Genomic DNA, 57,671 nt, shown 5'->3' with positions numbered 1-57,671 from the left:
TAATTTAAATTTTTTACTTATCAGCCGGCGGGAACAGACTGTCCGAGACGGGGCTTCCTGTTCTGAAAGGCTCATATTGAATAAGCGGATGTCGTTGTCGATATTCCTGATTTTCTGCACCTCTTCGGTCAGCGCGAAATCAAAAATGTCCCGAATGCGCCGCTGATTGCTGGATTTCGTCTTTATTGATGTTTCCGGCAGCATCGTTTACACACCGAAGCGCGTTCAGACTGCGCGGGTAGCCAATGTACGGCAGACACTGGGACACGATTTTGATCAGAAATGCCTTGTTGTTGCCAAGCCGCAGATTTGCCGCCGCGTGGCTTGTAAGCTGAGGCTCACAACCACCCTGTGCCGCCAGAAAGCAAAAGGTGATCATTTCACGCTGTTTTAAATCCAGCCCTTTGCGGGTGTAATAGTCTCCAAAGCAGTTCTCCGCCAGCCAGCGATTGATGTGGCGGCTTTCCTCCGGGCCGGACTTGTAGAATTCACGCATTCTGTCACCGAAAATGTCCACCTGCGCCTGAATGCCTGCTTCCAGCCGGTTTTCAGTGGTGGTGGTAGCCTGCGGAGGGAGCGGCAATGGAACGCCGTTCGCTTTCAGTACCTCGTTGACTGCTTTCAGAAACGGAAATACTCTGCCGATGCCGCAGTAGTCCACCGCCTGATAAACGATTTCTTTCATCTCCACCGGCGTCATACCGAAATGCAGCGCGGCTGGAATCATGGCGCGGAATTCCTCGATGCCCTGACAGCCGATGAGCGCCGCCAGAATTGCCAGAAAGCGGGTACGGCCGTCCAGATCGTCGTGATTGACTACCTCGTCAAAGGCAAAATTGTCGAACCGTTCGATAAATTCCGGGTCTGTTTTCAAAAATTCCGAGGCATATCCCGGAAACATTTCTTCGTGATACTGCTTTGCTTTGTCTGTAATCGCCATATTGCTTTTCTCCTTCAAAAGCCGCCGCATACTTACAGCCCGGCTTCTCAAATCCATCTTTCCAATGGAGGGTCCGCGTGACCGGCATCACTCCCCCGAATGGCAAGGCTGCGTTTTACCTCTGTCCATAAGCCTATCACCTGGAGTCAACTCCAAGTCAAGTGAATTTTATAATATTTTTTTAATTTATACCTATGAAGGTGTAATAGCGCTAAACCACAATGCCTTCCATTATCACATTTTCACTCCAGCATCTTCTGTTATATTAACAAAAAATGCAGTATGAGCAGGTCGTGAGCTCGATCCTCTTCATCTCCGCCAAAATTTTTATCAAAACAAGCCGATTTCTGCAAAAGAATTGACTTCTTTTTTTATATGATAAAATGAGATTAGATTCGGCCCCGACGTGATTGAGCGGATCAAGGGGCTGACCGGTACTGGCTTTCGAGCCGCAAGGGGAGGAACTTATTCATGCGTAAAATTTTCACTTTTGTTCTGGCTTTGGGTATATTATTCAGCTTGTGCGGGTGCAGCAAACAGAATCCAAGCACAAATGATTCCGGCTCGTCCCGGACGATATCGCAGCCCGTGTCAAGTTCTGCGGATTATTCTGATTATCAATCTTATACGGTGGACGATCATGGCAATATCTTAGACCCCAAAACCGGAAAGGTCATGACCAATGACATATTAGCCGTCGACAGCAGCGGAAACATTGTGCTGAAAGAAAACCAACAGGTCGTTGTATCATCAGAGCAAGTCCAGGAAAATAAAAAGCTGTACAGTTCCTCACAAAACACTTCCTCGCAAAGCAGTTCCCAAAGCGCATCAAAGACCGAAGAAGCGAGCCGTTCCTCTGCAAGTAAAAAATCCACTTCCTCAGCAGTAAAGCCTGCCGCTTCGTCAAAGCCCGCGCCGCACAGCGAGCCGGTTCCCATGGACAAAGCAAAAAACTGGGATTCGCTATACGGCCAAAAGGAATGGACATTCTTTAACACGGAGGCGAGCAGGCAAAAGTATGACGGCTCCTCTGCTTTTGTATGCAGGTTTTCCGCGGGGCAGGATTCTCACGCAACGATTTCTGTGGAATCTTATTGTCTGTTAGACGAATGGAAATATCCTTTGAACAATGACAATGTAGTACGAACAATAAACGGTCAAAAATATGTTCAGACCTTTTGGAGCGGGTATAAGGGAGACCTTTATACTTTTGTCGGCAGCGAAGATACCGTCAAACTTGAACTGAAGTGCTACGATGCTACCGGTCATAACTGGCTGTCCGATGAATTGAAGTTTAAACGTACCAACAATAACTCTTTACAGCTGATAAGCGGCGATTACAATGAGTTCGGACTGAAAAACGGTGATGTTTTTGTACGATAATCTGCGTATTGGCAGCAATATAGGTTTATTTCGCTTCCTGCAAACGAGTTTTGTGCTGGACTGCGGGCTAGCGCCGCATTTTCCGAGGTTTCAAGAGTCCGAGAAAAAATAAAAAAGAACAGGGATCTGAACCAGAAAGGTTCAAAGCCCTGTAGGTTGTGTTAAAAGATCAAGGCAGCGGTTAAAAAACAAAAAAGGCGGGATTAACATGGACAAAGAAAACATCGGGCAAAAAATAAAGATCACAAAAGACGGTCCGTATATCGTTTCAGGAAAGGTACCGATTCATGAAAAAATCATCGTCCAAAAAGGCAGAGAATATGAATTGAACGAGGGGCGGGAGCTCCCGCAGTCTGAAAGCTACGCGCTTTGCCGCTGCGGAAAATCGAAAACCGCGCCGTTCTGCGACGGGACACATCTGAAAACCGGTTTTTGCGGGGAGGAAACAGCCTCCAAGAGCGAATACCACAAGAGAGCCGAGCTGACGGAAGGCTCCGGCATTGACCTTCTTGACGACGGCCGATGTGCCTTTGCGCGCTTCTGCCACAGAAAAAACGGGAACGCCTGGGACCTGGCCGAAAACTCCGACACAGAGGATAACCGAGCGGAAGCTATTCAGGCGGCTTGCGACTGCCCTGCGGGGCGGCTGACGGCTGTTGATAAAGATGGGACAGAGCATGAACCCGTCAGCGAACCGTCGATCGATATCGTGCAGGACCCTGGAAAAGGCGTCAGCGCGGGCATATTTGTCAAAGGCAGTATCCCGATTGAATCAGCCGATGGAACCATGTACGAAACCAGAAACCGGGTTGCGCTTTGCCGCTGCGGGAAATCGGAAAATAAACCGTTTTGTGACGCCAGCCACGTAGTTCAACGATATCTGGATAAATAAGGAAACCGCTTTATCCTTCTTCATAACTAATGATGGGGGTCCCTACTTCTATGTTTTCAAAAATCGTTTTCGCCAGATAGAACGGGGCATTGATGCACCCGTGTGTCCCGTTCCTTTTATAGATCTCTCCTCCAAAGGAATATCTCCAGCTGGCGTCGTGTAATCCTGTATTTCCGAAAAAAGGCATCCAGTAAGTGACGTTGGCTTCATATCCCTGGCCGCTTAAAACGGCGCCTTCCTGTTTGTAATTGAGCATGTAAACCCCGGTTACAGTGGACCATCCCCGATTGGGGTTGCCGGTTACCACGGAACCGTTGGCCAGAAGCTTTCCGTCCAAATAAAACCATACATGCTGTTTTGTGATGTTGATTTCCAAATAGGTATTGCCGATTTCATCTTCCCCTCTGAATAAAGCCTTCTGGATATAGACGGGTTCTTTTTCCACTACCTCACCGCGTGTTATATTTTCCAACAGCGCTTCCGCTTCGGCATCCCGGTCGATTTTCCATCCGTAAAGACCGCCTTTCACCGTAACGGTTTTCCCCACAGATGTTTTGAAGTTTCTTGCCACTCCTACCGTATCGTATTTTCTGCCCAATTCGTTTATATATTTTTGAACTGCGGTTTTATTGATTACAACTTCTAAATCTTCACTGACAGTAAGCCATTTATGGATGGCATCCCCATTTACTGTTTCCTTTTTATCGTCGAACTGATAAGTAATATTTGCGGATACATACCTGTTCAGCAGGTTCTCGACTATGTGGGTTTTATAAGAGCTCAAGGTATACTTTGGTTCTTTGTAGCAATGCTCTTCCTCTAAATTTAAACTTGTTTCTCCCTTTTCAATACTCGCTTTTACGGCTTTGTTCAATTGATCCCGAATGATTGTATTTCCGTATACTTCTTTAACCGCTTCGTATAACCCGCTGGAATACTTGAAATTGACATTTTGCGGTTCCGCGGCAGTCCTGTTTAAACAATTTAATTGGTCAATTTTATTTTTTAAAAGGTCCTGATTGTAAACATATAGATCGCTGATCGTATATTTTTTACCTTCGAATAACGAGCCCATCCATTGAAACGGTCTTTGCAGAGAATAAATTCCGGAAATCCCGGCTTTTTCATTATACTGCAAACCGATATCGTGTCCTGCTATCTCCTCTGCTTCCCCATTTCTTTCCGTTAACTGCAGTTCGTAGCCCTTCATATACTCTTTTATCGCCTGAGCCGCAGTACTGTGCGCTTTTAACGAGACATTCGCCCCATTTATCTCCGTATTAAAAAAGAAATGACTGCAGAAGTACAGTGAAATCAATGAATAGATCAATGCAATGGAAGCCGCCAAAATGGCAATATTTATCGCAAGCCCGCTTTTCAGAAGCTTTTTTATATCAATATGTCTCATATGGCTATCCCTACCATCACATTTATAATCAATCCTATCATATGTGCGCATTTTTGCTTTTAAAACTCAAACTCCGTGCTTTAAGTTCTTTTGCGTTTACAGATTTTAGCTGATATAATACTGATAGCAATTCCATTTCAGTTTGCAAGACAAAACACGTTCCTCCCCCGCCTTCGGCGGGGGAGGAACGCAACCTTGTTGCAGAATTAACTGGAAATGCTGTAAGCTGTAATAAATATATTATTCATAAAATGCAAAGGATGGATTCCACTATGATTTTATCGGACAGAACCATTATTAAAATGTTAAACGACAAAACATTGTTGATAGAACCGATCGGAGAAGAGCAAATACAGCCCGCAAGCGTAGATATCCGTCTTGGAAACACATTCAGTATTGTGGAGGACTCACCCGACGGAATCATTACCTTACAAAATGAGATCAGATATAAAACCATTCAAACGGATAAGTATCTTCTCCTCCCCGGGCAGTTTGTCCTTGCCACTACATTGGAGTATTTTGTAATGCCCGATAATCTGACCGCGTTTGTTGAGGGAAGAAGCTCCCTTGGAAGATTGGGCTTGTTTATTCAGAACGCCGGATGGGTGGACCCTGGATTTGAAGGAGAAATCACCCTTGAATTATTTAATGCGAACCGCTGTGCGATAGAACTGCAATCCGGCTGGAGAGTGGGACAGCTTGTATTTGCCCAAATGGACGATATCGCCCTCAAGCCCTATCAGGGGAAATACCAGGGGCAAAAAGGTGCTACGGGTTCAAGAGTGTTTATGGATAAAGAAAGAAAGTGACATTTCCGTTCTTTAAGACAGAGAAGCAAATTGAAAGCCTGATTTATAAGTGATCTTAAGTGATCTATTGAATCAAGAGGACAATCCATGTCAAACAAATCAAATTGGATTTACAATAAGCTGCTGGAACACTATGGAGATCTCGGTTGGTGGCCGGGGAATTCCTATGAAATTATGGTTGGAGCCGTTTTGGTCCAGAATACGGCGTGGGGAAATGTTGAACGGTCGCTGGCAAACTTTGGTGACAGGCTTACCCCTGAATATATCGAAGCCCTGCCGCTGGATGAATTAATCAGGCACATCTATCCCAGCGGGTTTTACACTGCAAAGGCGGTCTGTTTGAAAAATATAACCGCGTGGTATAAACAATATGGATATTCCGTGGAAACGGTTCAACAACAGCCGCAGGACAAAATCAGAAAGGAACTGCTTGCCATAAAGGGAATCGGGCAGGAAACCGCAGATGCCGTCCTGCTCTATGTCTTTTACTTCCCCACATTTGTAATCGACGCTTACATAAAAAGGCTGGCAGAGCGGCTGTCCGTCCCTGTGAAACTGGAATACAAACCGCTGCAGACATATTTCACCGAGGGGCTTGAGAAAGACGCCGTATTATTCGGCAAATACCATATATTGATTTTGGAGCATGGGAAAAGGCACTGCAAAAAGAAGCCTAAATGCGGTGGCTGTCCATTCGTAAACGAATGCAGCTTTCCGAATCAGCAAAAAAGCACGCCCTTGCAGTAATGAATCCTGTAACCAAAGCACGATGATAAGCTGCATTTAATGAGCATAATGAGTCGTCTTCCCTCCCGTTCGAGCTTTTCATTTATGTTTATGATAAACAGCTTGTTCTGTTATTATAGATACTGTGTATGTTATCAGGTCATGAAAGGGGTAATTTAATGAATCGATGTGATTGGTGTAAATCAGATGACCAATATATCAAATATCATGATGAAGAATGGGGAGTTCCGGTCTACGATGATAGAAAGCAATTTGAATTTTTAGTACTAGAATCTGCGCAGTCTGGGCTAAGTTGGCTGACCATACTTAGAAAAAGAGAAAATTATCGAATCGCTTACGATAATTTCGAACCGGAAAAAGTTGCAGCATATGATGACAAAAAAATAGATGAGCTTCTCTCAAATCAAGGAATCATTAGGAATAGAAGAAAAATTGAAGCCTCAATCAACAATGCACGTAAATTTTTAGAAATTCAAAAAGAGTTTGGCAGCTTCAACAGCTATATCTGGAAATTTGTAAATCAACAGCCAATTATGAATAGCTACCAAAATATATCACAAATACCGGCAACTTCAGCTTTGTCAGATGTAATCAGCAAAGATTTAAAGCAAAGAGGGTTCCGCTTTCTGGGCTCAATTACAATTTACTCTCATATGCAGGCAACAGGTATTGTGAATGACCATGTTGACTCTTGTTTCAGAAACACAGTTGCACAAAATAATCTCTATTAACTCAGATTCAGCAAAATCTGATTGCTACAGGTAACCAGAATAAGAGCACAAATTCTGATTATTTTATCTAAGCGAAGGAGAACTTGGATTATGATCACTATTTATGATTGGTTTGGCTATGAAATGTCAATACAGGAGCGTTACCGCTCAATAAAACAAGCCGGGTTTGATGGTGTATTAATGTGGTGGAGTGAAGGCTTTGGTCGGAATGATTACCGTAGCGGTCCAAGAATTGCGCGAGAAGCGGGGCTTTTTATAGAAAATATCCACACGCCATTTCAAGTCAAAGAGAACCTTTGGCTTGACAATCTGAACGGGGAATCCGCAGCCGATTGCTATTTACAATGTGTTGCAGATTGCGCCGAATTTGAGATCCCGACAATGGTGGTACACCTGCCGGACGAAGACAATACAAATAGCACATTGGTGCTGGATATAATTAACAGAATCGCTGAAAAAGCGGAACAACTTGGCGTCAATGTTGCGCTGGAGAATTTATGGAACTTTACCACTTTGGCATATATACTAGAGCAGGTAGATTCTCTGCGTATCGGATTCTGTTATGACTGCGCACATCACTACCGGTACTGTCCGGGCGATGACTTATTGTCCATGTATGGTTCCCGGTTGATGGCACTACATTTACATGATAATTGCGGAGATGCCACACACCGGTTACCCTTTGACGGTACAATTGATTGGTCTGTGGCCATGAAAAAGATCACCGAAACTGGTTATTCTGGTCCGACCGCAATTGAGGCCATGAATTGGGGTTATGAGGATCTATCGGAGGATAAATTTTTATTTGAAGCGTTTGAACGAGCAAAAAGGCTGGAAACACTCAGACTCACTAAATAATAAAAAATGAGTAATCTTCATCGTTTCTCGAAATAAGCAAATTGGTTAGCTCAGAAAGTTTGAGCTTCGTATAATTGTTTTGACACTCATTAAAAATACGGTCTAATTATTTTTATGAGAGGAGTTTATAAATGGAGATTATATTTACAAATGGCGATGATGAACGATTTGTTGATTTGTGCCATAAATTAGATGAACATCTAAATGATGTCGTTGGTGGGGAAAAGCAAAGAAAACAGTATATTCAATATAATACACTGGAAAACATACATGACGTTGTTCTGATTATTGAAGATGGCAAAGCAGTTGCATGTGGTGGATTTAAAGAATATGAACCTGGCACTGCAGAAATCAAAAGAGTATTTACAGAAAAGGGCTGCAGGAATCGTGGTTATGGTAAGTCTATATTGAATACACTTGAAGAGAGAGCACTCAATAAGGGATATACAAAGTTGATATTAGAAACAGGATTTTTACTAAAAGAGGCAATAAGAATGTATACCTCGATCGGATTTCATGTTATCAAAAATTATGGTCAGTATATCAATATGCCAGAATCCGTATGTATGGAAAAGAAACTGTTCTTCCAATTATGAGCATAATGAATCCTTCCCATGATTAGGAGACGTATTTATGATAATCGAAGTGAATGACAGTAACCTTGCGTCAGCGGCAAAGATCCATTCAGAATCATGGAAAGAATCCCATAAAAGCTTTTGCAGTATGAGCTTTATTGAACAGCATACCGTTGAACATCAGGAAAAATATCTGCGTTCCGAAATAGAAGCCGGAAAAAAAGTGTATCTGTTAGCGGAACCCGAACCTGTTGGAATTGTATCTGTTCATGAAAACAGGATTGAGAATTTGTATGTTCTGCCTGATGAACAACACAAGGGATACGGTACAAAGCTTCTGCTGTATGCCGTGCGGCAGTGCCCGAGGGCGCCGACTCTTTGGATATTGGAAAATAATCAAAAGGCGTATTCCCTTTATTTCAAATATGGTTTTCGAAAAACAGGAAAGAAGAACAGGCTATCTGAAAGCCTTTCCGAAATCGAAATGAAGTTCACAAATGAGCTCGATAGGGAATTCGCACTGTTTATATAACATGCAAATAGACAGGATTCCTGCATCGACAGGAGCCGTCACAGAAAGAAGGTCATGCTGCAATGGTAATATACTACAGCTCAACTGGTAATTCAAAGCATGTTGCTGTAAAACTGCACGAAACATTTCAAGGAGATCTGGTGGATGTTTGTGACTTTGAAGAGCCTGCCGTATTTCACTTAAAAGATGGGGAGCCTCTATTTCTGACGACATTTAATTGTTTTTGGGGAATTTCAGACCGGATGGAAACATTCATCCGAAAAAATGAATTTATAAACGTCAGTAAAATAGTCGTTATTGTCACATGCGGCGGGTATTTGGGCGGAGGAGACGCTGTGATAGAAAAGCTTTTTCTGGAAAAAGGACTTCCTAGACCAACCGTCTACTCCCTCGTCATGGTCACAAACTATTCGATATTGCATGACATACCATCCTTGGAGACGCAGAAAAAGAAATTGATTCATGCAGAAGAAGTTCTTCATAAGATTATTCAAGGGACCCAAAAGCCTTATCGGAGCAACTGGCTCATACGCCGATTAACGCCCGGCATTCACACTCATTATGAGAAAGCCCGAAGCACTTCCCCCTTTACTGTGAACCATTCTTGCATTCGTTGTGGGCTGTGTGTGAAGAATTGTCCGGTTCATGCGATAGAAATGAAAGAAAACAAGCCGTTTTGGGTGCTTCCGAAATGCGATAATTGCCTGCGCTGTCTTCATCATTGTCCGGCTGCAGCAATCAACTATGGAGATTCCACCCGGAATCGTCTGAGATATACTTACGAATCTTGTCTGAAGGGTCTTTTATAATTTACAAAATATAATCAGTCCGATTATGGGCATTACAGCCAATTCGGATTATCGTACTATTAAGGAGTTTAACATGTGGGAATATACAACAGTGACTTTCAACAGCCTCTTTGACACGGTGAAAAGCTTAAAGAAGAAAAGCGATGCGGTGCTGGAACGGTACGGCAAAGACGGCTGGGAGCTTGTGAACTTTCAATGTGCCGGCGGTCTGGGTTCTATGATGATCTTTGTGTTTAAAAGAGAAAAGAAATAAAAGGGCACAAGAGAAAGCCGACCTCAATTAAGAACAAAGGAGAGCAGAACCATGGAGAGCAAAATTACAAACGCAGTCAGCCTTCGTTACTCGCCCATAGCCGTTCTTTTTTCCGACAGCAAACCGGAAGGCGCTTTGCAATTCGCACAGGGCCGTCACGGCTGCGTGGCGGCAATGCTGATGTCCGCGGCGAAAGGGAGAACCGCCGCTTTTGACCGTCAGACATTCGGCTGTCTGGGCGGGGGAACCGGCCTTGGCTTCGGCAATCAATACACCAAATTTCCCGGTGGTATCGAGTATTACCTTTCGACGGGCAATCAGGAGTTTGCCCGCAGCGAAGCCGCTAAAAATTTTCATACCTCCACCCCGCTGGACGTAGGGGAAAGATATTATAAGACCCCGGAGCTTGCAAAAAAGTTCATCGACTCCCTGCCTATGACGGACGTCCCGACCGAATACGTCCTGTTTAAGCCGCTGGAACAGATGGACGGGAACGAAACGCCCGAAGATGTTGTATTCCTGGCAAATCCGGACCAGCTTTCCGCGCTGATCGTCCTGGCCAACTACGACCGGGAAGCCGGAGAAACGGAAACCGTGATCGCCCCCTTCGGCGCCGGATGCCACAGCGTGTGTATCCTGCCGTTTGCCCAGGCAAAAAAGGAACATCCCAGCGCGATTATTGGTATGACGGATATCTCTGCGAGAAAATACATCGATAAGGATCTTCTCTCCTTTGCCGTCCCCTATCCGATGTTCCTGCAGATGGAAAATAACGTGGAGGGCAGCTTCTTACAGGGCGCGACCTGGGCCAGGGTATTGGAGAGGAACCAATAATTTCAGTACAGATAATTCTATATACAGATAAGCGGTGGACAGGATAAAATCCTGTCCGCCGCTTTCCTTTTATGCTTATTCGCTTTTTGTACCGGTGTAGACGAGAACCGCGTCACGCAGAAACGCAGCCAGCCCCGGCTGGTGCTTATCATAATAGGCAGTGAAGCGCGGATCGTCCACATACATCTGCGCAACACCGGCGTGTGCTTCCCTGCTGTAGCTGTCCCAATAGAAGGTCAGCCACTGACGGTGCAGGTCCGCCGCCCGCTGCGCAAGCTCCCCGGCGGGGTCCCCCGTCCGGTAGGCGCTGAGAAGCGTCTGCATGATTTCCTCACCCAGAGCGGTAACCCGGTCGTACTCTTCCTGCGTCATATTCTTCAGCTTCCGGTTGCTTCTGTCTACCGCTTCTTCTCCGTACTTCTCACGGATTTCCGCTCCGTATTTCCGTTCGTTTTCGTCAACGAGCTTCTGCTTAAAGCCTTCAAATTTTTCCTGATCGGCCATATCTGTCTCTCCTTTCGCATAAGCCAGTGTTTTTTCCACATTGACAATGAGCGCGTCGAGCCGCGCCCTTTTGGCAAGGAGCTTCTCACGGTGGGAACTCAGCGCGTCCTTCACGGTAAAATCCGGTGCGCTGAGGATCTTCCCTATTTCCTCCAGGCTGACGTCCAGCTCGCGGTAAAACAGGATCTGCTGCAGGCGGTCGACCTGATCCTGCCCGTAGATACGGTATCCGGATGAGTTGATCCTCGCCGGCTTGAGAATATTGATCTCATCATAGTACCGCAGCGTACGTGTGCTGACACCCGACAGCCGCGCCAGCTTCTGAATCGTGTATTCCATGAAATCCTCTCCCTGCAAAAAGATCATACACCTTTCCGTAACGTCAATGTCAATAGCCTGTTTTTCCCAATCGATTTTTTTCTACAGCATTCCCCGTTAATTCTGTAACAAGGTTGCGTTCCTCCCCCGCCTTCGGCGGGGGAGGAACGTGTTTTGTTTTGCAAACTGAAATGGAATTGCTTTAGTTTTACCGCTGCGCTCTTTTTGGGCAGGAATACGCCGGAATTTCCTCACATATACTGGTAGAAAGCGGTTCTGCGCAAAGAAAGGACAGCCGCTTACCGCCATTTTTATAAGGAAAAGGTGTGATGGATTTGGTGATACATATCGTGCGGCAGGGGGACAGCATCTATTCCCTCTCCAGACGTTACGGCGTTTCCATACAGAAAATCATTGCCGACAACAGTCTGGAAAACACGGAACGGCTGATGATCGGGCAGGCGATTGTGGTGGACGCGGACAGTGTCGACCACACCGTGGCTTCCGGAGAATCGCTGTATTCCATCGCCCGGCGCTACGACACCACGGTGTTCCGCATTCTGAGCGCGAATCCTTCCATCACCGACCCCTCCAGAATCAGGGCAGGCCAGGTCATTACGATTCCCCTTTCCACCGAAAAGCTGGGAACCATCGATGTAAACGGATACGCTTTCCCAAACATCAACACCACTACGCTTGACAACACCCTGCCCCATCTCACCTATCTCAGCATTTTCAGCTATCAGGTCCGTCCGGACGGCAGTCTGGCCCCCATACAGGACACCCCGCTGATTCAGGCCGCGTGGAATCAGAATGTCGGTCCCATGATGGTCATTACCAATATTCAGGAGGGAGCCAGCTTTAACAGTGATCTGGCCCATACCATTCTGGCGAATCCGGATATTCAGAATACCCTTTTGGAAAATATCGTAAGGACGCTGAACGCAAAACAGTATTACGGGCTGGATATTGATTTTGAATATATCTTTCCAAATGATAAAAACAACTATAACAGCTTTATCAAAAAGGTCGTCGACAGGCTGCATCCGCTGGGCTATACCGTTACCACCGCTCTCGCGCCGAAAACCAGCGAGGGACAGACGGGGCTGCTGTACGAGGCGCACGACTATGCCACGCACGGCACCCTTGTGGACCACGTTATCCTGATGACCTACGAATGGGGCTACACCTACGGGCCGCCCCGCGCGGTCGCCCCGGTCAATCTGGTGGAGAATGTGCTGCAATACGCCGTCTCCGTCATTCCCAGCAAAAAAATCCTGATGGGGATTCCCAATTACGGCTACGACTGGACGCTGCCCTTCGTTCAGGGCAGCGCCGCCCGCTCGCTGACCAACCCCGGCGCCGTCAGCCTGGCGTCCAGAGTGGGCGCGCAGATCATGTTCGATGAGGAGGCACAGTCCCCCTTCTTCAATTACTATGAAAACGGAAAACAGCACGTCGTCTGGTTCGAGGACGCCCGAAGCATTCAGGCAAAGCTCAGGCTGGTGGATCAATACAATCTGGGAGGTGTCAGCTACTGGACCATCAACAGTTTCTTCCCCCAGAACTGGATCGTGCTGAACTCCATGTACAACATCAGAAAAGTAAGATAAGCGGAAAGAAGGACCTGAGCGGGAAACTCAGGCCCTTCTTTGCGTTACAGCCACGAATGATTTTTTCTGATATAGAGGGACTTGACGATCTGCGCAAGCAGGGTATATCCCAGCACAATCACCGCCAGCCAGCCGAAATAGGGAAGCGGCAGAGCCGCCAGCCCAAGATATTCGCCGAGCGGCGTGAACGGGATCGCTACGCCAATCGCCATAATCATCGTCGTCAGAAGGACAACGGGAGAAGCCGCGCGGCTCTGGATAAACGGCAGCTTCGGCGTGCGGATCAGGTGGACGATCAGCGTCTGCGAAATCAGGCTTTCGACAAACCAGCCGGCGTTGAACAGCGCGACCAGCGCCGGATTGGAGGCCGTATTGCAGCCGAACACAAACCACATCAGCAAATAAGTCGCGATATCGAACACGGAGCTGACCGGCCCGATAAAGATCATGAATTTGCCGATGCTGGAAGCCTCCCATCTGCGCGGCACGCGCAGGTAATCCTCATCCATATTGTCCCACGGGATGGAAATCTGGGAAATGTTGTACAGAAGGTTCAGCACCAGAATCTGTACCGGCATCATCGGCAGAAACGGCAGGAATGCGCTGGCAACCAGCATGGAAAGCATATTACCGAAATTGGAGCTTGCCGTCATCTTAATATATTTGATAATATTTCCGAATATTTTTCTTCCCTCGATCACGCCGTGCTCCAGCACCATCAGGTCTTTTTCCAGCAGGATGATGTCGGCGCTTTCCTTGGCGATGTCCACCGCGGTATCCACGGAAATCCCGACATCCGCCTTGCTCAGCGCCTGCGCGTCGTTGATGCCGTCCCCCATAAACCCGACGGTATGGCCCAGCTCCTGCAGCGCGTTGACAACGCGCGCCTTCTGAACGGGGGAAAGCTTCGCGAAAACAGTGGTATCCTCCACCTGCTTTAAGAGTTCGTCCTCGCTCATTTTCTCCAGTTGGGAGCCGAGCAGGATTTTGTCAACCGGCAGGCCGACCTCGCCGCAGATTTTCTGCGTAACCCCTTCATTGTCGCCGGTCAGCACCTTGACCTGTACCCCGAACTCCTTCAGGGCCCGTATGGCGGTGGCGGCGGATTCCTTCGGCGGGTCCAAAAGGCCGAGATAGCCCATCAGCGTCATGTCGCTTTCGTCCTTGACGCCGAAAACGCCCTCCACTGCCGGATTCTTTTTCTGCGCGACCGCAATCACTCTCATTCCCTGTGCGTTGAGCTCATCCGTCATGCGCACGACCTGCCGGCGCAGCTCTCCGGTCAGGGGGACAACCTTCCCGTCGTATTCGCAGAAGGAACAGATCTCCATGACCTCTTCCACGGCGCCCTTGGTGATCACCTGCGCCTCTCCGGTTCTATTTTTCAGCACGACGCTCATTCTGCGGCGGGAAAAGTCGAACGGAATCTCATCGACCTTTGTGTATTCATTGTTCAGATAAGTGACGCTCTCTTCCCCGGCCTTTTCAATAACGGCCAGGTCGATCAGATTTTTCAGCCCGGTCTGGAAATAGCTGTTCAGGTAGGCGTGCTTCAGGACGCGGATGTCCTCCTCCCCCTGTACGTTCAGATGGCGCTCGATAATGATCTCGTCACGCGTCAGCGTACCGGTTTTATCGGTGCAGAGGATATCCATCGCGCCGAAATTCTGGATGGAATTCAGGTGCTTGACCACCGTCTTCTGGCGCGACATGCTGACGGCGCCCTTGGCAAGGTTGGTGGTCACGATCATCGGCAGCATCTCCGGCGTCAGGCCGATGGCGACCGAAATGGCAAACAGCAGCGCTTCGATCCAGTCGTGCTTCGTGATGCCGTTGATCAGGAAGACGACCGGCACCATCACCAGCATGAAGCGGATCAGAAGATAGCTGACAGCGTTGACGCCCTTATCGAAGCTGGTGGGGGCGCGGTCGCCCGAAAGCTCCCTTGCCATATTGCCGAAATAGGTAAAGTCCCCGGTGGCGAGCACAACGGCGGTAGCGGCGCCGCTGATGACGTTGGTACCCATAAAGCAGATATTCCGCAGATCGAACAGGTTATGCCCCTCCGTGGTCTTATCCGGCTCCGGATACTTCTCCACCGGTTCGGCTTCGCCGGTAAGAGCCGACTGGCTGACGAACAAATCCTTTGCCTTTAAAATCCGCACATCCGCGGGAATCATGTCGCCGCCGGACAGCACAACAATATCGCCGGGCAGCAGCTCCGCCATAGGAATCTCCTCCCGCCCGTTTTCACGGCGGATCACCGTCGCGGTCGTCTTGACCATGGATTTCAGCCCTTCCGCTTCCTTTCCGGAACGGAATTCCTGAAAGAAGCGCAGCCCCCCGCTTACCAGGACCAGAAAAAGAATGACGATCACGGCCGCCGGGCTTTTTTCGTCCGGCTTCGCAAGGACCACCTCCGTCAGGAAGGAAATCGCGGCAATGATCAGCAGAACAAGGGTGAATGGGTTGACAAAGGCTTTGAGCAGCTGTACGTACCACGGCTTTGGCTTTTCATGGGAAATCTCATTGCTTTTGTACTCTTCGGAAAACATTTCCACATCGACAATGTCCAGTCCCTTTTCCCTCGTTTTCAGGGCGGAGAGCAGCATGTACTTCTCCATTCTGGAGTACTCCGCCAGCTTTTGCGCAATGGCCTGCGCACTGATTCCGTTTGCCTGCAGTTTATTCTTTTTCATTTTTTGCACCTCTCTTTCAGGAATGAATCAAGCATAGAAATCCCCCTGCCGGATTTTGTGAGGCAGGGGGACAATAAACCGTATTGCTATCACATACTATTCTACTACAAGCAGATGATAGTCTCTTTTCTCCGATAAGTCAAGACCAAACCGAAAAATCAGTTTTTCAGGTAGGCAGGCTGTGCTTTGACGTCCTCTGCGTAGTCCGGAATGAGCGAAGGCAGACGCAGCTTGTGTTCGAGGTACTCCGACCCGATGCCCGTCGACGAGAACATCAGCAGGAACAGCATTCCCGTCTGAATCCAGAAAATCGTAACGTCGGTAAGGCCGTGTACGAAGACCGCAACGACGGCGGCAAGGACAAGAATATTCATATCTCTGCCCAGATTGCTCTTAAACCGCAGAGCCAGCAGTTTCAGCTGCATAGCCACATAAAAACCGATTGCGCCGAACCCGATAAAACCGAAATTCAACAGGGTGTCCAACAGCAGATTATGGCAGTGGTAGGTTTGGTACCCGCCCAGCTGCTCACAGATCATCTGATAGGACAGTGCCCCCGTTCCCAAAAACGGATGGCGTACAATTCCCTTGATAGCGGTTGTCCAAATTGAAATCCGCTGTCCGCAGGTGCTGTCGATCGCTTCAAGACCCCTTGGGAAAATCGACGGAAAAATAAGGCTGACGGAAAGAAAAGCAACGGCCAGCAGCACCAGCCCGCCCGCCAGCCTGTATCTCTTTTTGTAAAGCAGGACGGTCATAATCGCGCACGCGGTGGCGACGAAAGCCGAAAGGCTCGCCGACAGATAAAGCCCGACCAGATTGATGCCGATAACGCCCAGATAAAAGTTTTTGTTCTTTGCCTTTGTAAAAATCCGATAGATGGCAATAATGATAATAAATTCAATCATCATGCCGTAGCAGTTCGCGTTGTGAAACGCGGAAACCGGGCGGTACCGGGGCGCGGCGCCGTAAGCGGTGATCTTCTGAAAAACCGCGATTAGCGCACACCAGATACTCGCAATACAGGACACATCCATGACCTGATCGAAAAGCTGGCGCGTCATGACGCTTCTGACATAAAAGGCACAGGTCGCGGCGGCCAGAATCACAATGGCATAGAGCATGCCCCAGTAATTGTTATAGGTGGCGGACACAAAAAAGGGAATGATTAAAAAGCCGAGCAGATATTTGGAGTACGGAGACGAAAAAGCTTTCGTCCTTTTTTTGCAGTTCATCATCGTCATCACTGCGATCCCGCAGGTTACGGCAACGCTGAAATAAAAGGGAGTAAAAATAGAGACTGTCAGCAGCAAAACGAGCAAACTGTCAAAATCCCGGACAGGCAGCTTTGTCTTCTGAAAATCAATGTTTATCATGCTGATAAGGGCCAGACCCCTTTCTTCACATATTCCTACACTGTTAAACGGTGGACCCAATTCATCCACGATATTTCATACCGCTTAATTATACTCATAATACAAATACGAAACAAGGTAAATTATCAATCGAATATCCCGCTTGGCCAAATCACAATTTGGTGATTTCGACGGAAATTGTTGCGAAATTTTGAAGTTTTTTTCAAATATTTATTACAATGACAAAAAAGCGGCTGACTATAGTATAATGAATTTCATTAAGATTAATACACGGACGGGGATAAATTCATGATGGATGCAAGCAAAATTTCCGGGCTTTCGGAAGAAGAAGTGGAAGCGCGGCGCCGGCAGGGTCTGATAAACGGAACAGAGGAAATAAAAACCAAAACGGTCGGACAAATTATTCACGGCAACCTGATCACGCCCTTCAATATATTAAATGCAATTCTCGCGGGCTTGATTTTAATGGTGGGTTCCTACAAGAACCTGCTGTTTATGGGCGTCATTTTTTCGAACATCCTGATCGGAACCATTCAGGAAATCAAGGCAAAAAAGACGATCGACCGGCTGAAGCTGATCGCCGCGCCGAAAGCTCATGTCCTGCGCGGCGGCGTCAGGCAGGACCTTCCCGTCAGCGAGCTGGTGCTGGACGACATGATGGTGCTTTCCTCCGGAAATCAGGTCTGCGCCGACTGTGTGATCGCGGACGGCGAATGCGAGGTCAATGAGGCGCTGATTACGGGCGAAGCCGATCTGATCGTCAAAAAAAGCGGCGACCATCTTCTGAGCGGAAGCTTTATCGGGAGCGGAAGCTGCCTTGCAAAGGTCGAACATATCGGAGCCGAAAATTACGCGGCAAAAATTACGCAAAGCGCCAAATATTTGAAAAAGCCGAATTCTGAAATCATGACATGGATCAATAAAATCATCAAATACATCGGGTTTTCAATTATCCCGATCGGCCTTATGCTGTTTTACAAACAAATCTACATTTCGGGACAACCCTTCAACCGCGCGGTCGTCAGCACCGTCGCCGCGCTGATCGGCATGATTCCGGAAGGGCTTGTCCTTCTGACCAGCGTCGTGCTGGCGGTGAGCGTGCTGCGTCTGGCCCACCACAAAGCATTGGTACAGGACCTCTATTCCATTGAGACTCTCGCCCGCGTGGATACGCTCTGTCTGGACAAAACGGGAACCATTACGGAGGGAACCATGCAGGTGGACGCCGTTGTCCCCCTCTGCGACATTTCCCGGCAGGAGGTCGAGGAAGCGATCGCCGCGGTGATGAGCGCGGTCAATGACGACAATCCGACCTCCAACGCTTTGAAGACGCTGGACCGCAAGTCCCCCGCGTGGAAATGCACAAATACGGTCGCGTTTTCTTCCGCCCGAAAATGGAGCGGGGCGAGCTTTCAGGAAGCAGGCAGCTTTCTTGTGGGCGCGGGCGAGTTTGTCCTGAAGGACGGCTTTGAGCAGATCAGGCCGGAGGTTGAAAAATATTCCTCCCGGGGGCAGCGCGTGCTGCTTCTGGCCCACAGCAGGCACCCGCTGGACGGCAGCGGCGTACTGCCCGCCGACATCTCCCCCCTTGCGCTGATCCTCCTGAGCGACAGAATCCGCAGGAACGCAAAGAAGACCCTGGAATACTTTTCTTCCCAGGGCGTCGATCTGAAAGTGATTTCCGGCGATAACGCGGTCACGGTCGCCAATATCGCCAAGAAGGCCGGGCTGAGAAAGGCCGACAGCTATATTGACGCGACCACGCTGAAAACCTATGAAGAGCTGAAAGAAGCGTCGGCGAGATACGCCGTGTTCGGGCGCGTTACGCCGCAGCAGAAGCTCGACCTGATCAAAGCGTTAAAAGAGCGGGGACGCACGGTCGCCATGACCGGCGACGGTGTGAACGACGTGCTCGCCTTAAAGGAAAGCGACTGCAGCATCGCGATGGCCTCCGGCAGTGACGCTTCCAAAACGGTTTCGCAGGTGGTTCTTCTGGATTCGGATTTCGCAAGCATGCCCCGCATTGTCAACGAGGGGCGCCGCTCCATCAACAACCTGCAGCGCTCGGCCTCCCTGTTTCTTGTAAAGGCGATATTTTCCGCGATCATCGCGGTGCTGTTCATCTTCTGCAGCTGCGACTACCCTTTCCAGCCGATTCAGTTTACGCTGATCAACGCCGTGACCATCGGCTACCCGTCGTTTATCCTGGCGCTCGAACCAAACCGGGAGCGGATCCGGGGCAGGTTTATTGTCAACGTGATCAAAAAAGCGCTGCCGGGCGCGCTGACAATGGCGCTGAACATCGTTCTGCTCGTACTTCTTTCCGGCTTCCTGAATTTTACACAGGAGCAAATCTCCACGCTTGCCGTGATCATTACCGGATACACCGGCCTGATGACCCTGTTTAAAGTCTGCATGCCGTTCAATCTGAAGCATGCCGCGTTATTTTCCGTCATGACCTCCGCTTTTATCATCGCGCTGGTTTTCTTCCAGCCGTTTTTTGCCGTGGTGGACCTGACCCTGCCTATGCTGCTGGTACTGGTACCCATGTTCCTGGTAGCCACAAGCCTGATGACCGCCATCCTGCATATGATCGAAAAAGTGATCATGAAAAAAATCGGAAATTAGTCCTCAGTCCAGTTTGATTTTCCGGAAGTACGCCTCCGTCGTCACTTTACCGGGCCGGAGGTACCTGCCGAGCCCATAGAGGCATTCGGGGTCCTCCGTAATGTAGTTCATCCGGCTCTCGCAGGTCAGGCTGGCCTGAAAGCCGAGCTTCCGGATGATCGGTACCGACGCGCCGCTGATGGCGCCGAACGGATAAACAAACGCGGTGGGAGTATCGCCGGTATGCTCTTTTACTTTTTCCTGCATTTTGCTGAGGTCCTCTGTCAGAAGCGATGTGTAGCTGCTGACGCTTTCTCCCCGTTTCATTCCCGCCCCGAGCCGGCCGTTTTTGTTTTCATGAAGATTATAGGTATGATTCTGAATCTCCACCCGGCCGGATGCGATCATTTCATTCAGTTCATCCCAGGTGCAGTGTGAATAATTGGCGTGCTCCGGGCTGACGCTGTCGGAAAACAGGTCGGTATAGTAGCCGATTGGGGAAAGCACCATTTTCATGTTGTATTTTTTAACGAGAGGATAAGCGTAGAGATAATTGTTGTAGTACCCGTCGTCAAATGTAATCATCACTGGCTTGGACGGCAGCGGCTTCTTCTGATTTACATAATCCAGCAAATCCTGTACGTCAACCGCCGTATAGCCTTTTTTCTGGAGATACTGGAGATCTTTTTCAAAGATATCCGGTGAAATGACATACACACCCTGATAGGATTTATCTTTCAGCATACTGTGGTACATCAGGACAGGCAGCTTGATCCCCTTACCGTTATCCGTCGCTTTGGCGGGATTCACTGCGCCGAAGGCGATGATCAGTACAATGGCCGCCGTGGTGAATAACATCAGGGACAGCTTGCGGTTCATGCGGACAGTTACAAACATAGGAATTCTCCTCCTATGGAAATATATGGAGCGCGGCCGGCAGATATCACAAAAGGACAGGGCAAAGTGTCGGCTTTGCCCTGTCCTTTTCCTTTTGGAGTTTATTCTTTTGTTACGGACAGAAGAAATTTCTCTATCTCACCATAAACTTCCTGTTTATTGGTTTCGCTCAGAAGCGCGTGACGCGCCCCCGGGTATAAAACCAAGCGGACGTCGTGGCCGGTCCTCCTGAGCCTTGCGGCAACCTGTTTGACCCCTTTGCCAAAATCGCCGACGGGGTCTTTTTCGCCCGACAGCAGCAAAATGGGGATTTTCGGCATCTTCTTAAACCAGCGGGAGGAACTGATCTCGGCCTGCAGATAAACGATATCCCGATAGCCGGAAACAGTCAGGTCAAACCCGCAGAGCGGGTCTTTCGTATATTTCTCCACCTCGGCCTCATCGCGCGAAATCCAGTCGTTCGGCGTCATAAACGGCGCAAAGGCCTTGTTGTATTTTACGGTGGAAAGCTTTGCAAAAAGCGGATCGTGGCTTTTTTCGCCCTTCTTTTTGACAATGGCGTCGCCGAGCCGTTTCTGGGCGGTAAGCACCCCCGAGCCGGGACTGCCGCAGGTGCCCATATAAATGACCCCGTCCAGTTCCTCACCGTATTGGGCGGCGTAGGAACGGGCCAGAAAGGAACCCATGCTGTGTCCCATCAGCACATACGGCACACCGGGATAATCCTTGCGTATCAGGGCATACAGCTTATGCATGTCTTTTACAAGGTTCTGACAGCCGCCCTTGCCGAAATAGCCGTACGCCCCGCCTGCCGAAACCGATTTTCCGTGGCCCAGGTGGTCGTTGATGGCCACGGCGTAGCCGCTTTCAGCCATTTGGCGGGCAAAATCCATGTAAAGAAGGCTGTGTTCCGCCATTCCATGAGCAATCTGCAGCACGGCCCTGACATCCGCCTGATTGGCAGGTTCCATAACCCGTGCAAAAATCCTTTCGTCATCTGCACAGGAATCAAAAGACATCTGTCTTTCTAAAATATCCAATTGCGTCACCTCTCCATGCTGCGAGTGTATTCTGTGTATTCATTATATCGCAGAAAAAGAGGAAAATGTGATACGATTTGTAAACAAATTTATACGGAAATATGATAAATGACCAAATAATGAAAAATAGTTCCCCCGAGCACAAACAAATGCCACACAGAGTGCATATATTTGACTTTTTTCCCCACTCCGTAAATCACCGCGCCGACCGTGTAAAACACACCGCCCGCAATCAGGTTAAAAATGGCGCCCGGGTCAAGGTGCGTGAGCAACGGCTTGAAAAAGAAGATCACGAGCCACCCGAGGGCCAGATAACAAACCATGGAAAACGTTTTGAAGCGCTTGAGATCGATCGCGTTGAGCACGATGCCGACAACGGCCACCGTCCAGACAATCGAAAACATCACCCAGCCCGTGACCCCGCCGAAGCACAGCAGTGAAATCGGCGTGTAGGTTCCCGCAATCAAAAGAAAAATGGTACAATGATCGAGTATCTGGCAGATTTTTTTCCCCGGGCAGACCCCGAGCGCGTGATAAAGCGTGGAGACCGTATAAAGCAGGATCATGGTTACGCCGAAAACGGAATCCGCGGCAAGCGTCAGCGTATCGTGACGCCCGTTGATCAGAAGCGCAGCAAGGCCCGCGATCGCAAGACCGGCCCCGACCCCGTGTGTGGCGGCGTTGATCACTTCCTCCGCCATGGTGTAGCTGGGAAGCTCCAGCTCTTTGCGGCGTGTGGTCCTCCATTCGGATTTACTCATACTGTTATCGTTCATAATATCAACTTCTATCATAAATTATTTTATGTAGTATTAAAAACTATATAACAGTTTACAACGACGCTTCCTGTTTGTCAAGAGCCTATCAGTCAGAAACCCCTTCCAGATTAAAAGGAGGGATAAAGCTCCGGCTGGCCGATTTCATTTCCTGCACGAAGCCGTCCAGATTCAGACGGAACAGATGCTCCTGGACCTTTTGGTATTCCCGTTTTGTGATTCCGCGGTTGATTTCGGGGTAATCCGCCGCTTTTCCGCAGGGCACATACTGCGCCATCAGGCTGACAAGCACCCCGTCCGGCAGATTTTCGCCCAGCCAGTCCAGAACGGCAAGGGAGTTGCGCGTATTACCCGGCAGAATCAGGTGCCGCACGATCGTGCCGCGCGTCATCATCCCATCATCGTCAAATTGGGCCGGGCCGGTCTGCCGCGCCATTTCCAGCACGCAGGCTTTCGCGCGTTCCGCGTAGTCCGGCGCACCGGAATATTTCAGGGCAATCGGGTCGTCCGCGTATTTCAGATCGGGAAGATAGATATCGATCAGGCCCTCCAGCAGCTTCAGCGTTTCCAGGCTTTCGTAGCCGCCGGAATTGTACACGACCGGAATTCGGGATTTCCGGAGCTTCAAAGCCTCGATGACGGCGGGGATAAACTGTGTGGGGCTGACCAGATTGAGATTGTGCGCGCCCTGTTCCGCAAGGCGGTCGAAAATATCCGCAAGCTCCCTAACACCGACCGGTTTCCCCACCGCCCGTTCGGTGCTGATTTGATAGTTCTGACAGAACACGCATTTCAGGCAGCAGCCGGTAAAAAAGACCGCGCCGGAGCCGCGTTTTCCGCTGATACAGGGCTCCTCCCAAAAATGCAGCGCCGCGCGGGCGACGACGGGATCGGTCCCCAGCCCGCAGAACCCGGCTCCCTCGGTTTCCGTCCGCCTGGCTTTGCAGGCGCGCGGACACAGCATACAACACTCCGTTGTCATGCTTTTTCCCCCTTCAGGCACATCATTGCGGCAAGGCCCCCGCGTTTTCCTCCGCTGGCCCGGTGGGACCAGAGCCACTGCGCGCTGCATTTTGTGCAGAGCTGCGCCACCTCGATATTCTGTGAAGGCACGCCTGCTTCCATGAGGATGCGCCGGTTGGCCTCCCATAAATCGATGATATATTTTCCTCCGCCCTTCTCAACGATGAATTCGTGCGGACGGATTTCGGTCAGCGCGGCAAACTCCCTATAGACGGGGGCATCCACCTCAAAGCAGCACGGGCCGATGGACGGCCCGACGGCGGCAAGAAGCTCCTTCGGGCTGCTGCCGAATTCCCGGACCATGGCTTTGACCATTTCGGCCCCCATTTTGGCAACGGTACCGCGCCAGCCCGCGTGGGCAAGGCCGATTGCGCGGCGCTCCGGGTCGAGAAAAAACAGCGGCACGCAGTCGGCGTAAAAAGTGGTCAGGGTCACGTTTTTTTCTTTGGTGATCAGACCGTCCACACTGTTCCTATCCCTTGGCTTCCAGATACCCGTTCCGCGGTGTTCCGGCCCCACCCGGCGCACAACCGTGTGGTGGTCCTGGGCCGACGCGACCAGCGTGGAGTAATCGAAACCCGCCGCGGAGCAGAACCGCTGAAAATTCCGCACCACGTTTTCGTCGCTGTCGCCCCGTCCGAAATTCAGGTTCATCGAAGCATATATCCCTTCGCTCACACCGCCGGTCCGCGTGGAAAAGGCGTGATTGACGAAGCTGTATTTTTCAAAAGAGGGAAAGGTTAGAAAGGCAACGCCGTCCCTTTCCTGCCGATTCATATTCTTCGCGTTATAACTCATAAAGATGCCTCCCAGGTTGATTGTATTGATTCTAGCATAACAAAAACGGGAATGCAAATCCGCGCGTAAAAAAGAGGAGAGCTTTCAGCTCTCCTCTTGAGGCCCTTCGTCCTCTGTTTTATCCTTTTCGGCATTGACCGGAAGGATCGTCTTTTTTACAACCATGCCCTCGTATTTCAGCTTGAACTGCACCCGGCCGTAAAACCTTCGGTGACAGTGCCAGCAGATGAACTCCGCGCGGTAGCTCTTGTTCTTGAGCTGCCATTCGCTCGTCCTGTGCGCCCGCCCGCCGCAGAGATCGCATTTGAAATGCATATCGCTCCGTTTGATCAGCGGATTGCTCAGGTCGCAGACGATCAGCGTCTTGAAAAGAATCCGGTTGTAAAAATCGTCCGTTGTCGCGTCCTGAATAAACGGCTCCAGCTGCCCGGGGGTATACAGCTTCTGAAAACATCGCAGAGACAGCAGGCTGTCTCCCAAAGCACGGTGATGGTCAAAACCCTCCTCGTCGATATCCAGCAGCTGCGCGGAAGTGCTCAGGCCCATTTGCTTTGCCGGGTCGTAATCGAGCATCTTTTCGCAGTAGGCCTGAAGATCCACATAGCGCTTCAAAAAGGGGATACGCTCGTTGCCGCAAAAGTAGCGGCAGTTTTCAATCAGCGCAAGGACATCCGACGTACCCCACGTCATGAACACCGCGTCGCCGGCCCATTTCCGGAACCGGCTCACGACCTGCATAAACTGCAGGCCGTCCTTCAGGTCCTCATTGGTAATACTGGTCAGCGTCTTGATCTTCCCGCTGATTTTCTTACCGACCTGCGGACGGATCAGGGCCTCAAAGGTATCGATCACGTTCAGGTCACGGTCCACCTTCACCGCGCCGAACTCAATGATCTCGTTCATAAAGCCCTTGAGCCGGCGGTTGTAGGTTCCGTTCCATTCCAAATCAAGTATTACAAAGCTCATATCATTTATTTTTACTCGCCTGTTTCATCCGAAGCTCTTTACTCAGTACCATCTTACGCATACGGATGCTTTTTGGCGTCACCTCCACCAGTTCATCGTTGCGGATAAACTCAAGGCTCTGTTCCAGGCTTAAAACCGTGTGCGGAGTGAGCTTCAAAGCATCGTCCGAACCGGAGGCGCGGGTATTGGTAACATGCTTCTTCTTGCAGATATTGACGACGATATCGTCGGATTTCGGGCTTGCACCGACAATCATGCCCTCGTACACCTCGATGCCAGGCCCGATGAACAGGCGGCCGCGGTCCTGCGCGTAGAAAAGGCCGTAGCCGGTGGACTCGCCGGTTTCGTGCGCGATCAGCGAACCCTGTGCGCGCGTCTGGACGTCGCCCTTATACGGCTCGTAGGAATCAAACACATTGTTCATGATTCCGTTGCCGTTGGTGTCCGTCAAAAATTCCTGACGGTAGCCCATCAGGCAGCGTGCCGGAATCTTGAACTCAAGATGGGTCATGCCGGTGTCGCGCGTCCCCATGTTGAGAATTTCGGCCTTGCGGTTGCCCAGCTTTTCCATGACGGCGCCGACATAGCTGTCGGGCACTTCAATCATGAGCAGTTCCATCGGCTCGCATTTTTTTCCGTCGATGATCTTATAGATCACGTGCGGCGCGGAAACCTGAAACTCGTAGTTCTGGCGGCGCATCTGCTCGATTAAAATGGAAAGGTGCAGCTCGCCGCGCCCGGACACTTTAAAGGTATCCGCGGAATCGGTCTCTTCCACACGCATGGCGACATTGGTTTCCACCTCTTTAAAGAGACGGTCGCGCAGATTGCGCGAAGTGACATATTTGCCCTCTCTTCCGGCGAACGGACTGTTATTGACCATGAACATCATCGAAACGGTGGGCTCGTCTATCTTAACGAAGGGCAGCGGCTCAACACAGTCCGGCGCGCAGGCGGTTTCCCCGATATTCAGGCCGGTGATGCCGGAAACGGCGACCAGATCGCCCAGCCTGGCTTCCTGCACCTCCACCCGCTTCAGGCCCTCAAACTGATACAGCTTGGCAACCTTTACATTCTTCTGCTCGCCGTCACGGCAGCAAAGGACAACGTTTTCCCCGCTGTGAACCTCGCCGCGCTCCACGCGCCCGATCCCGATTCTGCCGACGTAGTCGTCGTAGTCGATATTGGAAAACAGGACCTGTGTCGGCCCGTTCAGATCGCCCTGCGGCGCGGGGATATACTGAAGGATGGCGTCGAAGAGCGGAGTCATATCTTTCCCCGGCACATCCGGGTCCAGAGTAGAGTAGCCGTCGCGGCCGGAAGCGTAAACGACCGGGAATTCCAGCTGGTCGTCATTGGCGCCCAGCTCAATAAACAGATCGAGTACCTCGTCCACCACCTCCGCCGGCCTCGCGCCCGGACGGTCGATCTTGTTGACGACCACCAGAGGCTTTTTGCCGAGGCCGAGCGCCTTTTTCAGCACGAAGCGCGTCTGCGGCATACAGCCCTCAAACGCGTCCACCAGAAGCAGGACGCCGTCCACCATCATCAGGATGCGTTCCACCTCGCCGCCGAAATCGGCGTGGCCCGGAGTGTCCACGATATTAATTTTGACGCCGTCGTACATGACGGCCGTATTTTTGGAAAGGATGGTGATGCCGCGTTCGCGCTCAAGGTCGTTGGAGTCCATGACCCGCTCCGCAACATTCTCATTGGCACGGAAAATGCCGCTTTGTTTCAGCAGCTGATCGACCAGCGTGGTTTTTCCGTGGTCGACGTGCGCGATAATTGCAACATTTCGAATGTCATTTCTTAAATCCATAATCGATATTCCCTCTTTAATCTAAGTTCACAAAACTTTAATATTATATCACATTCCCATATGTTTGTGAATAAGCGACGCGAATAAAACACGGGCCTATCCGACAAAAAAGCGCCGGCAGAATACCGGCGCTTCGCAATATTGGAGCGAACGACGAGGCTCGAACTCGCTACCTCCACCTTGGCAAGGTGGCGCTCTACCAGATGAGCTACATTCGCAGATTTGGTGCGTGAATAATTATATGACAAAACCCGACCTTTTGTCAAGGGGATTTTCAAAAATATTCTCCCCCTTTTTTCAATTCCCTATTTCGCATCCTTATGCTATAATAACAGACAAGACAAAAAACAAACCGAATTGTTAGGAAAAGGTGACCCTCTATGAGTTATTCCATTAATCTCGGAGACTGGAACTCCGTTTTCGCGGTACCCTGCTCCGTAGTTGATCAACATATCAAGCTGGCCGGTTCCGTTCAGCTGAAGGTGCTTTTATGGGAGCTTCGCCACGCGGGCGACTCCTTTGAAGCGGCGGATATTGCGAAAGCGCTGTGCATTGACAAAGCCGACGTTGCCGACGCCATGCTTTACTGGCAGCAGACGGGGCTTTTCTGCGAAAAGAACAAAGAACTGACGCCTCCGGAAAAAGAGGAGACTTCGGCTGTACCTGAAAATAAAGAAGCCGTTTTGAAAGAAAAAGAGCCGGAACGCGAACCGGAAAAGCCGGAGGCGGAGCCCGCCGAAAAACCGCACAAGCTGCTTTCCCGCCCGCAAAAGCCCGACAACGCCTTTGTCGCGAAAAGGATGGGCGAATCGACGGAAATCGCCTGCCTGATGCAGGAGGCCGAGCAGATTCTGGGGCGGCTGATTTCCAACGGGGATTCCGCCATGCTTCTGATGCTGCACGATGATTTCGGGCTGCCCGCGGACGTAATTATCATGCTGCTGCAGTATGTGGTCAGCATCGGCAAGGCAAATACCCGTTACATAGAGAAGGTGGCCATGAACTGGGCCGACGAGGAAATCTTCACCCATGAAAAGGCGGAGGAAAAGCTGCGCAGGCTGGACGAAGGCCAAAAGGCGTGGCGCGTGATCGAGCAGGCGGCAGGCATTCCCCACCGCGCGCCCTCCACCAAGGAGCAGGCGTTCGCCTCGGTCTGGGTTACACAGTGGAAGTTTACTCTTCCGCTGATTCACGAGGCGTATGAACGCAGCGTGGACAACACCGGAAAATTCAGCATCAGCTACATGAACAAGATTCTGGAGCGCTGGAACCGGGAAGGCATCTCTACGCTGGAGCAGGCACAGAAGGACAAGGAGGAAAGGGTGGCCGCGCGCAAAAGCACCAAGCCTCAGAAAACCTCCTATGACATTGCGGAATACGAGCGTTCCAGCGTTTTTGACAATTTTGACAGGAAGTGATCGCATTGGGCTACAGCAGGGAGATTTACGAAAGCGCGGAACAGATTCTTTTCGAACGCCGTAAAAAAGCGGAAGACATGGCCGCGCAGCGAAAGGCGGCGTTTTACGGGATCTGCCCGGAAGCCGCCGAAATCGAGTCCGTCCTGTCGCGCACTGCAATCGCCGCGGCAAGGGCCGTTTTGGGCGGCGGCAGCGCCAGAGAGCAGCTCACCCGGTTAAAAGCGGAAAACCTGGCCCTTCAGAGCCGATTAAAAGAGAAACTGAATTCCCTAGGCTACGGCGAGCATTATCTGGAGCCGGAGTATTCCTGCAAACTCTGCGGCGATACCGGGTACGTCGACGGCAGGATGTGCGAATGCATGAAGAAGCTTCTCCGCGCGCAGGCCTATGATTCCTTAAACGCCCTTACGCCGCTGAAGCTTTCCACCTTTGAAAGCTTTTCGCTGGATTTTTACCCGGACAAGACCGAAGGCGACACGGCAAAGTCCCCGCGCAGCATGATGGAAGGCGTGTACCGCAACTGCCGCAGATACGCGGACAGCTTTTCCCCTTCCTCCCCCAGCCTGATGATGCAGGGGGCTACGGGACTGGGCAAAACGCATCTGTCGCTGGCCATTGCCAACACGGCCATTCAGAAGGGCTTCGGCGTGGTTTACTGCTCCGTCAACAACATGATTACCAAGCTGGAGCGGGAGCATTTCGGCCGCGACGAGGGAAACACCGGCCATATGATTCTGGACTGTGACCTGCTGATTCTGGACGACCTGGGCACGGAATTCCGAACCGCGTTTTCCTGCGCCGAAATCTATAACATCGTCAACACGCGGCTGATGACCCAGAAGCCGACCATCATCAGCACAAACCTTTCCATTCAGGAGCTGCAGGAACGGTACACGGAACGTTTTGCTTCCAGAATCATGGGGGATTACGTGCGCGTCCTTTTCAGCGGAAGGGACAACCGGCTGCAGAAGCTGCTAAGAAGTCAGTGCTAAAACAAAACGGGGGCTGCGTAACGCAGCCCCTTGCTTATTTTATTCGATATTTTCGCCGAGAGCGTCAAGACTCTGCGCTTTCAGATAGGCGTTGATAAAGCCGTCCAGATCGCCGTCCATCACGGCGTTGATATTGCCCGACTCAAAGCCGGTGCGGTGGTCCTTTGCCAACGTATAGGGCATAAAGACATAGGAACGGATCTGAGAACCCCACGCGATTTCTTTCTGGACGCCCTTGATGTCCTCGATGCGCTCCAGATTTTCGCGCTCTTTGATTTCGACCAGCTTGGATTTCAGCATCCTCATCGCCACGTCGCGGTTCTGGTACTGGCTGCGTTCCACCTGACAGGATACCACGATTCCCGTGGGGATATGGGTCAGACGCACCGCGGAGGAGGTCTTGTTGACCTTCTGGCCGCCCGCACCGCTCGCGCGGTAAACGTCCATTTTGATGTCCTCGGGGTTGATCTGTACCTCCACGTCGTCGTCGATTTCCGGCATTACTTCCAGAGAAGCAAACGAGGTATGCCTCCTGCCGGAGGCGTCGAACGGGGATACGCGGACCAGCCTGTGCACGCCCGCCTCGCTCTTTAAGAAGCCGTAGGCGTTGATGCCCTCGATCAGGATACTGGCGCTTTTCAGCCCCGCTTCCTCGCCGTCCAGATAGTCCAGCGTTTCCACCTTGTATCCGTGGCGCTCGCCCCAGCGGCAGTACATGCGGTACAGCATTTCCGCCCAGTCCTGCGCCTCGGTGCCGCCGGCGCCCGCGTGGAACGTCAGAATCGCGTTCTTGCCGTCGTATTCCCCGGTCAGCAGCGTGGAAAGGCGCTGCGCTTCCAGCTCATCCTGAAACTTTTTCAGTTCCTCCTGCGCTTCCGGTAAAAGGGATAAGTCCCCTTCCTCATTGGCAAGCTCTATTAAGGCCAGCGTATCGCCGTACGAATTTTTCAGCCGTTCATACGCAGCAGCCTTATTTTTCAGCATACTGGAACGCTGCAAAACCTTTTGAGAAGTGCTCATATCGTCCCAGAAACCGGGCTGAGCGGCTTTTTCGTCGAGCTTCGCAATCTCTTCGCGCATGCCTTCAAGCCCAAGCGCTTCCGCCAGATCGTTCAGATCGGGTTCCAACTCCTGCAAAGCAAGCTTCATTTCTTCAAACTGCAGCATACTATCATCCTTCAAATAAATTATTCCATTACAGGATTTTCCATCCGCTTATCGCGTAAATCCGTGTTCCCTCCGACGAACCGGAAGGGAAACACAGTCGGGTCTTTCCGTAAAAATGCAATGATTGTTATTAATTATAAATTATTCCGTGTATAATGTAAAGATGAAATTACGGAACAAAGGCCCCGCACACCGCGCCGGACGTAAGCCTGACGCGCGGTCAATTATGAATTAGGTGAAAACTTATTGAATATATTATTGAAGTTTCTTTTGAAATTATATACAATAGGTTAATATAATAAGATTGATATCTATAGCAAATCCATTTCAGTTTGTGAGACAAAGCACGTTCTTCCCCCGCCTTCGGCGGGGGAAGAACACAACCTTGTTGCATAATTAGCTGGAAGCGCTGCAATTGATATCTACATTATGGGAGGATAAACTATGATTGACTATACAGGTTTAAACTGCCCTGTCTGCGGAAAACCTTTTGCACGGGACGACGATATCGTCGTCTGCCCCGAATGCGGCGCGCCGTATCACCGCGAGTGCTACGCGCAGGCGGGCAAATGCGTTTTTTCGGACAAACACGGCACCCATGCCGCGTGGACTCCCCCACAGAAGGAAACCAAGTCCGCCGACACGGCGGAAAACGGGGCGGAAAACAGAACCAAACGCTGTCCGCGCTGCGGCAGTCTGAATTCACAGAACGCGATGTTCTGTGACCACTGCGGCCAGTCGCTGACCATGAACCAGCAGGATGTCGCCGGTTTCCCCAAAAGCGGCGGCTTTCCTCAGAACGGGTTCCCTCAGAACGGGTTCCCTCAGAACGGCTTTCCCCAGGCAGGCGGCCCCTTTCCGTCAGGCCAGCCAGGTCAGCCGGGCCAGCCCATGCCGTTTATCTTTGACCCGATGGGTGGGGTGAACCCCAACGAGCCGATCGGCAGCGTCCCGGCGGGAGACCTCGCCAAGCTGGTACAGGGCAATACCCAGTATTATCTGCCGGTATTCCTCAATCTCAAGCGTTTTCACAGAAACCGTTTCAACTTCAGCGCGTTCCTGTTTTCGGGCGGCTGGATGCTGTACCGCAAACAGTACAAAATCGGTTCCGTGATTACCGCGGTCATGACCGTCCTGTATCTGATCTCCACCTACGTGTCCCTTAATTTTTCCATGCCGCTGCTGGAATCCCTGATGCAGCAGCAGGGAATTTCCATCGATACGGTTTCCCCCACCTATTCCCAGCTGCTGCAGGTGTCGGAACAGCTTGCACAGCAGCCGGTCCAGCAGATTCTTCTGTTCTGTGTGCCGACCATCATTGCGCTGGTCCAGATCATCCTCATGCTGGTGGTGGGATTTAACGGAAACAAGTGGTATTTAAATCACTGCATCGATAAGATCGAGCAGATCCATCATCATACGCCCGAGGCGACCCTTGCCGCGATTCAGCTGCAGGAGCAGGGCGGCGTGAACACTTCTCTGGCAATCGGCCTTCTGATCTGTTATATGATTGTGTTTTATCTGCCTCAAATATTCTAGATATTAGGAGTGTAAAAATGAAAGTAACAAAAGCTGTCATTCCGGCCGCCGGGCTGGGAACCCGCGTGCTGCCGGCAACCAAATCCATGCCGAAGGAAATGCTGCCGATTGTGGACAAGCCCGCCATCCAGTATATTGTGGAGGAAGCCGTCCGTTCCGGTATCACGGATATCCTGATTATCACCAACCGCGGCAAGGGATTGATTGAGGACCACTTTGACCGTGTGCCGGAGCTGGAGGCCAAGCTGACCAGCGGCGGCCCGGATAAGGAAAAGATTTTAAAGGAAATTATCGATCTTTCCCACGAGGCGAACATTTACTTTGTCCGTCAGAAGGAAACCAAGGGCCTTGGCCACGCGGTGAACTGCGCCCGCTCCTTCGTCGGCAACGAGCCGTTCGCGGTCCTGTACGGCGACGACGTCATCATCGGCGAGGACCCTGCCTGCGGCCAGCTGATCCGGGCTTACGACGAGTTCGGAAAGGGTGTTCTGGGCGTGAACCAGGTGACCGCCGAAGCAATCACCAAATACAGTTCCCTGAAGGTGGAGCCGATCCACGACAACTACTTCAGCTGTACGGATATGATTGAAAAGCCGTCCCCGGACAAAATCATGTCCCTGTATTCCATTCTGGGCAGATGCGTTCTGACGCCGGATATCTTTGATATTCTGGATCGGACCCAGCCGGGCGCCGGCGGGGAAATCCAGCTGACCGACGCCATGTGCGCTTTGGCCCGCTCCGTGGGCATGGTCGCGGTGGACTTTACCGGAAAGCGCTACGATATGGGAAACAAGCTGGGCATCATGCAGGCACAGGTGGAGGTTGCGCTGAAACATCCGGATATTGGCCCTCAGTTCAGGGCGTACCTGAAGGACCTTTGCAAAACACTGTAATTTTTATCTTGACTTCATAATGCCGTGCTGATATAATTACTCTGTTAAGCCGCAGTTTTCGGCTTACTATCCTTGCTCCGGATTTATTTCGGGGCCAAAGTCCAAAAGGAGGTGCAAATAATGTCAGATGTAAAGAATTCCTATGAAACCGTATTTATCCTTTCCACAAAACTCGGTGAGGACGCGATTGCCGCTCTGGTTCAGAAGTTCAAGGATTTGATCGAGGCAAACGGTACCATCGACAGCATTGATGAGTGGGGAAAACGCAGACTTGCGTACCCGATCATGAAGCAGGAAGAAGGCTACTACACCTTAGTGAACTTCACAAGCGCTCCCGAATTTACGGCTGAGCTCGACAGAATTTACAAGATTACCGACGGTGTCCTTCGTTCTCTCATCATAAAGAAAGAAAGCTAAGAAGGAAGAGTGATTTGAATGCTCAATGTCGCTGTTTTAATGGGCAGACTTGTTGCCGACCCTGAACTTAGGCATACGCCGAATGATGTTTCCGTAACAAGCTTTACAATTGCCGTGGACCGTTCCTACGTGAAATCGGGAGCGGACCGTCAGGCTGATTTTATTGATATTGTTGCGTGGCGCAGCACGGCGGATTTTGTGTGCAGATATTTCCACAAAGGCCAGCTGGTTGCGGTACAGGGTTCCATCCAGACACGTACCTATACCGATAAGGACGGAAACAAGCGCAAAGCGTTTGAAGTCGTTGCTGACAATGTGCATTTTGCAGAGTCAAAACGCGACAGCGCAGGAGCGCAGGGCAGCAATTATCATTCAAAAACGGATATTACCGCTGAGCAGCCGGTCCCCGCTTACACAAGCGGCGACACCGGCGATTTTGAGGAGATGCCTTTAGACGACGACTTGCCGTTCTAAGCGTTCCCTCTGCAATACTGATGAGAAAAGGAGGCTTATTGCCATGGCTGATAGAAACGACAGAAACGACAGACAGGACCGCCGCCCCGGCGGACGCAAGACCCGCAAGAAGGTCTGCGGCTTCTGCGTCGACAGAGTGGAATCCATCGATTACAAGGATGTTGCAAAGCTTCGCCGCTTTATTTCTGAGAGAGCCAAGATTCTGCCCCGCAGAGTAACCGGCACCTGTGCGCATCACCAGCGTGAGCTGACCATCGCCATTAAACGCGCGCGTCATCTTGCACTGCTTCCCTTCAGCAGCGACTGATCCTGCTGCCTGCAAATTGAATTTTCAGAGCGGACGCATAAGCGCCCGCTCTTTTGTTTTTTTCTGAAAGGATAAAAAAACAGAGATGGAAATTTCCATCTCTGTTTTTATTTCTCACTGTTTCATTATTCGGCGGGAGCGGGGCGAACGGGCCTGTCGTCGTCCTGAATCCTGATATCCCCCAGCTGGCCGCTGAAAATTTCCAGCTTGCCCTGAAGCTTGGCGCCGTTGTTCACCGTAACCGTGCCGGCTTTCAGATCGCCGATCACAATTGCGTTGCTCTGACAGACAATGCTGCTCTTGGCCTGAATATTGCCCTGAAGCCTGCCGTTGATCGTCAGGTTCTTGGTCCTGATATCGCCGATGACAACGGAATCGCTGTCTATGTTCATATCCTCGGTGGCGGTGACATTGCCGCGGACCGTACAGGCCGAAAGCGTAATGCTGGATCCCTGAATGTCGCCGACCTGCTTTCCGTTGATCTTGATATTGCCGGTGGTCGTAATTCCGCCTGTGACCGTTCCGTAAATCTCAAGATTGCCTTCCGATTGAATATCGCCCGTAATGACGGTACCCTTTGATATCACCGTGGTCTGCTTGGATGAATTGAAATCATTGGCGGTAGGAAGTTCATACGGCTTCTGGGGCTGAAAATCCGGTTTCAGCGACTGGAATTCGGGTCTGCCCGTTTCAATCGGTTTGGGCGCGCCGAACTGCAGGTCCTCCGGCTCATCTTCTTTTACTTCGAGCTTGAATTCCTCGGCATTTTCTTCCCGGGTATATTCTACCATTTTGGATTTGCCAAACTGCATGGAAGAAACCTCTTCCGCTTCTTCATAATCCGGGCCGTCCCAGATTCTTTTCAAAATACTGATAAACCTGCTATTATCGTTTTTTCTGACTGCTTCCATCGTCCTGCCTCCACAAACGTAGTATTATCATGATATAAAAAAATATATTCCACCACTTTCTTTAATAATAATCTATTTTTTCAAATTTTTCCAGTATTATTTGCAAAATTTTTAACTTTTTTGTAATAAAATGTATAAATCCGGGATTTTATGATGATTTTGCAGGAACCATACAGAAAAATTTCACATGGCACCCGTTTGGGCATCGGACAGATTTCTTAAAAAATCGTAAAAAAACTGCACCTGGAAGAATGATAATGCGTACATTATATCAATCAATTTACACTTTAACGGTTACTGATATTCATCACGCTGTCCCATTGAACGGAAATGAGCAAATGGCACCGCAAAAAATGCCGGATGGTAAAACGAAAAATTCATTTTGCTTGAATTCTATATATTAGCATGATATAATCATAAAAAGTTTACACAACGTTCACAGGCGTCCCGGATGGGCCGCAAAAATAAATTGAATTGACTGAGGAGGCAACTTAACATGAAAAGAATTGCAGCACTGCTGCTGGCATTGATAATGACAGCAACAGCATTTTCTGGATGTAAAAAAGTGGACACCGCGTCCGGCTCCGCGGCAACCGGCAGCGACACCATCAAAATCGGTGTATTTGAACCTTTGACGGGTGCAAACGCCGCAGGCGGCGAGGCCGAAGTCGAAGGCATAAAAATCGCCAACAAGCTCTATCCTGAAGTTCTCGGCAAAAAAGTGGAAATTGTTGTTGCGGACAACAAATCCGACAAGGCTCAGGCCACCACGGCTGTCGCCCGTCTGATTGAAAAAGACAAGGTTTCCGCTATCATCGGCTCCTGGGGTTCCAGCTTTTCCATGGCTGCCGGCGATCTGGTAAAGAAAAACAAGGTTCCCGCGGTGGGCGCTTCCTGCACAAACCCGCTGGTGACAAAAGGAAACGACTATTATTTCCGCGTCTGCTACCTTGACCCGTTCCAGGGAACCGTCATGGCAAACTACGCCTTCAAGAGCGGCGCGAAAAAGGCCGCCATCGTTCAGGAGGTTTCCAACGACTACGCAGTCGGTCTGGCTACATATTTCAAAGAGGCGTTTATCAAACTGACCGGCGACCCCAACTCCGTGGTAACGACCGTTAACTACAACACCAACGATCAGGAATTCGGCGCGCAGCTTTCCACCGTAAAAGCCGCCAATCCGGACGTGATCTTTGCTCCCGGCAACTTTACGGAATCCGCGCTGGTCATGAAGCAGGCCCGTCAGCTGGGCATCACCGCCCCGTTCCTCGGCGGCGACACATGGGATATTGACGAATTCACCTCCGTAGGCGGCACCGACGTAGAGGGCGCCACCATTTCCACTTTCTTCGACGATTCCGCTCCTGTAACGGAAGAGGGCAAGAAATTTGTCGAAGCCTATAAGAAGGAATACCCCGACAAGAACATGGCCGCAGTCAGCGCGCTGGGCTACGACGCTTACCTCGTCATCATCAAGGCGATCGAGGCCGCCAATTCCTCCGACTCCACCGCTATCCGCGACGCTTTGGCAAAGACAAAGGATGTAGAGGGCGCAACAGGAAAGCTGACCTTTAACGAGGACGGAGATCCCGACAAAGATTCCGCCATCATCAAAGAAGTGAAAAACGGAAAATTCACTTACAAGGATACGGTTACGATCTCAAAATAACGAATAATTTTGATATAGGGATGTTGTGCTATGACACTGGAACTGTTTTTACAAAATCTGGCAAACGGAATTGCGGTGGGAAGCCTGTACGCCCTGATAGCCGTCGGCTATACAATGGTTTACGGAATTCTGCGCCTCATTAACTTTGCCCACGGTGATATTTTCATGATGGCGGCCTACTTTACCTTTTTTGGTGTTGCGGCCTTTCACCTGCCGTGGTATTTCGCGTGTATTTTTGTCGTCGTGCTGACCGCCGGGCTGGGTATGCTGATCGAAAGAGTGGCCTACCGCCCGCTGCGCGACGCACCCAAGGACTCCGTCCTGGTTTCGGCAATCGGCGTTTCCTTCCTTCTTGAGAATCTCGCCACCTATATTTTCAGCGGAAAACCAAAGGCTTTTCCGGATTTTATGGGATTGATGTCCACCGTTTCGCTTGGGACGGTCTCCCTTCAGAAGGTCGCGCTCATTGTGCCGCTTGTTCTGGTTGTGTGCATGTCGATTCTTCTGTTCATCACCAACAAAACCAAGCTCGGCATGGCGATGCGTGCCGTTTCAAAGGACTATGAAATCGCGCGCGTAATGGGAATCAACATCAATCTGGTAATCGCCGCAACCTTTGGCATCGGCTCCGGCCTGGCCGCTGTCGGCGTGATTCTGTGGGGAATGAAATACCCGCAGGTGTCTCCCCTGATGGGGGTTATGCCCGGACTGAAATGCTTTATCGCCGCGGTCATCGGCGGGATCGGCAACATTAAGGGTGCTGTTCTGGGCGGCTTTATTCTCGGCCTGATTGAGGTTATGCTGGTTGCGTTCTTCCAGCCGCTGACCGGTTACCGTGATGCATTCGCCTTCATCCTCCTGATTTTAATCCTGCTGGTAAAACCGACGGGACTGATCGGGGAAAAGACAACGGAGAAGGTGTGATATGATGAAAGATACGAAAAAGCGCAACATCATCTGCACCGCGATTCTTGCGGTCATTATGCTGGCACTGATTTATTTCGCGAACAACTATCTGGACGCGTACATCGTCAGAATTCTGAATCTGTGCGCAATTTACACCATTATCGGCCTTTCCATGAATCTGATCAACGGCTTTACCGGCCTGTTCTCTCTCGGCCAGGCCGGTTTCATGGCGATCGGCGCGTATACGGTGGCGATTTTCACGCTTCCGCTGGATATGCGTTCCACCATCTTTTATATGGAACCCATGAATCCGGCCATCGCCGGGATTCATCTTCCCTTTGTCCCGGCGCTGCTTCTGGGCGGCGTGATTGCCGGAGCCGCGGCCTTTCTGATCGGCGCGCCGGTGCTGCGGCTGCGCGGCGACTATCTGGCGATCGCAACGCTGGGCTTTTCGGAAATTATCCGCATCCTGCTCACCAACCTGCAGAGCATAACGAACGGAGCGCTCGGAATCAACAAAATTCCGGATAACGCGAACAACATGTGGTGGTCGTTCGGCGTCGCCATCGTTATCCTGATTCTGACCGCGCTGCTGATCAATTCCAGCTACGGGCGCGCATTCAAGGCGATCCGCGAGGACGATATCGCGGCCGAGGCAATGGGCATCAACCTGTTCAAACACAAGGTCCTGTCCTTTGTCGTGGGCGGCTTTTTCGCCGGCGTCGGCGGGGGCCTTTACGCTTCCCTGCTCGGCACGGTGGACCCCAAGCAGTTCTATTTTACGCTCACCTACAACTTCCTGCTGATTATCGTTCTCGGCGGCATGGGCAGCATCAGCGGCACCGTCATCGCGTCGTTTATCGTAACCTGCGGGCTGGAGCTCCTGCGCACCTTCGACGAGCCGCTGACCGTTGCCGGCTACGAGGTTTCGCTGTTCCGCCCCGGCTTCAGCATGGTGATCTTCTCCCTTCTGCTGATGATCATCGTTCTGTTCTACAGCAAGGGCTTAATGGGCAGAACGGAACTGACCTGGGACAGGATTTTTAAATTCTTTGAAAAGCACAGGTCTAAAAAATCCCCGAAAAGCACAGAAAGGGGCAGCACGAAATGACACCGGACAACAAAAGCATCAATGAAACAATCGATAAAAACATCGTACTCAGAACCGAAAATATGACCATGCAGTTCGGGGGCGTCGTCGCTGTCGACAATCTGCACCTGACGATCCGGGAACACCAGATCGTGGCCCTGATCGGCCCGAACGGCGCGGGAAAAACGACCGCATTCAACATGATTACCGGCGTGTACACTCCTTCCAGCGGCAAAATCTTTCTGCACGGCGAGGATATCACGGGTATGAGCCCGGACAAAATCACCCGCAAGGGAGTGGCGCGTACCTTTCAGAATATCCGCCTGTTTAAGGATTTGTCCGTATTTGACAATATCATCATTGCGAAGCACTTTTCCATGAAAAGCAATCTTTTCAGCGCGACCCTGCGGCTTCCGGGTGCGGTCCGCGCCGAGAAAAGGATGCGTGAGGAAAGCGAAGAGCTTCTGGAAAGGATGGGGCTGGCCGACGTGAAAGACGCCGTCGCAAGCTCCCTCCCCTACGGACAGCAGCGCCACCTTGAAATTGCGCGCGCGCTGGCCACCAAGCCGGAGCTTCTTCTGCTCGACGAACCCGCGGCCGGGATGAACCCGCAGGAAACCGAGGACCTGACCGCTTCTATCAAGCAGATTCAGCAGGATTTCAACCTGACGGTTTTCCTGATTGAGCACCATATGGATCTGGTGATGGAGATATCCGACCGGATTTATGTGCTGGACTTCGGTCAGACGATCGGCAAGGGTACACCCGCCGAAATACAGAACAACCCGCGTGTGGTAGAGGCTTATTTGGGGGTGGACGAAGATGCTGAAAATTGAGAATTTGTATGTTTCCTACGGCGGTATTGAGGCGGTCAAGGGCATTTCCTTTGAAGTGCCGGACAAGAGCATCGTTACGCTGATCGGCGCAAACGGCGCGGGCAAAAGCACGACCCTGCGCACCGTGGTCGGCCTGGTCAAGCCGCAGAGCGGCAGGATCATTTATAATGACGAAGACATTACCGGAAAGCCTTCGGAGGAAATCGTACGGCACAGAATCACGCTGGTTCCGGAAGGCCGCCGTATTTTCCCGAACCTGACGGTTCTTGAAAACCTGAAAATCGGCGCATACATGAGAAAAGACGATTACTCGGAAGATATCAAATGGGTTTACGAACTTTTCCCCCGCCTGAAAGAGCGCTCCTGGCAGCTTGCCGGAACCCTTTCCGGCGGCGAACAGCAGATGCTGGCCGTGGGCCGCGCGCTCATGAGCAAGCCGGAGCTGATTATGATGGATGAGCCCTCGCTCGGTCTTGCCCCGCTGGTAGTCAAGGGCATTTTTGAAATCATCAAGGAGATCAACAAGCTGGGCGTCACCATTCTTCTGATTGAACAGAACGCCAATCTGGCGCTCCGGGTGGCGGACCAGGGGCACGTGCTTGAAACGGGGCGCATCAAGCTTTCCGGCAAGGGACGGGAGCTTCTGGAAAACGCCGAAGTCAAAGCCGCCTATCTGGGCAACAAAAAACACGAGCTTCCGGCGCAATAAGCTGACAGCAGAGAGCAAACAGGGTCCATGACAATGTCATGGACCCTGTTTTTATTTGGTATGCAGTTTTTTTGCGTTTGTTTTCTGCTGCTGTACAGGAGCGCTTTTTTCTTTGATATAAACCAGCCTGTTGTAGCCGTCGCTGTTCCGTTCCGAGAAGATATCGAAAATTTTCAGCGACTGGAGCAGCGGGGTCAGCTTTTTAAAGCCGTAATTTCTGACGTCAAAATCGGGGTAGCGGCGAACCAGCATGTTCCCGATTTCACCGACGAAGGCCCTTCCGTCGTCGTCGGATATTTCCTGGACGATTGTCCGGACGGCGCTTTTAATCGTTTCCAGAGGCGTCATTTCCGGCGCAACCGTTTCCGTCGCTTCCCCTTCCTCGGGCTGATCGTTGGACGCTGCCGTTTCACGCGCCAGAACCTCCAGATAGCGGAACTTATTGCACGCGGATATAAACGGAGGGGGCGTTTTCTTTTCCCCCATTCCGACTACGTTCATACCGGATTCGCGCAGCCGCACCGCAAGGCGCGTAAAGTCGCTGTCGCTGGAGACGATGCAGAATCCTTCCACATTTCCGGAGTACAGGATGTCCATCGCGTCAATAATCATCGCGGAATCCGTTGCGTTCTTCCCGGTGGTATAGCCGTACTGCTGAATGGGAGTAATCGAAAACTCCAGCAGCACGTTTTTCCACGAGCCGAGCGCGGGCTTCGTCCAGTCGCCGTAAATCCTTTTGTAGGTCGCAACGCCGTCATTGGAGACCTCATCCAAAATGTATTTGATATATTTCTCCGATACATTGTCCGCATCAATCAGTACTGCAAAACGGTTGTCCTGCGGCATTAAAATTACCTCTCTTTTCTTTTATATGTCAGTAGGGATTCAAACCTCTTTTTTATCTCATTACTTAGTATAAATCATATGGAAGAAATTATCAAACGGTACGGCGATCCGGTTTATTCAAACGGATAATGGATGCCCCACTCCGCGCGAAGCTGGTCCATCAATCCCAGAAGGCGGAGCGTTTCCCCGTGCGGCATCTCATCACAGGCCAGCTTTCCGCTGCCGATCGCTTTGACCGCGGCGCGCACCTCGTATTCATAGCCCGTAAAATCATGGGGCAGGCTGACCGTCTTGGGTTCTTGTTCTCCTTTGCCGTATATCTCAACGGCCTGTGCCATATAAAACTTATCCAGCACGATATGCCCCTTGTCACCGTAAATGACCGCCCTGTTTTCGTAGGGGCAGAGGAAGGTAAAATTCAGGACCGCCATGCGGCCGTTTTGAAAGACAAGCGTCACACTGTCCTGAGAATCCACCCCGCTGGCCGTTTTGACACAGGCGGACTGAACCTGCGAAAGCTCGCTGCCGAAAAACATGGAGGCAAAGGTCAGGGGATAAATCCCCATGTCGAGCAGAACGCCCCCGGCCAATGCCGGATTGACAACGCGCTCGATATGCCTTAAATCCTGCCCGAAGGAAACCGTCATCGTGAGAGGTTCGCCGATGACACCGCTGTCCAGGATTTCGCGCAGCTTGTCCGCAAAAGGCATGAAGCGCGTCCACATGGCCTCCGACAGAAACAGCCCCTTGCTTTCCGCAAGGCTGAACAGGTCCTCGGCCTGCTTCTGATTGACGGTGAGCGGCTTTTCGCACAGGACGTGTTTGCCGTGCTCCAGACAGAGCCTGGCGTGCTCATAATGATGGGAATGCGGAGAGGCAATATAAACGAGGTCGACGTCCGGATCGCTCACAAGCTCCTCGTAGGAACCGTAGGCTTTCTGAAATCCATATTGATCGGCCATGCCTTGTGCCCTGGACAGCTCCCGTGCCGCAACCGCATACGGGGTTACTTCGTTCATCTGTGAGACCGTTTTTGCCATTTTCCCGGCGATATTCCCGGCACACAAAATGGCAAAGTTCAGTTTTTTCATACGTTTCTTCCTCCACTGTCTTATTATCATAGGGTTAGTGCTTCTGACTGTCAAATTCCCGAAGGCTTCCTTTCTGACTTTTATTATGAAAATCCCATAATTCATAACATCCGTATACATAGAATACTATAAAATCTGCCTGGTTTCAACAGCTATCCCGGTTGCTCAGGATAAATTTTACGCTTATTTTGCCATCTATTGAGGTTTGAGATTTCTGCCGCACAATGTTAGTATAAGGATAAAATGATCGAAACATGGAGAATTTATGAAAAAGAGTTTCTTCCTTCACAAGTTCTTATGCGCGGCAATCGTTTTGGTTCTTTTGGGCGCTGTGATCGGAGCGGGCGGCACCAACCCGGGTATGGGAACCGGCAGTGTTCCTTCTTCCCCCGGCTCTGCAGCCGACCGCACGGACAGCTCATCGCCGCAGCCCGGGTCTTCGGCGGCCGGGAGCACGGCTTCGGCAGGCTCGTCCGGCGGCGCATCGAAAGCGGGCTCCTCTTCCCCATCGAAGAAATCGGTCCCGTCCTCTTCACCGGCATTCCAGCATCCCGCAAAACTGCTGGTAGGATACTACGGCGGCTGGTCGGCACATTCCGGATTTTCTCCCGATAAGATCAGCGCTTCCAGTCTGGATGTTCTGAATTACGCGTTCGCGAAAATCGGAACGGACTTGAAGGTAACCGTAAGCGATTCCTCAATAGACTACTCGAATTTTAAGAAGCTTAAGAATTTGAAACGTACATATCCCAAGCTCAGAACCGTCATTTCCATCGGCGGCTGGAGCGACTCCGGCCGGTTTTCCGACGCCGCGCTCACGGAAGCCTCCCGAACTGCTTTCGCGGACAGCGCGGTCCGCTTTATGAAGGCCAACGGCTTCGACGGCATCGACATCGACTGGGAATATCCCACCGGGGGCGGGCTTGCCTCCAACGTTACTCGTTCCGCGGACCGAACCAATTTCCGCCTTTTGATGAAAGCGCTGCGCGGCGGGCTGGATGCACAGGGAGCGAAGGACCAAAAGCACTATATCCTCTCCTTCGCCGGCGGTTCGGACAGCAGCTACGCAAGCCGGATCGGCCTTTCCGCCGTTGCGCAGTATGTGGATTACGGAATGATCATGACCTACGACCTGCACGGCTCCTGGGAGCCGTATACGGACTTCAACGCCCCCCTCTATCCCACGGCTGGGCAGTCCCCGCAGGCAAAGTCCAGCGTGGACGCGGCTGTGCGTAGCTGGCTGAACAACGGCTTCCCTTCCGGCAAGCTGATTCTGGGCGTACCGTTCTACGGCTATCTTTATCAGGGAACCGTCGGCGCAAACAACGGGCTGCATCAGAGCTTCTCTTCCGCGGCTCCCATCGGCTACGATACCCTTCAATCAAAATATCTGAGTAAATCATCATTTAGGAGATACCGCGATTCTTCTGCGCAGGTACCCTGGCTGTTTGACGGCAGCACTTTTATCAGCTACGACGACGCTGCTTCCATTCAGAAAAAAGTGCAGTATTCCAATTCAAAAAAGCTTCTGGGCGTCGGCGTGTGGGATTTGGGGTTCGACAAGACGGGCACCTTGATTAAATCGGTCGGACAGGCGCTCAAATGATAAGGCAAATATCTGGAAAATAAGCTGTTGCAAAATAGCCCCTCAACAAAATAACGCACAAAAAATGCCCCTTGAACGGGCTTCAAAAACCCGTTTTAAGGCGCATTTTTTTGTTATGGAAGCTGTTGCTTTCTGAAATTTGCAACAGCCCTTTTTTATAAAATGGATAAATATCGGCCAGCACCCCACGCAACACCGCGGTCGCACTCTTCCTTTGGCACAACCGCAAAGCGGCCGGGCATTTCCGGGACCTTGCACCCGCGGGGAATAAACACGGAGCTACCGGCAAATTCCAGCATCGGCAGGTCGGTTTCTCCGTCGCCCATGGCCAGGACCTCCTCCGCCCGGAGTCCCAGTCTTTCACAGACATAAGCGAGTGCGGCGCCCTTGTTCGCTTCGGGAGGGTTGATCTCTCCCACATAGGGATAGGAACGGCCCGTAGCCAGATGGGAAATTTCTTCGGGCCAGGTTTGGAACACTCTGCTGATAGACTGCTCGCTGCCTACGAGCATTACTTTGTTGACCTGCTCCAGCGGCAAATCCTGAAAAGTAGGCACCTCGGCCCTCTTAAACAGCTGAAAAGAGTCCATCACATCGGAAATCCACTGTTTATCCATATCCTCCGGAATCCACAGCCGGATGATATCCGGCTGAAAGGCCATTACTGAGATATTTCCGACCGCCGCGCCCTGCCGATAGACCGTTTGCAGGTCTTTGGCGGACAGGCAGGTTTCCGCCCACACCTCGCCACCCGACACAATCAGAGAGCCGTTTACCAGAATCAGCGGGCCTGTGATGCCCAATTCCGAACAGATGGCCTCCACTCCCTGCAGCGGCCGGCCCGTGGCCAGAACGACCTGAACTCCCCCGGCTGCCGCCGCTCTTACGGCGTTGGCGTTTTCCGGACTGATTTTTCCCTCTTCATCGGTCAGGGTACCGTCTACATCCAGTGCCATGAGTTTGACAGACATAGGATTCACTCTCTTTCAAAATCAATTCCTTTTTACCCAAAGGCAGACTTATCTCTTTATTGCTTCTACTTGTATTATAAAGAAGAAAATGGTAAAAATCAACCTTCCTCAACTGCCGCCGTTTCTCTGGCAGATTGGCACGATACCTTATCTCTCTGCCGGTTTTAAAGCAAAATAAAAGGACCTGCGTGTGCAGGTCCTTTTATTTTGTTTTCTCAGCTGAAGATTTCCTTCAGCTCTGCGCGGCTTGCGTCGTCGGTCAGCGCCAGTATATCGTCATCCTCCAGAATTTGGGTATCTCCCTTGGGGATCAGTGTGGAGCTGTCGCGCGTAATCGCGATCAGCACTGTTTTCTTCGGGATGGACAAATCTTTCAGAAGCTGATTGGCAGCCTTGGAATTCGGCTGAACCTTCATCTGGACAATCGAATAATCTCCGCGGTTGAGCTTCAGGAGCGTGAACATATCCTTCATGTTCATTTCTTCCACCACGAAGTGTGCCATCAGCTCCGCTTGGTTCACACCGATATCCACGCCCATGCCGCTGTTGAACAGCCAGGCGTTTTTTGGATTATTGACTCTGGCAACCACTCTCGGCACGCCAAATTCCATTTTGGCAAGGGTGGAAACAACCAGATTGATTTCATCCGCACCGGTAACGGCGGCGACTACGTTTGCGGAAGCGATGCCTACGCTTTCCAGCACTTCCGGGTCCGAGCCGTTGCCGAACACCAGGGTTTCGTGAGGCAGCTCTTTTTCCAGCTTATGAAAAACACTTTCGCGGTGCTCAATCACCCGTATCTCGTGGCCGTTGGAAAGCAGCAGGGTGGCAAGATAGGAACCGACCTGTCCTCCGCCTATAATGATGACTTTCATTTCAATTCCCCCTTTTTATGCCAATCCCAGCATCGATTTCAATTTGTGGGCAGCGGAGGCAACCACCGTAATATAAAGAATGTCATCCGCCTCCAAAGTGGTACCGGCCGTTGGAATAAATGTTTTATTGTATCGGCTGACACCGGTTACATGGATTTCTCCAATCGCCGTTATCTCTTTGACCGCATGACCGACCAGCAGGGGCGGAACTTCAATGCGCACCACATTCACATTTCCGTTCCCCATTTCAAACACACTGTCCATCTGGTGGTACGTCAAAAGCTCTGTCGCCCTTTCGATGCCCCACGCCGTTGTGGAAATGGTCTGGATTCCGATCCGGCGGTAAAGGTCGGCCTTGGTCGAATCATAAAGGCGCGCAACCACACGGGGAACACGGTAAATATTTTTGGCGATCCGCGCGATCACTACGTTGGCTTCATCGCTCGCCGTACAGGATACCACAGCATCTACCTGATCTATCCTGGCTTTTTTCAGTACGTCCCGGTCAAACCCGATACCGGTCACTTTGTTTCCGCTGAAATCTTTTCCAAGATTCTGAAAAGCTTCCGGATTGGAATCAATCACCGTTACCTGGTGTCCTTTTCTCATCAGATTGAGGGCCAGTCCCGTCCCCATTCTTCCTAAACCTACTACGATCACTTTCATGCCGTTCACCTCTCTGTCCTTTTTTCATAACGCTTGGCCATTTTCTTTCTCAAAAACGCTTTTCTTACTTCTTCAATCACCAAAATCAACGGAGGCCAGGCACATAGAATCAGAAAATCACGCAAATCAAGCGGAGCCGTGTGGAAAACGGACTGCAGAGGCGGCAGGTAAACCAGAGCAATAATCAGAATGATTTCAAAAATAATACCGAAATTCACCTGTTTGTTGCTGAACAGGCCGACATGGAAAACAGACTGTTTTTCCGTACGGCAGTTAAACGCGGCACCGATCTGGGAAAAGACGATACCGGTAAGCGCCATGGTAGTCGCCTTGATATAGACCGGATCCACTCCGCCCGCAAGCGGCACAGAGGGCCACCCGTTTTGCAGATTGACAAAAAAGTAAGAAAACGCTGAAGCAATAGACCCTAATAAACCATACCACAAAAACGCCTTGACAACCAGCTTTTTTGTTAATAAAGATTCCTTTTGATTGCGCGGAGGCTGGTCCATGATGCCTTCCTCCGGCTTTTCCGTTCCCAGGCCCAGTGCGGGCAGCATATCGGTACCCAAATCGATGGTGAGGATCTGCATGACCGTCAGGGGCAAAGGAATGGCTCCGCGGGAAAACAGGAACATGGCGGAAGGAACCGCCTCCGGCATATTGGAGTTCAAAATGTAAAGCAAGAACTTCCGGATATTGCTGTAAACCGCGCGGCCTTCTTCAATAGCATGGACAATCGAAGCAAAATTATCGTCCGTCAGAATCATATCCGCCGCTTCCTTGGCCACATCCGTACCGGCAATGCCCATGGCTACTCCGATATCGGCCTTCTTGAGCGCCGGAGAATCGTTCACGCCGTCACCCGTTACGGCGACGACTTCGCCCATTGCCTGCAGATTGGACACAACGCGGAGCTTCTGCTCCGGCGCCACACGGGCAAAGATGATTTCATCCTTCAGATATTCCCTTAACTGGTCATCCGAAAGCTCTTCCAGCTCCAGACCCGACACAACGCGCGGGTTCGGGCTTTCCACAATGCCGATGCGTTTCGCAATGCTCTCGGCCGTCAGGCCGTAGTCTCCGGTAATCATAATGATGCGGATACCGGCACGGTGGCATTCCTCGACGGCGGCGGCGACCTCCGGACGCGGAGGATCGGCCATGACCACCAGTCCCACAAAAACCAGGTTCTGCTCAATCGTTTCGGGCGTGTAGGCGCTCATCGCTTTCGGGATGTTGTCCTCTTTGTGCAGAAGACGATACGCAACCGCCAGAACGCGCAGACCCTCGTAGGCGTATCCGTCGTTTGCCTCCATGATCTTCTGGCGCATCTCTTCCGTCATCGGCTGAACCTGGCCGTTCACACGGATAAATTCGCTCAGCTTCATGACCTCTTTCGGCGCACCTTTCACATAGGCGATGCGTTCGGTCCCCTCTATCGCTTTCTGCAGCTGATGGATCGTCGTCATTCTTTTACGCCGCGATTCAAAAGGCAGCTCCCTCAAACGCGGTGTCAGTTCCAGCTGTTTGTGGACGTCAATTCCGGCCTTCTGCGCCACCACGCCCAGGCAGGCTTCCGTCGGGTCGCCCAGCACCGTGTAGCGGGCCGATTCTTCGTTCGGCGGCAGCAAACGGGCATTGCTGCATAAGGCCGCGCCCGTCACCAGCAGTTTCAGATCCTGATTTTCGCTGGCGGTGACCTTTTTTCCACCCTCAAGGATTTCTCCTTTGGGTTCGTAGCCGACGCCGGTGACGTCAAATTCTTTTTCCGCCAGCCATAAATGGCTGACCGTCATTTCATTTTGTGTAAGTGTGCCGGTTTTATCCGTACAGATAACGGAAGTGCTGCCCAGCGTTTCCACCGACGAAAGCTTCTTGACCAAAGCGTTCCTCTTGGACATGCGCTGTACAGCCATGGCAAGGGACAGGGTAACGGTGGGAAGCAAGCCTTCCGGAATAAAGGCGACGATCATTCCCAGCGCAAAGACAAACGATGCGGCAAAGGGCTCGTTTACAAAAAAGTATGACGCCAGGAAAAACAGGATACCAAACAGGATTGCAATGATGGAAATCTGCTTTGTCAGGCGGTTCAGCTCTTTTTGAAGAGGGCTTTCTTCTTTTTCCATGTTCTGAGTCAGGTCCGCAATTTTACCGAACTCGGTTCCCATGCCGATCCCCATGACAACGGCTTTTCCATTGCCCTCCGAAACATTCGTTCCCGCAAAGATGAGGTTCGGTGTTTCAGCCCGCGTCAGGTCGTCCTTCAATACGGCGTCCTTGAATTTACGGACCGGATTTGACTCTCCCGTCAGCGTGGACTGGTCCACCTGCAGGTCGTTGCATTCGACCAGACGGGCGTCCGCGGATATTTTATCCCCTTCTTCCAGGAGCATAATATCGCCGGTAACCAAATCCTCGGCCAGAATTTTCTGCTCTTCACCATTCCGGATCACCCGCACATACGAGGGCAGCATGTTCTTCAGAGCCTCCGTGGCCTTATCGGCACGGCTTTCCTGCCAGAAGCTGAATACGCCGTTGATGACATTGACCAGCCAGACGGCCACGCCCAGCTGAGGCATACCCGCAAAAAAGGCCACCGCACCCGCCACCCACAGCAAAATAGCCATCAGATGGGTGAAGTTGCCCAAAAATGTAAGAACGGCGGATTTTTTCTTTTTGGAAGTGATCAGGTTTTTGCCCTGCTCCTTCTGTCTCTCCTGCGCCTGCGCCTGTGTCAACCCCTGTGAAGTCGTTTCCAGTGCCTCATAAGCTTTATCTACGGGAAGTTTATAAATGATTTCTTTATCACTCGATGTATTCTCCATGGTACTCAATTGTTTGCCAATCCTTCTTTCTGTAAGAATAAAAGTTTCATTTGCTGGAAAAGAACGTGAAGAATAGTGAGAACAGGGAATTGTTAATAAAATATGTATTCCCCATTGATAGAGAATCATTATAAACCTTTGTGAACCAATCTACAATTTGTACAGCCAAATCTTAATACAATATTAATATGCGTAAAGCGACAAAACGTGACAGATATTTCGGCGGCGAGTCCGCCTTCCCGTTGATCTTATTTACCCTGCTGTATTCTATGCATCTCCAAATAGGTTGCCCAAGGCGGTTGAAATAAACAGGACAGCAAAAAAGCGCCTTACGGCGCTTTTGTTTCCCATCATAAATAAACCTTGTCCGTGACCGTGTGAATTGAGGGGTATGATCCGTTAAAAATCCACTTTGATTCCCAACCCGTACTCCTCGGATAATTGAAGCCGGGGGCCGTTACAGGTGAACCCGCCGCGAATTTCCGGACTTTCTTTGAAATAGAAAAAGCTGTCAAGGTCTCCATAAATAAAATTAGGTCTGGAGGCGACAAGAGCCGCGCCCGCCGATATGCTGATCCGGCTTTCCATCATACAGCCAAGCATACACCGGACTCCGTTCGTCTCTGCTATGGTGTTAATCTGTAAGGCTCTGTACAAGCCCCCGCACTTCATGAGTTTAATATTGATGATATCCACCGCATCCTTTTTGACCAGTTTTGCGGCGTCCTGAGGAGAAAAGCAGCTCTCATCCGCCATGATGGGAATCGGCGATTTGGAGCGAATATAGGCAAGTCCGTCAATATCCCATGCGGGAACCGGCTGTTCCACCGCTTCCACGCCCAGTTCCGCCATTTTTTGGATGATCCGGATGGAATCCCCGGCGGACCAGCCCTGATTCGCATCAATTTTCAGATGGATGTGCGGCCCCACCGCTTCCCTGATCCGGCGCACCGCCTCCACATCCTCTTCCGGATGAAGCCCCGCCTTTATTTTGATGTGGTGAAACCCTCTTCCGACGATTTGGAGGGCCTCTTCCGTCATCTCCTCCGGTGTGCCGATCATAACCGTCAGATCGGTTTCCATTTGGTCCGCGATTCCTCCGAGCAGGCGGTACAAAGGCATTTTCGCGTGCTTGCCCATGATATCGTAAAGCGCGATATCGATCGCCGCTTTCGCGGACGCGTTATGGATAAGCGTCCTGTCCATCACATTATGGATATGATCGATTGCAAACGGATCCAGTCCTATCAGCTCATTTTTCAGAACTCCGACTGCGCTCAGGATGGTGTCGACGGTTTCTCCGGTTACGAAGGTAACGCCGATGCCTTCCCCATATCCGACAATTCCTTCCTCCGTTTCCACCTTAACAACAACTGTCTCGCAACTATGGATGGAACCAATCGCCACAACGACCGGATGCAGCAATTCCAGATTTACCTTTTTGGCTTCAATTGTTTTGATGACCATAATGCACCTTCGTTACTTTCCGAAAACTTCGCTCTGCTTCTGCATATTTTCAATAACCACGTCATAAATCGTGCCGAACTGTGAAAGGTATTTCATTACCTCCCACGGTTCATTCGTGTGAAAGTGTATCCGGAGCAGTTCCTCATCACCGACGACCAACAGGCTGTCACCGGGCGGCGTTTGCTCCAGATGCTCTCTGATCTCGTCGGCGGGGATTCCCTCCCCTTCCACCAGCATTTGCGTGTCAAAAACAAATTCTATTTTTTCCATGTATGACCCTCCTTGATAGGATACCGTCCGGTCCTTCTCCGGGTGAAAGCGGGCATTCTGCCATTGAATGCCGCATTTTCCCGGAGAAATTTATGACTTCTCCTATCCAATTATTTGGAATATATCCGGCCGCCGCTTAATGAAAAGGGCCTGTATTCCGGTGCTTCTGTTTTTTTAGGACGTTCCAGTTCTGTGCCGTAATGCCGATATGACCGATGCCCAGAACAATAGCGGCAGCGCCCAGCCAGACCGTCCGCGCATAAACGGACAAAAAGAACACCGCAGCCACCGGCAAAACAGCCAGCGGCAACGGGATTCCCCAAAAAGGCCTGTAAAAATCCACGGATACATGCTTACCGGTAAAATACCTTCCCCAGCACATCAGATATAAGAGCATGAGAAAACCGGCGGCGCCTAACCATATCGTCCAGAAATCGATTTTCCGTATATTGAGGTCATCAAAAATCAATACCAGCGTGGTAGTCAGGATCTGGCCGACTCTCTCAAAAACCAGCAGTATTTTGTTTTCCTTTATTTCCTTAAAATCCACCGGCAGGTTTAACCCGTAGAAAATATTGGGAATAAACAGGCAGCATAAAAAAATCAATCCGATATAAGAAAATCCCAATCCTCCCAAGCTGTCTCCTCCCTGTCGTGATATTCATACGGGTCCCGTCTATCGATGAGAAAACTTTCCCCTGCTTTTCCATCTGTCCAATCGTACCGGCGGCTATAGCCAATCCGACGCTTACGGCACACTGCATGGACTGCCGCCCGGTGAAAGCAGGAATCATGATCTTTGATTTTATTATAATCTATCAAAGGATCGTGTTCAACTCCTTTTTAGCCGTCATTATTACAACATTTCCAGTTGATTCTGCAACAAGGAATGTGTTTTGTCTCGCAAACCGAATTGGAGTTGCTGTAATCATAATACATAAATAAGCGCAAAAACAGTTTTCTATTCTGAATTACGCAATTTTGGAACAGCATCTTTTTTAAATTATGCTATACTGGATTTACCGTACGGTTAGGGGGATCGCTGATGGATACTACAGAAATACTGCAGGACATTCTGGAATACGTCGACGGACATATTACGGACGATCTCGGCACAGAGCTTCTGGCGGCGCATGCCGGTTTTTCCACATGGTATTTCTGCCGGATCTTCCAGTGGGGTACCGGATATCCGGTAATGGGCTATGTGAGAAGCCGGCGTCTCGCTTTTGCCGCGCATGAGCTCAGTTCCGGTCAGCGAATCCTCGACATCGCTCTGAAATACGGATTTGAAACGCATTCGGGCTTCAGTAAAGCCTTCCGCCGCTATTTCGGATGTTCCCCGGAAATTTACCGGCTGCATGCCCACTGCAGCCGACCGGCGCTTCCCAGTCTTCTCTGTATGAATAAATATCTGATTGGAGGAATTCTTTTGGAACCGAAATTTGTTTCCCTGCCCGCTGTCAAACTCGCGGGCTTCGCCCTGAAAACGACCTCGGCCGACGGCGAAAACAGCAAAGCCATCCCAGCCTTCTGGAACGACTATATGAGTGACGGAAGGATGGAGAAGCTTCACTCCGAAAGCTTTGTCAAACAGCATGACGAATACGGCGCATGCTTCCCGGCGAACCCGGAAAGCGGAGAATTTGAATATGTGATCGGCGTAGAGCCGAAGGAAGGCACGGTGATTCCAAACGGCTACCATACCTGCGAACTGCCGTGTGCAACCTATGCCGTCTTTTCGACGCCTCCCTGTGACGCCTCAAGCTTTGTATCCACCATTCAGGGAGTATGGCAGTATATTTTCAATGAATGGTTCCCGAAATCCGGATACGAATACGCGCCGGAATGTGCGGATTTCGAACGGTACGACGACCGCTGCATGTCCGAATCCGGAAAAGTCTGCGATATCTATATCCCCGTGGTAAAAAAATAAAAAGCAGTCCTTTGCTGTACTCAATATTCCGTGATTTTTATCCTCCGTTGTCCTTGCGGACAATCGGAGGATTTTTTATAAATCAGACTTTATCGAATGCAACCGGTCGGAGCAGATTCCCTATGCAGATCGGCTGGGTGCTGTATTGGTAATTCCAAAGGCAGGCCGTCGCAATCTGGGGATTGCGATACGTTCTGAAAAAATATTCGCAGGTATTTGTATTCATAAACGCGATATATTTGGTGTAATCGTAAGTGTCGCGGCTCGTCGTCACAGCACCTTTTGGAATTGTGACGCTTTCCATAATGTGAAAGCATGTTATGGCCGCTTCCGTTCTGTCCAGGGGCGTCTGCACATGAGTCTTCAGGTATGCGGCTCTCACAAATCGCTCCGGAGAAGTATACCCTCCCGGAAGCAGCATAGTTCCCGCTGCCTGCCCAAACGGCTTTAGCTGGATTTTCCCCCAGTAAGCTTCCTCGGCCTGTTTTGGAGATACCTCTGCATAATTTCTCAGGTTTGTCATATGCCATGAAAAGTCAGGGCTGTTGGCCATAACCCCGATCGGATTTGAGAATATTTCCAGACCCCTTTCGGTCTGTTCAACCACGGCGCATTCCCCGCCTTTATCTGTGGCAATCCAATGAAGCGGCGCGACAGTCCGTGTTACGGGATCCTGAAGTCCAATAAGGGAGATATGAGGGATCAGCCTTTTCAAGTCCTCCACGGACCCGCATCTTCCTAACATATAATGCAGAAAGTCCAGGGACGCGACGGGCTCTTTTCCACCCTCTTTTATTTGCGAGTCAAACTGCGCATAACCGGCGAAATACAACGCGGCTGCCGCAAACCCCTTTTCATTCACGCCGTCGAAAAACCCAAGCATTCCATCCGTTTCCTGACCGATTCCCATAAAGCTGTAGCGGTTATAAAAGTGATTTCCGTTGAGGACATTGCCCCACAAATAATTCTGGGGCATAACATAAAGCTTTGGTTCAATATCATAAGAAAAATCCATCGTACGTCCAAAAAAGTTTTCCATCTGTTGAGACTGTAATGTAATAGCCGTACACATCTTTCCATACTCCCCCTCTGCAAAATTCACCCTGACGGGCAGGATGCATCATGGTTAAATGTCTTCTCCATAAATATGGCCGGGGCAGGCAAGGTGTGAAAAAGCCCTCCCAACCGCCAGAAGGCAGCTGAGAGGGTCGCCAATGTGAATTGAGCTAATTATTGTATTATAGGTCCGTGCACAAACCTATTCCCCTATTATAAAAGCCCAATTTTAATTATATTATAGCAAAATAATTAATGATTTTCAAGAATAAAATTGATAAATCGATGTCTTATTTTATTCTTGATGGTCTCTGTAGACCGCGTACGCAATTAATCCGGCGATTACTGCAAGCACAGCGACTGCCGCTACGACGGCGACCAATGAAAACATTGAATTACCCCCCAGTTCATTTTTCCGCCAGAGTGTCTATTCTTTTTTATCCTCTTCCGTATGATACCGCTGATTCAGCAATTCTAATTTTGTTTTTGCCTCATCAAGGAAGGTAAACCAGTTCTTTCTGTATTTTTCATCGCTTCTCAGATATTCAAATTTTTCCCCCTTGAGCAGTATGCTGTATCCTTCATCCGAGCGGACATTAAAGCCCAAACACTTTTCCTCTAAAAGTACGTATTTGCAATTTTGCATATTCCATCCGAAAGAGTATATCGTGTCCCCTACACGGCATGGGAATAATTTTGATAATTCAGCCATAATACCTCCATTCATTCTTATGGTTTGCAGCGATCATATATTGTATTTATGATTCATTTTCTACAATATTGAAAAGATTATCCGTTATTTATACAATGAGAATTAATCGTACGATAGATTATTCGGTGAACACAGATCATTTTTTGGGGTAGCTTGATAAATCATTCCATATTCTGCTGAAATGCCCTGTATAATTTAACCCGCTTATCGTAAACTATTTATGAGGTGATTTTTATGGCTCAGGGTTTACAGGATCTTTTAGCATCGAACAAGGATATTAGTCAGTACTTTTTATCACTGCCTACCAATGTACAGAACGCAGTTACCGGCAGCGGTGAAGAAATCTGCACACTGGAAGATCTTCTTCGCCTCATTCAATCAATATCCGGAACTTGCTGAAAATGATGCGAAAAACAAATCCCCTGACAGACGTCAGGGGATTTTCCTTATCGTAAATTTTCGTTCCATGCGCACCGAACCGCGTACATCCGTTCACAGCGGGCGCTGTAACAAACGGGTTTTCCCGTCACCGCTTGATAAAGGTTCCCCGGTCTAACTCGTCAAAGGCGAGATTCAGCTCCTCACGGGTATTCATTACAATCGGGCCGCCCCAGGCAATCGGCTCGTGCAAAGGCTTCCCGGAAAAGAAAATCATACGCAGCGCAGAGTCAGGCTCTGCCGACACGGAGAGATAGTCCCCTTCCTCAAACAATACGGCCGATTTTGATAAAATCAGCTGACCGTCAATAACGGCGTTCCCTTCGATCAGGAATACAAATACGGTTTCATCCTTTTTTGTCGGGAGCTCAATTTTTCCGCCCTCCGAAAGTGCTATGTCATAAATCGCTGCCGGTATATGGGCCGGAGTCACCCCCGCTGCATCCTCAAAACTTTCTGACAGGACACGGATATCAGCGTTCTCTTTTGCAGCATGACCCATCATTTCCGGCGTAATGCTCAAATATGCCGGGGCGGTCATCTTTTCTGCGCGGGGCAGGTTCAGCCACAGCTGAAATCCGAGCATTCTGCCGTCGTCTTTCGGCATTTCCTGGTGCAGAATGCCGCCTCCCGCTGTCATCCACTGGCTCTCTCCCGCATGAATGGTCCCTTTATTTCCCAGACTGTCTTCGTGTTCTATCTTTCCGGAAATCAAATAAGTAATGGTCTCGATTCCTCTGTGCGGATGCATGGGAAACCCGGCGATATAGTCCGACGGGTCTGTAGAATCAAAGGAATCCAGCATCAAAAACGGGTCGAAATCTTCCACGTCATGGTATCCGACCACACGGACAAGCCGCACTCCGGCACCATCCGTCGCTCTTTGTCCCCGGATTATTTTTTTAATCGTGCGTTTTTTCATATCCATTATCCTTCCCAGCGTTTTATATGGAAATCAGAACTCTTCCTGCTCCCTATTGACACGCTGTTCATCATACATATCGGTAAACTGTTCTGTAATTTGCAGTATAGCATAAAGAAAAAAATTCAGCAAGCGCGAGCCCTCAAAAGCCATATTCGGGGTTCAGCCAACCTTCGGTATTCCCGTCCTGCCGGCAAAGGGATATGCCTAAAAATGTTCCCCCTTTGCATTCCTGTTTCCCATATTGACAAGCTATATTTGAAAATCATAGTATGTAACAACTCCGATCGAAAGGTGGAACCAAATATGTGTTGGCTAATACCATTTCTGATTTTAGCGGGATGTGGCTGTAGGCGTGGCTGTTGCTGCCGCAGATGTAAATAGCAGATCGTGGCGCTCACTGACAGTGGGTGCCATCATACATAGAAAAGCGCCTTGAAGATCGTCTCTGAACACAAAAGTAATCTGCCTCCGAATTTCCGCATATGATTCTGTGAGGTGAGAATATGAACGACAATGCCAGCGGCACCTATCTGTCCGCCAGGGTCGACGAACCATATCCGGTTGTAACTGTTACTGAAAAAAATTGCAGATATGCGTCAATCATTTCAGACGGATATGCGGGAGAAGGGTCCGAATCAACCGCCATCGCCCAATATGGGGTACACCGCCTGTATTTAAAGGATTTGGCAAATTCATATGAGGCATACGGGGCAATCATACAAGTAGAAATGATTCATTGGAGACTGTTAGGTGATCTCGTATTACAATTGGGTAACGCCCCGCTGCTCCGATCATGCTTATCCGGAAGGTACTGGAGCGGGAGTTTCCCCATGTACCGCAATACCTTTGCACAGATTATTCAGTCCGACATTGAAGGAGAAAAGTCCGCCATTGCGCATTATCAAAGAATGATCCGACAGATCGGAGACACCCAAATCCAGAATTTATTCAAACGGATCATCCTTGATGAAGAAAGGCACATTGAAATACTTACCGGGCTGAGGGAGTCCGCAAAATAAAACACCCGGCTTTTGAATAATTTGGTTTTTTCCTGCCAATCCTTCTATCAAACTTCTTTTCTGTTTTTTTCTCTATCCGGGCCGCTCTGTAACAGGAGCGGCCTTTTTAAATTAGTAGAATTTTAACCCAATCTTCACGCCGATTTCACATTGGGCCATTATACTTTAATCATACCAAACAGCTTACAAGTCCTATATGAGGAATCATATACTTCTTTTTCATTAATACCCCTCTGTTGCCGCTCCTTAATTGGAGCGGCTTCTCTATTTCCATAAATTACCTTTGCAAAATAATTACAAATTTGTTACTATTTAATTGTCAATTACACAATTGGCATTCCTCCTATTTTTTTTGGGCCGCCCAGGCGTTAGGGCGGCTTTTTTAATATTAACGTTCGCTTTTTAAATAAATAATGCTATAATAAACATA

At 50.3% G+C, this 57,671-nt stretch carries 54 protein-coding genes and 1 tRNA gene; 28 read left to right on the top strand and 27 right to left on the bottom strand.

The window, feature by feature from the left end:
- Positions 1-139: 139 nt before the first annotated feature.
- Positions 140-940 carry a carboxymuconolactone decarboxylase family protein gene (locus LY85_RS18920; protein ID WP_141827888.1) on the bottom strand — a complete coding sequence of 267 codons (801 nt, stop codon included), beginning with the start codon at positions 938-940 and terminating at the stop codon, positions 140-142.
- A 717-nt stretch (positions 941-1,657) separates the two neighbouring features.
- On the opposite strand from LY85_RS18920, the gene LY85_RS18915 reads away from it, so the two are divergent.
- Both LY85_RS18915 and LY85_RS18910 read left to right on the top strand, forming a co-directional pair.
- Positions 1,658-2,323, top strand: coding sequence for a hypothetical protein (locus tag LY85_RS18915; protein WP_141827887.1), 666 nt, complete (start codon positions 1,658-1,660; stop codon positions 2,321-2,323).
- A 208-nt stretch (positions 2,324-2,531) separates the two neighbouring features.
- Complete coding sequence (locus LY85_RS18910; RefSeq protein WP_141827886.1) at positions 2,532-3,215, top strand: CDGSH iron-sulfur domain-containing protein; 684 nt, start codon at positions 2,532-2,534, stop codon at positions 3,213-3,215.
- A gap of 10 nt (positions 3,216-3,225) precedes the next feature.
- Here the strand turns inward: LY85_RS18910 and LY85_RS18905 are convergent, their stop codons facing one another.
- A complete protein-coding gene (locus LY85_RS18905) occupies positions 3,226-4,674 on the bottom strand; it encodes a peptidoglycan binding domain-containing protein (RefSeq protein ID WP_243122623.1) in 1,449 nt (482 codons plus the stop codon).
- A 221-nt stretch (positions 4,675-4,895) separates the two neighbouring features.
- Here LY85_RS18905 and dcd point away from each other — a divergent pair, with 221 nt between their 5' ends.
- From dcd to LY85_RS18860, 9 genes are all read left to right on the top strand, one after another.
- Positions 4,896-5,432 (top strand): dCTP deaminase, encoded by a 537-nt coding sequence (gene dcd / locus LY85_RS18900; RefSeq protein ID WP_038323652.1) that lies wholly within the window; start codon positions 4,896-4,898, stop codon positions 5,430-5,432.
- A gap of 87 nt (positions 5,433-5,519) precedes the next feature.
- The gene (locus LY85_RS18895) at positions 5,520-6,179 is read left to right on the top strand and encodes an endonuclease (RefSeq protein WP_141827885.1); all 660 of its coding nucleotides are present in this window, start codon (positions 5,520-5,522) and stop codon (positions 6,177-6,179) included.
- 158 nt (positions 6,180-6,337) lie between these two features.
- Complete coding sequence (locus tag LY85_RS18890) at positions 6,338-6,910, top strand: DNA-3-methyladenine glycosylase I (RefSeq protein WP_141827884.1); 573 nt, start codon at positions 6,338-6,340, stop codon at positions 6,908-6,910.
- Between the two features lie 90 nt (positions 6,911-7,000).
- Entirely contained in the window at positions 7,001-7,768 is a 768-nt protein-coding gene (locus LY85_RS18885; protein ID WP_141827883.1) for a sugar phosphate isomerase/epimerase family protein, read from the top strand.
- 131 nt (positions 7,769-7,899) lie between these two features.
- Positions 7,900-8,364 carry a GNAT family N-acetyltransferase gene (locus LY85_RS18880; protein ID WP_141827882.1) on the top strand — a complete coding sequence of 155 codons (465 nt, stop codon included), beginning with the start codon at positions 7,900-7,902 and terminating at the stop codon, positions 8,362-8,364.
- Between the two features lie 37 nt (positions 8,365-8,401).
- Entirely contained in the window at positions 8,402-8,875 is a 474-nt protein-coding gene (locus LY85_RS18875; protein ID WP_141827881.1) for a GNAT family N-acetyltransferase, read from the top strand.
- A gap of 62 nt (positions 8,876-8,937) precedes the next feature.
- Positions 8,938-9,684 carry an EFR1 family ferrodoxin gene (locus tag LY85_RS18870; protein ID WP_141827880.1) on the top strand — a complete coding sequence of 249 codons (747 nt, stop codon included), beginning with the start codon at positions 8,938-8,940 and terminating at the stop codon, positions 9,682-9,684.
- A gap of 73 nt (positions 9,685-9,757) precedes the next feature.
- Positions 9,758-9,937 (top strand): DUF4177 domain-containing protein, encoded by a 180-nt coding sequence (locus tag LY85_RS18865; protein ID WP_185741292.1) that lies wholly within the window; start codon positions 9,758-9,760, stop codon positions 9,935-9,937.
- A 51-nt stretch (positions 9,938-9,988) separates the two neighbouring features.
- Complete coding sequence (locus tag LY85_RS18860; RefSeq protein ID WP_141827878.1) at positions 9,989-10,771, top strand: DUF169 domain-containing protein; 783 nt, start codon at positions 9,989-9,991, stop codon at positions 10,769-10,771.
- Between the two features lie 75 nt (positions 10,772-10,846).
- On the opposite strand, the gene LY85_RS18855 is transcribed toward LY85_RS18860, so the two are convergent.
- Positions 10,847-11,614, bottom strand: coding sequence for a MerR family transcriptional regulator (locus LY85_RS18855; protein WP_141827877.1), 768 nt, complete (start codon positions 11,612-11,614; stop codon positions 10,847-10,849).
- A 314-nt stretch (positions 11,615-11,928) separates the two neighbouring features.
- Here LY85_RS18855 and LY85_RS18850 point away from each other — a divergent pair, with 314 nt between their 5' ends.
- On the top strand, positions 11,929-13,206 hold the full coding sequence (locus LY85_RS18850) for a glycosyl hydrolase family 18 protein (RefSeq protein ID WP_141828212.1): 1,278 nt from the start codon (positions 11,929-11,931) through the stop codon (positions 13,204-13,206).
- Between the two features lie 44 nt (positions 13,207-13,250).
- On the opposite strand, the gene mgtA is transcribed toward LY85_RS18850, so the two are convergent.
- Both mgtA and LY85_RS18840 read right to left on the bottom strand, forming a co-directional pair.
- The gene (gene mgtA / locus LY85_RS18845) at positions 13,251-15,905 is read right to left on the bottom strand and encodes a magnesium-translocating P-type ATPase (protein ID WP_141827876.1); all 2,655 of its coding nucleotides are present in this window, start codon (positions 15,903-15,905) and stop codon (positions 13,251-13,253) included.
- A 158-nt stretch (positions 15,906-16,063) separates the two neighbouring features.
- The gene (locus LY85_RS18840; protein WP_141827875.1) at positions 16,064-17,281 is read right to left on the bottom strand and encodes an O-antigen ligase family protein; all 1,218 of its coding nucleotides are present in this window, start codon (positions 17,279-17,281) and stop codon (positions 16,064-16,066) included.
- Positions 17,282-17,569: 288 nt separating this feature from the next.
- Between LY85_RS18840 and LY85_RS18835 the strand changes: the two genes are divergently transcribed.
- Positions 17,570-19,909, top strand: coding sequence for a cation-translocating P-type ATPase (locus tag LY85_RS18835; RefSeq protein WP_141827874.1), 2,340 nt, complete (start codon positions 17,570-17,572; stop codon positions 19,907-19,909).
- 3 nt (positions 19,910-19,912) lie between these two features.
- Here LY85_RS18835 and LY85_RS18830 read toward each other — a convergent pair whose 3' ends face one another.
- The 8 genes from LY85_RS18830 to LY85_RS18795 all read right to left on the bottom strand — a co-directional run bounded on the left by LY85_RS18830 (position 19,913) and on the right by LY85_RS18795 (position 27,428).
- Positions 19,913-20,785: a polysaccharide deacetylase family protein gene (locus LY85_RS18830; protein WP_141827873.1), complete on the bottom strand. Its 873-nt coding sequence runs from the start codon at positions 20,783-20,785 to the stop codon at positions 19,913-19,915.
- A 101-nt stretch (positions 20,786-20,886) separates the two neighbouring features.
- On the bottom strand, positions 20,887-21,825 hold the full coding sequence (locus tag LY85_RS18825; RefSeq protein WP_141827872.1) for an alpha/beta fold hydrolase: 939 nt from the start codon (positions 21,823-21,825) through the stop codon (positions 20,887-20,889).
- An 89-nt stretch (positions 21,826-21,914) separates the two neighbouring features.
- Positions 21,915-22,601, bottom strand: a complete 687-nt coding sequence (locus LY85_RS18820) for a hemolysin III family protein (protein WP_243122621.1) — start codon at positions 22,599-22,601, stop codon at positions 21,915-21,917.
- Between the two features lie 88 nt (positions 22,602-22,689).
- Positions 22,690-23,583, bottom strand: coding sequence for a radical SAM protein (locus LY85_RS18815; protein ID WP_141827871.1), 894 nt, complete (start codon positions 23,581-23,583; stop codon positions 22,690-22,692).
- Positions 23,580-24,422 carry a peptidoglycan editing factor PgeF gene (gene pgeF / locus LY85_RS18810; RefSeq protein ID WP_141827870.1) on the bottom strand — a complete coding sequence of 281 codons (843 nt, stop codon included), beginning with the start codon at positions 24,420-24,422 and terminating at the stop codon, positions 23,580-23,582. The genes LY85_RS18815 and pgeF overlap by 4 nt, the downstream gene beginning before the upstream one ends.
- An 84-nt stretch (positions 24,423-24,506) precedes the next feature.
- On the bottom strand, positions 24,507-25,388 hold the full coding sequence (locus LY85_RS18805) for a 3'-5' exonuclease (RefSeq protein WP_042081659.1): 882 nt from the start codon (positions 25,386-25,388) through the stop codon (positions 24,507-24,509).
- A gap of 1 nt (position 25,389) precedes the next feature.
- Positions 25,390-27,210, bottom strand: a complete 1,821-nt coding sequence (gene typA, locus LY85_RS18800) for a translational GTPase TypA (protein WP_038323639.1) — start codon at positions 27,208-27,210, stop codon at positions 25,390-25,392.
- A gap of 142 nt (positions 27,211-27,352) precedes the next feature.
- Positions 27,353-27,428: transfer RNA gene (locus LY85_RS18795), tRNA-Gly, on the bottom strand.
- 162 nt (positions 27,429-27,590) lie between these two features.
- Here LY85_RS18795 and LY85_RS18790 point away from each other — a divergent pair.
- Complete coding sequence (locus LY85_RS18790; protein ID WP_141827869.1) at positions 27,591-28,628, top strand: DnaD domain protein; 1,038 nt, start codon at positions 27,591-27,593, stop codon at positions 28,626-28,628.
- Positions 28,625-29,620: an ATP-binding protein gene (locus tag LY85_RS18785; RefSeq protein ID WP_243122620.1), complete on the top strand. Its 996-nt coding sequence runs from the start codon at positions 28,625-28,627 to the stop codon at positions 29,618-29,620. Before LY85_RS18790 ends, LY85_RS18785 begins: the two co-directional genes overlap by 4 nt.
- A 39-nt stretch (positions 29,621-29,659) precedes the next feature.
- On the opposite strand, the gene prfB is transcribed toward LY85_RS18785, so the two are convergent.
- Positions 29,660-30,787, bottom strand: a complete 1,128-nt coding sequence (gene prfB, locus LY85_RS18780; RefSeq protein WP_141827867.1) for a peptide chain release factor 2 — start codon at positions 30,785-30,787, stop codon at positions 29,660-29,662.
- Positions 30,788-31,231: 444 nt separating this feature from the next.
- Between prfB and LY85_RS18775 the strand changes: the two genes are divergently transcribed.
- The 5 genes from LY85_RS18775 to rpsR all read left to right on the top strand — a co-directional run bounded on the left by LY85_RS18775 (position 31,232) and on the right by rpsR (position 34,417).
- Positions 31,232-32,326 (top strand): RING finger protein, encoded by a 1,095-nt coding sequence (locus LY85_RS18775; RefSeq protein ID WP_141827866.1) that lies wholly within the window; start codon positions 31,232-31,234, stop codon positions 32,324-32,326.
- Positions 32,327-32,343: 17 nt separating this feature from the next.
- The gene (locus LY85_RS18770; RefSeq protein WP_141827865.1) at positions 32,344-33,219 is read left to right on the top strand and encodes a UTP--glucose-1-phosphate uridylyltransferase; all 876 of its coding nucleotides are present in this window, start codon (positions 32,344-32,346) and stop codon (positions 33,217-33,219) included.
- Between the two features lie 120 nt (positions 33,220-33,339).
- Positions 33,340-33,636, top strand: coding sequence for a 30S ribosomal protein S6 (gene rpsF, locus LY85_RS18765; protein ID WP_141827864.1), 297 nt, complete (start codon positions 33,340-33,342; stop codon positions 33,634-33,636).
- Between the two features lie 18 nt (positions 33,637-33,654).
- On the top strand, positions 33,655-34,110 hold the full coding sequence (locus tag LY85_RS18760) for a single-stranded DNA-binding protein (RefSeq protein WP_038323633.1): 456 nt from the start codon (positions 33,655-33,657) through the stop codon (positions 34,108-34,110).
- Between the two features lie 43 nt (positions 34,111-34,153).
- Positions 34,154-34,417, top strand: a complete 264-nt coding sequence (gene rpsR, locus LY85_RS18755) for a 30S ribosomal protein S18 (protein ID WP_038323632.1) — start codon at positions 34,154-34,156, stop codon at positions 34,415-34,417.
- A gap of 125 nt (positions 34,418-34,542) precedes the next feature.
- On the opposite strand, the gene LY85_RS18750 is transcribed toward rpsR, so the two are convergent.
- Complete coding sequence (locus LY85_RS18750; protein WP_141827863.1) at positions 34,543-35,328, bottom strand: polymer-forming cytoskeletal protein; 786 nt, start codon at positions 35,326-35,328, stop codon at positions 34,543-34,545.
- A 496-nt stretch (positions 35,329-35,824) separates the two neighbouring features.
- Here LY85_RS18750 and LY85_RS18745 point away from each other — a divergent pair, with 496 nt between their 5' ends.
- Genes LY85_RS18745 through LY85_RS18725 form a run of 5 tightly spaced genes read left to right on the top strand, consistent with a single transcriptional unit; the run spans position 35,825 to position 40,538 of the window.
- On the top strand, positions 35,825-36,997 hold the full coding sequence (locus LY85_RS18745) for an ABC transporter substrate-binding protein (RefSeq protein WP_141827862.1): 1,173 nt from the start codon (positions 35,825-35,827) through the stop codon (positions 36,995-36,997).
- 30 nt (positions 36,998-37,027) lie between these two features.
- Positions 37,028-37,921: a branched-chain amino acid ABC transporter permease gene (locus LY85_RS18740; RefSeq protein WP_141827861.1), complete on the top strand. Its 894-nt coding sequence runs from the start codon at positions 37,028-37,030 to the stop codon at positions 37,919-37,921.
- 1 nt (position 37,922) lies between these two features.
- The gene (locus LY85_RS18735; protein ID WP_347562449.1) at positions 37,923-39,014 is read left to right on the top strand and encodes a branched-chain amino acid ABC transporter permease; all 1,092 of its coding nucleotides are present in this window, start codon (positions 37,923-37,925) and stop codon (positions 39,012-39,014) included.
- Positions 39,011-39,829: an ABC transporter ATP-binding protein gene (locus LY85_RS18730; protein ID WP_042081655.1), complete on the top strand. Its 819-nt coding sequence runs from the start codon at positions 39,011-39,013 to the stop codon at positions 39,827-39,829. The genes LY85_RS18735 and LY85_RS18730 overlap by 4 nt, the downstream gene beginning before the upstream one ends.
- Positions 39,816-40,538, top strand: a complete 723-nt coding sequence (locus LY85_RS18725) for an ABC transporter ATP-binding protein (protein WP_038323628.1) — start codon at positions 39,816-39,818, stop codon at positions 40,536-40,538. The genes LY85_RS18730 and LY85_RS18725 overlap by 14 nt, the downstream gene beginning before the upstream one ends.
- A 51-nt stretch (positions 40,539-40,589) precedes the next feature.
- On the opposite strand, the gene LY85_RS18720 is transcribed toward LY85_RS18725, so the two are convergent.
- Together LY85_RS18720 and LY85_RS18715 are read right to left on the bottom strand one after the other, a co-directional pair.
- Positions 40,590-41,384: an NYN domain-containing protein gene (locus LY85_RS18720; RefSeq protein ID WP_038323627.1), complete on the bottom strand. Its 795-nt coding sequence runs from the start codon at positions 41,382-41,384 to the stop codon at positions 40,590-40,592.
- Positions 41,385-41,497: 113 nt separating this feature from the next.
- Positions 41,498-42,475, bottom strand: a complete 978-nt coding sequence (locus tag LY85_RS18715; protein ID WP_243122619.1) for a Gfo/Idh/MocA family oxidoreductase — start codon at positions 42,473-42,475, stop codon at positions 41,498-41,500.
- 265 nt (positions 42,476-42,740) lie between these two features.
- Between LY85_RS18715 and LY85_RS18710 the strand changes: the two genes are divergently transcribed.
- Positions 42,741-44,081, top strand: coding sequence for a glycoside hydrolase family 18 protein (locus LY85_RS18710; RefSeq protein ID WP_141827860.1), 1,341 nt, complete (start codon positions 42,741-42,743; stop codon positions 44,079-44,081).
- A gap of 155 nt (positions 44,082-44,236) precedes the next feature.
- Here the strand turns inward: LY85_RS18710 and LY85_RS18705 are convergent, their stop codons facing one another.
- The 7 genes from LY85_RS18705 to LY85_RS18675 all read right to left on the bottom strand — a co-directional run bounded on the left by LY85_RS18705 (position 44,237) and on the right by LY85_RS18675 (position 51,795).
- Positions 44,237-45,052, bottom strand: coding sequence for an HAD-IIB family hydrolase (locus tag LY85_RS18705; RefSeq protein ID WP_141827859.1), 816 nt, complete (start codon positions 45,050-45,052; stop codon positions 44,237-44,239).
- A gap of 215 nt (positions 45,053-45,267) precedes the next feature.
- Complete coding sequence (locus tag LY85_RS18700; RefSeq protein ID WP_141827858.1) at positions 45,268-45,927, bottom strand: TrkA family potassium uptake protein; 660 nt, start codon at positions 45,925-45,927, stop codon at positions 45,268-45,270.
- Between the two features lie 15 nt (positions 45,928-45,942).
- Positions 45,943-46,593: a TrkA family potassium uptake protein gene (locus LY85_RS18695; protein ID WP_141827857.1), complete on the bottom strand. Its 651-nt coding sequence runs from the start codon at positions 46,591-46,593 to the stop codon at positions 45,943-45,945.
- Between the two features lie 5 nt (positions 46,594-46,598).
- Positions 46,599-49,421 (bottom strand): cation-transporting P-type ATPase, encoded by a 2,823-nt coding sequence (locus LY85_RS18690; protein WP_141828208.1) that lies wholly within the window; start codon positions 49,419-49,421, stop codon positions 46,599-46,601.
- Between the two features lie 399 nt (positions 49,422-49,820).
- Positions 49,821-50,888, bottom strand: coding sequence for a dipeptide epimerase (locus LY85_RS18685; protein WP_141827856.1), 1,068 nt, complete (start codon positions 50,886-50,888; stop codon positions 49,821-49,823).
- Between the two features lie 12 nt (positions 50,889-50,900).
- Positions 50,901-51,158 carry a dihydroxyacetone kinase gene (locus LY85_RS18680; protein ID WP_038323617.1) on the bottom strand — a complete coding sequence of 86 codons (258 nt, stop codon included), beginning with the start codon at positions 51,156-51,158 and terminating at the stop codon, positions 50,901-50,903.
- A 136-nt stretch (positions 51,159-51,294) separates the two neighbouring features.
- A complete protein-coding gene (locus LY85_RS18675; protein WP_141827855.1) occupies positions 51,295-51,795 on the bottom strand; it encodes a hypothetical protein in 501 nt (166 codons plus the stop codon).
- Between the two features lie 408 nt (positions 51,796-52,203).
- Between LY85_RS18675 and LY85_RS18670 the strand changes: the two genes are divergently transcribed.
- The gene (locus LY85_RS18670) at positions 52,204-53,091 is read left to right on the top strand and encodes an AraC family transcriptional regulator (protein ID WP_141827854.1); all 888 of its coding nucleotides are present in this window, start codon (positions 52,204-52,206) and stop codon (positions 53,089-53,091) included.
- 82 nt (positions 53,092-53,173) lie between these two features.
- Here the strand turns inward: LY85_RS18670 and LY85_RS18665 are convergent, their stop codons facing one another.
- The 3 genes from LY85_RS18665 to LY85_RS18655 form a co-directional block, all read right to left on the bottom strand.
- Positions 53,174-54,163 (bottom strand): choloylglycine hydrolase family protein, encoded by a 990-nt coding sequence (locus LY85_RS18665; protein ID WP_141827853.1) that lies wholly within the window; start codon positions 54,161-54,163, stop codon positions 53,174-53,176.
- Positions 54,164-54,574: 411 nt separating this feature from the next.
- Complete coding sequence (locus LY85_RS18660; protein WP_141827852.1) at positions 54,575-54,859, bottom strand: hypothetical protein; 285 nt, start codon at positions 54,857-54,859, stop codon at positions 54,575-54,577.
- A 526-nt stretch (positions 54,860-55,385) separates the two neighbouring features.
- Positions 55,386-56,219 carry a pirin family protein gene (locus tag LY85_RS18655; RefSeq protein ID WP_141828207.1) on the bottom strand — a complete coding sequence of 278 codons (834 nt, stop codon included), beginning with the start codon at positions 56,217-56,219 and terminating at the stop codon, positions 55,386-55,388.
- 833 nt (positions 56,220-57,052) lie between these two features.
- On the opposite strand from LY85_RS18655, the gene LY85_RS19425 reads away from it, so the two are divergent.
- Positions 57,053-57,241, top strand: a complete 189-nt coding sequence (locus tag LY85_RS19425; protein ID WP_185741291.1) for a ferritin family protein — start codon at positions 57,053-57,055, stop codon at positions 57,239-57,241.
- The last annotated feature ends 430 nt before the right edge of the window (positions 57,242-57,671 follow it).

This window comes from Clostridium sp. KNHs216, assembly GCF_006714885.1.
In the GTDB taxonomy this organism is placed as follows: Bacteria; Bacillota; Clostridia; order Oscillospirales; family Acutalibacteraceae; genus Caproiciproducens.
Note: the sequence above shows the minus strand (reverse complement) of the source record. Positions and strands in the feature narration are given on the sequence as shown.

Bases quoted from the DNA above. Each gene is read 5' to 3' on its own strand.
- LY85_RS18750 (WP_141827863.1), bottom strand. From the start codon at position 35,328: ATGGAAGCAGTCAGAAAAAACGATAATAGCAGGTTTATCAGTATTTTG.
- LY85_RS18835 (WP_141827874.1), top strand. From the start codon at position 17,570: ATGATGGATGCAAGCAAAATTTCCGGGCTTTCGGAAGAAGAAGTGGAA.
- LY85_RS18685 (WP_141827856.1), bottom strand. From the start codon at position 50,888: ATGGTCATCAAAACAATTGAAGCCAAAAAGGTAAATCTGGAATTGCTG.
- LY85_RS18905 (WP_243122623.1), bottom strand. From the start codon at position 4,674: ATGCGCACATATGATAGGATTGATTATAAATGTGATGGTAGGGATAGC.
- LY85_RS19425 (WP_185741291.1), top strand. From the start codon at position 57,053: ATGTACCGCAATACCTTTGCACAGATTATTCAGTCCGACATTGAAGGA.
- LY85_RS18720 (WP_038323627.1), bottom strand. From the start codon at position 41,384: ATGCCGCAGGACAACCGTTTTGCAGTACTGATTGATGCGGACAATGTA.
- mgtA (WP_141827876.1), bottom strand. From the start codon at position 15,905: ATGAAAAAGAATAAACTGCAGGCAAACGGAATCAGTGCGCAGGCCATT.
- rpsR (WP_038323632.1), top strand. From the start codon at position 34,154: ATGGCTGATAGAAACGACAGAAACGACAGACAGGACCGCCGCCCCGGC.
- LY85_RS18895 (WP_141827885.1), top strand. From the start codon at position 5,520: ATGTCAAACAAATCAAATTGGATTTACAATAAGCTGCTGGAACACTAT.
- LY85_RS18770 (WP_141827865.1), top strand. From the start codon at position 32,344: ATGAAAGTAACAAAAGCTGTCATTCCGGCCGCCGGGCTGGGAACCCGC.
- LY85_RS18840 (WP_141827875.1), bottom strand. From the start codon at position 17,281: ATGATAAACATTGATTTTCAGAAGACAAAGCTGCCTGTCCGGGATTTT.
- LY85_RS18875 (WP_141827881.1), top strand. From the start codon at position 8,402: ATGATAATCGAAGTGAATGACAGTAACCTTGCGTCAGCGGCAAAGATC.
- LY85_RS18870 (WP_141827880.1), top strand. From the start codon at position 8,938: ATGGTAATATACTACAGCTCAACTGGTAATTCAAAGCATGTTGCTGTA.
- LY85_RS18660 (WP_141827852.1), bottom strand. From the start codon at position 54,859: ATGGCTGAATTATCAAAATTATTCCCATGCCGTGTAGGGGACACGATA.
- LY85_RS18735 (WP_347562449.1), top strand. From the start codon at position 37,923: ATGATGAAAGATACGAAAAAGCGCAACATCATCTGCACCGCGATTCTT.
- LY85_RS18855 (WP_141827877.1), bottom strand. From the start codon at position 11,614: ATGGAATACACGATTCAGAAGCTGGCGCGGCTGTCGGGTGTCAGCACA.
- LY85_RS18690 (WP_141828208.1), bottom strand. From the start codon at position 49,421: ATGGAGAATACATCGAGTGATAAAGAAATCATTTATAAACTTCCCGTA.
- LY85_RS18880 (WP_141827882.1), top strand. From the start codon at position 7,900: ATGGAGATTATATTTACAAATGGCGATGATGAACGATTTGTTGATTTG.
- LY85_RS18670 (WP_141827854.1), top strand. From the start codon at position 52,204: ATGGATACTACAGAAATACTGCAGGACATTCTGGAATACGTCGACGGA.
- LY85_RS18865 (WP_185741292.1), top strand. From the start codon at position 9,758: ATGTGGGAATATACAACAGTGACTTTCAACAGCCTCTTTGACACGGTG.
- typA (WP_038323639.1), bottom strand. From the start codon at position 27,210: ATGGATTTAAGAAATGACATTCGAAATGTTGCAATTATCGCGCACGTC.
- LY85_RS18805 (WP_042081659.1), bottom strand. From the start codon at position 25,388: ATGAGCTTTGTAATACTTGATTTGGAATGGAACGGAACCTACAACCGC.
- rpsF (WP_141827864.1), top strand. From the start codon at position 33,340: ATGTCAGATGTAAAGAATTCCTATGAAACCGTATTTATCCTTTCCACA.
- LY85_RS18695 (WP_141827857.1), bottom strand. From the start codon at position 46,593: ATGAAAGTGATCGTAGTAGGTTTAGGAAGAATGGGGACGGGACTGGCC.
- LY85_RS18885 (WP_141827883.1), top strand. From the start codon at position 7,001: ATGATCACTATTTATGATTGGTTTGGCTATGAAATGTCAATACAGGAG.
- LY85_RS18910 (WP_141827886.1), top strand. From the start codon at position 2,532: ATGGACAAAGAAAACATCGGGCAAAAAATAAAGATCACAAAAGACGGT.
- LY85_RS18830 (WP_141827873.1), bottom strand. From the start codon at position 20,785: ATGTTTGTAACTGTCCGCATGAACCGCAAGCTGTCCCTGATGTTATTC.
- LY85_RS18890 (WP_141827884.1), top strand. From the start codon at position 6,338: ATGAATCGATGTGATTGGTGTAAATCAGATGACCAATATATCAAATAT.
- LY85_RS18710 (WP_141827860.1), top strand. From the start codon at position 42,741: ATGAAAAAGAGTTTCTTCCTTCACAAGTTCTTATGCGCGGCAATCGTT.
- prfB (WP_141827867.1), bottom strand. From the start codon at position 30,787: ATGCTGCAGTTTGAAGAAATGAAGCTTGCTTTGCAGGAGTTGGAACCC.
- LY85_RS18715 (WP_243122619.1), bottom strand. From the start codon at position 42,475: ATGAAAAAACTGAACTTTGCCATTTTGTGTGCCGGGAATATCGCCGGG.
- LY85_RS18920 (WP_141827888.1), bottom strand. From the start codon at position 940: ATGGCGATTACAGACAAAGCAAAGCAGTATCACGAAGAAATGTTTCCG.
- LY85_RS18680 (WP_038323617.1), bottom strand. From the start codon at position 51,158: ATGGAAAAAATAGAATTTGTTTTTGACACGCAAATGCTGGTGGAAGGG.
- LY85_RS18745 (WP_141827862.1), top strand. From the start codon at position 35,825: ATGAAAAGAATTGCAGCACTGCTGCTGGCATTGATAATGACAGCAACA.
- LY85_RS18705 (WP_141827859.1), bottom strand. From the start codon at position 45,052: ATGTCTGTCAAACTCATGGCACTGGATGTAGACGGTACCCTGACCGAT.
- LY85_RS18815 (WP_141827871.1), bottom strand. From the start codon at position 23,583: ATGACAACGGAGTGTTGTATGCTGTGTCCGCGCGCCTGCAAAGCCAGG.
- LY85_RS18730 (WP_042081655.1), top strand. From the start codon at position 39,011: ATGACACCGGACAACAAAAGCATCAATGAAACAATCGATAAAAACATC.
- LY85_RS18725 (WP_038323628.1), top strand. From the start codon at position 39,816: ATGCTGAAAATTGAGAATTTGTATGTTTCCTACGGCGGTATTGAGGCG.
- LY85_RS18760 (WP_038323633.1), top strand. From the start codon at position 33,655: ATGCTCAATGTCGCTGTTTTAATGGGCAGACTTGTTGCCGACCCTGAA.
- LY85_RS18860 (WP_141827878.1), top strand. From the start codon at position 9,989: ATGGAGAGCAAAATTACAAACGCAGTCAGCCTTCGTTACTCGCCCATA.
- LY85_RS18655 (WP_141828207.1), bottom strand. From the start codon at position 56,219: ATGAAAAAACGCACGATTAAAAAAATAATCCGGGGACAAAGAGCGACG.
- LY85_RS18790 (WP_141827869.1), top strand. From the start codon at position 27,591: ATGAGTTATTCCATTAATCTCGGAGACTGGAACTCCGTTTTCGCGGTA.
- pgeF (WP_141827870.1), bottom strand. From the start codon at position 24,422: ATGAGTTATAACGCGAAGAATATGAATCGGCAGGAAAGGGACGGCGTT.
- LY85_RS18820 (WP_243122621.1), bottom strand. From the start codon at position 22,601: ATGAACGATAACAGTATGAGTAAATCCGAATGGAGGACCACACGCCGC.
- dcd (WP_038323652.1), top strand. From the start codon at position 4,896: ATGATTTTATCGGACAGAACCATTATTAAAATGTTAAACGACAAAACA.
- LY85_RS18700 (WP_141827858.1), bottom strand. From the start codon at position 45,927: ATGAAAGTCATCATTATAGGCGGAGGACAGGTCGGTTCCTATCTTGCC.
- LY85_RS18740 (WP_141827861.1), top strand. From the start codon at position 37,028: ATGACACTGGAACTGTTTTTACAAAATCTGGCAAACGGAATTGCGGTG.
- LY85_RS18665 (WP_141827853.1), bottom strand. From the start codon at position 54,163: ATGTGTACGGCTATTACATTACAGTCTCAACAGATGGAAAACTTTTTT.
- LY85_RS18775 (WP_141827866.1), top strand. From the start codon at position 31,232: ATGATTGACTATACAGGTTTAAACTGCCCTGTCTGCGGAAAACCTTTT.